Raw genomic sequence first — 56030 nt, forward strand, 5'->3', positions numbered from 1 at the left:
ACAACGGCATCGCCCGATGAACCGGACGTCTCCGCAAGCGTAGCACGCCCGCGTTCCAACCGGTCTGCGCGGCTCGCGACCACGGCGGGTGGGGGGACGTTTGCCGCAATCGTTGGCGACCCGGCAGCGAAGATATCCTTGGCGACGGCGAACGCGTTGAGCGCCGCCGGAAAAACCCGATAGACGCTGAGCTGGATCAGCACCTCGATGATTTCCTCTCGCGTCACGCCATGGGCAAGCGCGCCGGCGAGATGAAGACGGAGGGCCGCCGCACGATTGCCGCTGGCAGCAAGCATCGAGATGATTGCTAACAGTTTGGCTTTTTGTTCGAGGCCGTCGCGCGCCAGCATTTCACCAAAGGCGAACTCGATGGAGAGTTGCGCGAGGTCAGGCGAACCGGCAGCAAAGCCATCGAAATATTCCTGCACATCGCCTCCAGAGAGCCGGTCGAGCGCCTCCAACCCGGCCTGTCGGCGTGTCGATCCATCGCCTGCGGAGGGCTCGATGGGTTCAAAAGCGAGCTTGCGCTCAGCGAACACCGCACGAATAAGGCCGATCGCATTTACCGTTGGCGGGAAGCCGAGGAGCGCTACAGATATAAACATGAGTTCGATGAGCGCCTTTGGCTCGCCGCCGGCGTTGAGGAAGCCCGCCATATGAAACTTCAACTGCGGCTGGGCGCTTCCGTCGGCAAGCAGCATTGAAATAGTGCACAGCTGACGCAATGGGAGGTCGAGACCTGGCCGCGATAGAATGTCTCCGTATGGGTATTCTACGGTGAAACGAGAAAGGTCGACGGATGTCTCGGCAAGACTATTAATCGGCGCGTCGAAATTCTCTCCGCCAATCTGCCGTAAGATTTCAAGACCGCGCGAATAACGACTATCTTGAGATGTTGTTGTCATTGCATATGCCTTCTGATTGATCGTGGCGAGAGTCCCGCCCACGGCGACAAGGGCAGCTCCAAAAAACTCTGGCCGGAGGCGGGTGCGTTGTGCTCGGTTATTGCTGCGTTAGGGCGACACGACATCGGCGATCTCTTTCACGAAGCGTCCCGGACGTGGCCGCGAAACCAAAGAAGGCATCGCGGAACTAGCCATAGTCGAAGGCGCTCGACAAGGAATGCTGGTCGCGACCGCCCCACACCAGGCACAGCCGGATTTGATACAAACCCTCGGAACGTGACCTCTGCAGTCGAGGGTTTGTATCATCGGAGCCGACGCTAATGCCGGCTGATCCCAGTCATCGCGAAATTGAGAACTCTCGGCTACTTTTGCTGTGCTGGTATCGCCTACAGCGCGATATCCTATCCTACTTTACTCCACAGCACGCCCCTCACTCCCACTCGATTGTTCTTGAGTATGGCAACGCCCTGATCTAACGGCGCAATTTTTTCTACACTCAATGGAGAACCAACGCAGCGCGCGCTCGGCCTGCCCTTGAATGCCGCTAATCCGTGTGTTACATACTGAACCACATGGTTCAGTATGGTCGGATCCGCTTCGATGCCTCGTTCGCCGCGCTCTCGGACGCCACCCGACGCGGCGTTCTGGAGCATCTCGGACGTGCAGACGCTTCGATCACGGACCTTGCCGAAAAGTTCCACATGACCCTCACGGGCATGAAAAAGCATGTCGACGTCTTGGAGCAGGCGGGGCTCGTGACCACGGAGAAGGTCGGACGCGTGCGGACCTGCAAGCTCGGCCTGCGCCGACTAGAGGAAGAGGCGGCATGGATCGAGAGGTACAACCAGCTCTGGGACGCACGCTTCGACGAGTTGGATAAGGTTATCGAGGAACTGAAACAGAAGGAGAAGGTCGATGGACGCAGGAAGTGAGAGTGAGCCTACCCCCATGAAGAACCGCACGACGGTGGAACGGAAGTCCGAGCGTGAGCTAGTCGTTACGCGAACCTTTGACGGCCCGGCGCGCATCGTGTTCGAGGCGTGGACCAAGCCCGAGCTGTTCAAGCTGTGGTGGGTGCCGAAGTCGATGGGCATGCTCCTGCGTTCCTGCGAAATGGATGTTCGTGTCGGGGGCAAGTACCGTCTCGAGTTCGAACCCGATGCTATGGTGTTCTTCGGCACGTACCTCGAAGTGACAGCGCACTCGCGCCTCGTCTGGACCAATGAGGAAGATGGTGAGGGTGGGCCCGTGACCACGGTGACCTTCGAGGAAAAAGGTGGCAAGACGCTGCTGGTCCTGCACGAGCTCTATCCCTCGAAGGAAGTTCTCGACGCTGCCGGCACCGGGGCGGCGGATGCAATGGTCGAGACGTTCGAGCAACTGGACGAGCTTCTTATCACCCTGGGCGCGAGCGTGGGACGGTCATGAAGTCGTCGATCTCGCGGGTCGGCCGCTTGGCTCTTCACTACGCGGAAGAGAACCCCGACGAGGTCGTCGCCGCCCTCTGCGGACCTACGAGACCATCATCAACCTCATTGGCAACACGACCAACCGAGGTGGTCTCGTCGTGCGCGTCCGCCTCAACCACCTTTTTGCGCGCCATTCTACGCTGGAGCACTACCGCATTCGGAAACGCATTCTGAGGCCGACGTGCGCGGTGGGCCGCAATCAAATGTCCTCGTCGAGGATAGTTCGGCCGCTCAGTCGGAACGGTGGTAGCGCCAGAAGCCTGACCGCCATGCTGATTGCAAAGCTGGCATCGCTTAGTAGATGGTGCTCTACCGGCGCTGCGAGTCCAAGACGCGTCGCGATAGATTTACCGGATCATTGATGTTCCGATAGTGCGAAAGTGGATTTCGAAGAGCCATGAGGCGTCGAAGGTTAGCGGCATCCTCTTTCGTGATGATCTGACGCAGCTGACCGGCCAAAGACGCCCCTCAGGGGAGAGGGGCCCCGCGTTTCCGTGGCACCGGCCCGCAACCTTCATAATATGATGGCCCGCGGCAACCGGAGAAGGGTATCTGTGCTCTCAAACCAGCATCGACTGCTGGGCGAAGATGCCCGCCATCGCGCCGTGCGATGATGCCGTGGTGACCGAGGCCATGAGGGGGTTGGCGAGGTCGCCGGCGGCGTAGATGCCGGGCATGCTGGTTTCGCGGCGCTCGTCGACCTTGAGGGCGATGCCGAGGGGCGTATCCACCGTGGCGAGGCCCAGTGATTCATGCAGGCTTGCGGACGGCTTGTTGCGCGGATGGGCGAACAGGATGTCGACTGCGACATTGCGGCCGGTATCGAGATTGACGGTGGCAATATGGCCCCCGTGATGGGCGATCTCGGTTATCCGGCCATCGACGACAGGTATGTTGCGGCGCGCCAGATCGGCCCGGATATCGGGTGGAATGTCGTGACCATCGGCGAAGAGCGTCAACGTGTCGGTCCAATCGTGGTACAGCCTGACATAATTTTGCGACTGCGGGCCGGACCAGATAAGGCCCCAATGCTGGCCGGCGACTTCAAAGCCGTCGCAATAGGGACAGGGCACGATGGACGTGCCCCAGCCTTCGGCAAAGCCCCGAACATCAGGCATCTGGTCGGCGACGCCATAGCTCAGGATCAGGCGGCGCGCCCCAAGGCTTTCGCCATCGCCAGTGAGGACGGAGAAATCGTCGATGGCGCCGGAGACGCTGTCGGCCCGGGCGCTGACCAGCCTGATCGTGGGATAACGCGCCAGCTGCTGCCGCGCCTCGGCCAGGATGTCCAGCGGTGGCTTGTGATCGTGACCGAGCAGGCCATGCGAGTGGCCGGCGAAGCGATTGCGCGGCAGGCCGGTATCGAGAACGGTGACCTTGCGGCGGGCACGGCCGAGCTGCAGGGCGCCGGCGAGACCGGCAAAGCTGCCGCCGATGATGATGACGTCATCCATGGTGATAAACTCCGTGTTGTGGATGGAGGGGGGTTGGGCTGGGCCTGGCGCGAATATCGTCCAGCGATACGCGCTCGAGACCGGCAGCGAGCAGGGCTTCGGCATCGACGAGAAAGTCGCCCATCACTGTGTTGACCGGCCGGACAATGCCGCATTCGATATCGCCGGGCGCCCGGGAAACTTGATTTGGAGGACAGGTTGAAACCTACCCATTGGCTTGCACATTTCAGATACTACATGGTATCGTAATGCAAGAATTAGGATACTGTCAAGTACGGGAATTGTCGTGACTGTAAACAGCCAGGGCCGGCGCGGCCGGCCCGCCAACGAGGCGCTTGGCCAAACGATAGTCGACGCCGCGTGCGAACTCTTTGTGGAATTGGGTTTTCAAGCGACGACATTGGACAAGGTCGCCCAGCGGGCGAAGATATCCAAGCTTAGCATCTATCGGCACTTCGAGAACAAGGAGGCGCTGTTCAGCGCGGCCATCGCGACCCGCTGCCATCAGTTTGCACCACAGGCTCTTTTTGAAGGCGTCGACGGTTCGGCCGAAGATCAGCTCATGGCGGTGGGATTACCCCTGCTTCGCACGCTGTTGAGCCCGGACGTCCGCAGTGTCGAAGCCATGATCATGGCCGACAAGACGAATCAAAAGTCGTTAAGCAAGCTCCATTACGAAGCCGGTCCCGCCCATGTCATCGCCCAAATCGAGGCCCTGTTGCGTCAGTTGCACGCGAAGGCGGTTCTGAACGTGCCCGATCCTCTCCGGTCCGCCCGCTTGTTTGCTGCGCTTTTCAAAGGATCCGATCTCCTGATTATCGCACGCTTCGATGAGGCGAGAGCAGAGGACGACAACGAAATCGAATCCTATTGCCGGTCGGCCGTCGCCATGTTCATCGCCGCGCACGGTGGCAACGACCACGCGGGCGGATAAGCATTTGATTGCTCCGGGCAGCTTGGCCGGGACGTCGTCCAGGCGCTTCGTCATATTGGGCCGGCGCGCGCGGCCGAGCTTGCACAGATCGCGGCACCTCATCTTTCTCCCAACGATAAAAAGACGCTCGCATCTACCGCGGTCCAAGCTCCCGCCTGGATGCGGTCGACGCTTCTCTCCATCGCAGATCCGGCAGCAGTCGGGACAACGTTTGATAGGTGATGCGACGGTGCCATCCGACGATATGCGATCAGGTCCGGAACACCGATCGGCACCGCAGCCAAAGCTGAAACTATGTATGTCGATAACTAAAGTACCGTCGGCGCGGAAAATGTCATGCTACGGGCAATTTCCGTTATATATTTCAAAGCGTTGACGCACAGAAAAGTACCGTCAAACCCTAAGAACGAATGACGGTACTTTTTAGAATGCTCTATCGGATACGAAAAGCACCGCCAAAAGCTCCGAGCGGCCCTCCCACTCGATCCTCGCGACGTATTGTAATGTGCTGTTTCAGAAGCACAAAGCTTTTCGGCCTTCGCCAAAAGATCGACTCCGCGATCCGTCAGAAATTTGCAGGGGAACTTCGATGGTGGAAATCTAGTCGGTTCCAGCGACTACCGGCATGAATCGGTCGATTTCTCGTCTCATCGAGCCCATAGCGTAGTTTGGCGTGAGCGAGAGAAGTACCGTCACTACGCGAGATCAGTTGGGCCGAACCTGAGAAAAATGCCGACAGCCTGCGCGATAAGACAATTCAGACAGCTGCACAATCGGACACGGCCGCACAGGTTCAGGCGTCAATGAACTTCTGCATGCGATCCGCCACGATCCGCCCTGCGCGGCTGTTCAAGTGCACGCCGTCGGTGTGAAACTGCCAGCCATTTCGGCGTGCGACATCGTCCGGGCTCTGCCGCAGCACCAGTACGCGAAAAGCATCGCGATAGAATGGAAGAAAGTTGAACGCCGTGTAGGCCCGGCCAGGCGAGGCGCGAACCGCCTCGGTGAGCGCCTCATGGAGGGGGACATAGCCGCAGCGTTCCTCGTGCGCGATGGCCGCCACGATCGCAGAATATTCCTTGATCCGCCGGTTGAGCTCGCTCTGGAACGGGTCGTCCGAATCCGGCGCTTCTCCTATCGGAGGGAGCGAGCAAAGGCCGATGTCCGCCGCCGTCTCGCGCTTCAGCCTGCGTGCTATCTCGGCCAGATTCTCGTGGAACCAATCGGGCGAAGGCGTGCGGGGCAGACGCTTCCAAAACGTAAAGAACCGCCGCACTTTGCGTGACACGAGCGTGAGAACATCATTCCCGCCGACCCAGACGATGACCTTGTCGGGACGACAGGCGAGCACATCCGGCAACCGCTGCAGCGCGTTGTAGGCCAAGTCGCCGCCGACGCCAAAATTCCGGAACTCAAATTGCCCGTTGCCCGGCCGCCGGCGGAGCTCCGCCATCCAATCGAATGCCTGGCCCTTGCCCGCCGTGCTGCTCGATCCGAGGCACGCCACGATTTTTCGTTGAGGACGCACCATCGTAACTCCGCCAGGCCAGAAGTGAGAAATCGTCGCCTTATGCTCTTCCCAAAATGGCTGGCCCAGTCATGAGTTTCAGGTCGGATTCCGCGGCGTTTCCCAACATCCATGGACAGCCATAATAATCTTCGATGCGATCGATGACGCGACCGGCGACATGGACACGAACCGGCCACGCGACCAGCCACCGGTCGCCTCGCTGGAAGAGCACGATCAGGACAGGCTCTCCGTCGATCGCCCCCAACTCCATGGTCCACGTCTCCGGGTTTCGCTCGTATTCGACGAAATAGGGAGAACTTCTGAGCAGGCCGTCGAAGCAGTCGGCGACCCGCAACCGAGCATCGGCGCTGGTGAGGCTCCGCACGCCATCCCAGTCATGGCGGTTGAAGAGGTCAACATAGCGCTGCAAGAGCCGCGCGGTGTCGGGATCAAGCGGACGGTTCGGTTCACCGGCAGGTTCAGGGGGCAAGTCGGCGAGCTTCGCCCGTCCGCGGGAGAGCGCGGATTTGACGCCCCCAACCGTCGAGTCCACGAGTTCTGCGGTCTCTTCCAGCGAATAGTCGAACACGTCCTTCAGGAGGATGCAGGCGCGCTCCTTGGGCGGCAAGTGGCCAACCAGCCGTTCGATGGCGCGGCGTGCATCGGTCGCTGCCGGCTCTGCAGAGACAACGCCGATGTCGTCCGAATAGGCGTGCTCCGCGCGCTCGCGCACATCGCGTCGCCTCAGAAAGTCGATGCAGCGATTGTGAGCGATGCGAAACAGCCAGGGCTTCAGCCGGCGGGCATCGTCGAGGGTCTCAATGTTCGTATAGGCCTCGAACAGCGTCTCCTGCACGAGATCCTCACCGTCGAGGCGTGAGGCCGTCATGCGGGCGCAGTAGCGATGCAGTTGGGCGCGGACGCCTGACACCGTCTCGAGGAAGGCGCGATATCGCGCATCGAACAGGCCGGTCGGTCGTTCGGGCATGTCCTTCAGCTGCCACATCTTGGTTTCAATTTGCCAGTCATGCGACCTCCTGACCTTCAGCGCGTGTTTCCGCGGTTGCGGCCAGACCAAGCTTGGGGCGAACCCATTGTGCCAACCGCGCGATCGCGTCGTCGGCTTCGGGAGCGCGGCCGGCCATCATCTGGAACGAGTGCAGCATCCCCGGAAATACGTCTATGCGCACCTCGACGCCGGCGGCTTTCGCGCGGTCGGCGAGCGCTCGGCTGTCGTCGAGCAGGGTTTCGTCTCCGCCCACTTGCAGATAGATCCGCGGCAGGCCCTTCAGATCGGCAAAGATCGGGCTGGCGAGTGGATGCCGGGGATCGGTCCCTGCAAGGACTTGCGATACCAGCATATCCACGACCGCCTTCTGGAAGAAGGCGTCCTTCTCGCGGTTGCTTTCGTAAGAGTGCCCGCTCGCCGACAGATCATACCAGCCAGAGATGCTGAGGATCGCGGCCGGCAGCGGCCGTCCCGCATCACGGAGTTTCATCGCCGCCGCAACGATCAGGCCAGCACCAGCGGAATCGCCTGCAGCTATGGTGTGCTTCGGCGCGACACCCTGCTCGGCGAGCCATTCGAACGCGGTCACGGCCTGCTCGATTTGGCGCGGAAACTTGCTCTGGAAAACGTAGTCGTACGTAGCGAGCAGAGCGTAACAGCCGATCGCCTTAGCAAGGTGTCCGACCATCTTGCGATGGGTCCAGATCGATCCGCCGACATAGCCACCGCCGTGCAGGTAAAGCATGACCCGGTCTTTGGCTGCCGTTTTTGGCTGAACCCACAGCGCGGTCTTGTCGCCGACGTTCGTCTCGACGTAATCGACGCCGCCCGGTTCTGCCGTCAAAACGGACCACTCGGATGCTTCCTGTGGCGATTCTCGACCGCTGCGGAAAGCCTCCGCGAGCGTGTCGTAGTGTATCTTGTTCGCTAGGCTCTGCTTGCTGTTCATTTGTCACGCTCCAATTCGTCCAGGAGGGCGATGTCAAGGATGACCGTGCCCATGAACAGCTAAGACGGATGAACCCAGCGAAAGGATACGTGGCCGGCAGATGCAACGCCTCGCCGGTGGCAGTTGCCGCGGACCCCGGGTGTCAAACCCAGCAAGGCTAGGCTGCTCCACCCTTCTCTGTGGGACGGTCGTTCCAGACATTCGCCGATCGGCCAGATGCTTCGTCTATGCCGTCGCCGGGTGGCCGGGGGCTGGGACTATTGACTATTATCGCCGAGCCAACATCGCTTTAAACATGCTGCTCTATCCTCTTCTACTCCGCAGTACTCCTCGTCACTCCCACTCGATTGTACCTGGGGGCTTGCTCGTCACGTCGTAGACGACGCGGTTGATGCCGCGCACTTCGTTGATGATGCGCGTAGCGGCGGCACCGAGGAAGGCCATGTCGTAGTGGTAGAAATCCGCCGTCATGCCGTCGACCGAGGTGACGGCGCGCAGCGCGCAGACGAACTCGTAGGTGCGGCCGTCGCCCATCACGCCGACGGTCTGCACCGGCAGCAGCACGGCGAAAGCCTGCCAGATGGCGTCGTAGAGGCCGGCCTTGCGGATCTCGTCGAGATAGATGGCGTCGGCCTCGCGCAGGATCTCCAGCTTTTCGCGGGTGATGCCGCCCGGGCAGCGGATGGCGAGACCGGGACCGGGGAACGGATGCCGGCCGATGAAGCTGTCGGGCAGGCCGAGTTCCTTGCCGAGCGCCCTCACCTCGTCCTTGAACAATTCGCGCAGCGGCTCGACCAGCTGCATGTCCATGCGTTCGGGCAAGCCGCCGACATTATGGTGCGACTTGATCGTCACCGACGGTCCGCCGCTGAAAGAGACGCTTTCGATGACATCGGGATAGAGGGTGCCTTGCGCCAGAAAATCGGCGCCGCCGAGCTTCTCGGCCTCCTCCTCGAACACCTCGATGAACAGCCGCCCGATGGTCTTGCGCTTCTTCTCGGGGTCCGACTCGCCCTCGAGCGCGCCGATGAAACGGTCCGCAGCGTCGACCAGGATCAGCGGCAGATTGTAATGCTGGCGAAACATCTCCACCACGCCCGATGCCTCGTCCTTGCGCATCAGCCCGTGGTCGACGAGGATGCAGGTAAGCTGGTCGCCGACCGCCTCGTGGATCAGGAGTGCTGCGACAGAGGAATCGACGCCGCCTGAAAGCGCGCAGATCACCTTGCCCTGGCCGACCTGCTTGCGGATCGTCTCGACCGCGTGCTCGCGGTAAGCGCGCATCGTCCAGTCGCCCTCAATACCGGCGATGTTGTGGACGAAGTTTTGGAGCAGCCTGGCGCCGTCCGGCGTATGCACCACTTCGGGGTGGAACATGAGGCCGTACATCTTGCGTTCGACATTGCCGAAGATGGCGAAGGGCGAGCCCTCCGATTTTCCGAGCACCTCGAACCCCTTGGGCAGGGAGATGACGCGGTCGCCGTGGCTCATCCACACCTGGTGGCGCTGGCCGGGCGCCCACAGGCCCTCGAACAACGGGCTGTCCTTGGCGATCTCGACGAAGGCGCGGCCGAATTCGCGATGGTCGGAGCTTTCGGCGACGCCGCCCATCTGCACGCACATCGCCATCTGGCCATAGCAGATGCCGAGCACCGGCACGCCGGCGTCGAAGACGATCTGCGGCGCGCGCGGACTGCCGATGTCGGCGGTCGAGGCCGGGCCGCCGGACAGGATCACCGCCTTCGGATTGATGCGCTTGAACGCCGCCTCGGCCGACTGGAAGGGCACGATCTCGGAAAAGACGCCGGCCTCGCGGATGCGGCGGGCGATCAGCTGGGTAAACTGGCTGCCGAAATCGACAATCAGGACGGTGTCGGGATGATTGGCTGTTTTCATGGCGAGCGTTTAGAGAAAGAAACGAGTCGGCGCAATGGGTTGCGAGGCCTCTCTCTCATTCCGATTCCGCATCTTCACGCGACAGATCAAACTCGATTGCGCCGGAGGCGATCGCCTGTTCCAGCAGTTGCACCGCCGCGGCCAGCTTCTCGTCGATGACGTGCAGATATTCGGTCCAGTCGCCGACATGCCTCAGATCGGCTGCCCCGTCGGAAATACCGCGCAGGCCAATAAGCGGCACGTCGAACAGCTGGCAGGCGCGCAGGCAGGCGAAGGTCTCCATATCGACCATGTCGGCCGCGATCGCGTCGTAGGCGGCGCCGGTGACGATTGCCGCACCGGTCGACAGCGTCGCTTGCCTCATGCCAGGAACTCTGAACGGCAGCGGCACGCTGATAGGCAGGTCGAGGAACGGCGTGGCGCCCTTCTCGAACCCCAGGGGCGAGGCGTCCATGTCGCGGTAGGCGACTGAAACGGCCTGGTAGATTTCAGTCTGCTCCAGCGTCCGGCTGCCCGCCGACCCGAGCGACACGACGAGATCGGGCAGCGCCTTTTCGGTCTTCAGCCGGGACAGTTCGGCGCTAAGTCCGACGCCGGCCTCGACCGGTCCGACGCCGGTCATCAGCGGCGTGAACAGCCGCTGCAGGTGTGGACCGTATTCGGCTTCGGCTGCCATGACGAAGAGAACGGACTTGCCGGAGATCGGGGTGAGCTCACCAGGTGCCTTGCCGGCCATGATCGTCGATCCTCCCCTGCCCGTTCCTCAGCCTTCGATACCGTCGCGGCCGAGCACTGTCATCATCGTTCCGGTCATTGTGGCAATCAGCTTGGCCTCGCCGTCGGTGGCGAACGCATAGGCCTGGCCGTCGGCGACGATAATGGTGCGGCCGGGCTTGGTCACCGAGCCGCGGAACAGGAAACGCTCGCCCCTGCCGGGCGCCAGCAGGTTGACCTTGAACTCGATGGTCAGCACGCCGGAATTTTCCGGCATCAGCGAGAATGCCGCATAGCCGCAGGCCGAGTCGAGAGCCGTCGAAATGACGCCGGCATGGAGAAAGCCATGCTGCTGCGTCAGAGCCGCCGAATAGGGCATTTCGATCTCGATGATGCCGGGCGTCACCAGCGTCAGCTCGGCGCCAATCGTCATCATCGCGTTCTGGCGCGCAAAGGACGTCCTGACGCGGTCCTCATAATCGGGAGCAGGAACGATCTTTGCTGCCATGGCCGTCGCCCTTCGTTTCTCGGCAAATCTTATTGCAAAGTCATTTATCGCAGAGGGCTGGGCGACAGGCAATCGCAAATGCTGCACTGCAGCATTCGGCCCCGGCTCTGTGTCCATGGCAATGGCTCAGCCGGCGCGGCGCAGCGCACAGAAATAGAAACCGTCGGTGCCGCTCAGCAACGGTGACAGCGAAATGCCGCCCGCAGCGCCTATCCGCATGGCCGCTTCGTGGCCCGCAAAACGGCTGTCCCAAAGCTGGCGGTGATCGACAGGGACAAAACCGGGATGGCGGTCCCGGAACGCCGAAACCTGGTCGCCATTTTCCTCGTCGAACACCGAACAGGTGATGTAGACCAGCAGGCCGCCGGGTTTGACGAAGTCGCTGGCGGCATCGAGTATCGTCTCCTGCTCGCCCTTGCGCGCGTCGAGCTGCCTCTGTGTCAGCCGCCATTTGGCATCCGGCCGGCGCCGCCACGTGCCGCTGCCGGTGCAGGGCGCATCGATCAGGACGATGTCCATATGCCTGCCGAGGGGCGCGAGTTCGGCCGGCCTGGTGACGATCTGCACATTGCGGTTTTCCGAGCGGCGGATGCGGTCGAAGATCGGCGCCAGCCTGGCCTTCTCGGCGTCGTGGGCGAAGATCTGGCCGCGATTGTCCATCGCCGCGGACAGCGCCAGCGTCTTGCCGCCGGCGCCGGCGCAAAAATCGAGCACCTGCATTCCAGGTTCGGCGCCGGCCAGTTCGGCCGCAATCTGCGAACCCTCGTCCTGAACCTCGAACCAGCCTTTCTGGAAGGCCGGTTCGGCCTGCACGTTCGGATGCCTGCCGTCGCCTTCGATCGGCGGGATGCGGATGCCGTGCGGCGCGATCCGCGCAGGCTTGGCGCCGGTCTCCGCCAACTCGGCCAGCACCTTGCCGCGATCGGCCTTAAGCGTATTAACCCTGAGGTCGAGCGGCGGGCGTGTCGCCAGCGCGGCACCCTCTTCCACCCAGGCCGTGCCGAACGCGCGCTCGAACAGCGGCATGCACCAGTCGGGGATGTCTGCCCTGACAGCCGGCGGCGCATCGGCGAGCCGGCGACCGCCGAGCGTTGCCAGTTCGTCGGCGGTAAGCAGCGGCGGCGCGAACTTGTCGCCCTCGAGCGCCTCGTTCAGCGACTGCGCCGTCTGGCCCCATTCGAGCAGCAGCGCGCCGAAGCCGATGGCGCGCGGCGTGTCCTCGCCGAGCAGCCAGCCGGCCGAGCGCTTGCGACGCAGCGCGTCGTAGACGATGTTGCCGATCGCGGCGCGGTCGCCGCCACCTGCGAAGCGGTGCGACAGGCCCCAGTCCTTCAGCGCATCGGCAACCGGACGGTGGCGCCGGCCAATGTCGTCAAGCACTTCAATGGCTGCCGCCAGCCGCCCGCCCAGTCTCATTGTCGTCTTCCATTACTCAGCAAAACAAAATCCGGCCCTGCTCTTAGAGCTTTTCGTGTCCTGATTGAAACAGTTCTGTTTCCCCGACGGCGAGACAATCCATGCAAGGGGTGACGAGTGTGGGTTGGTGCATCGCGAGCCGCCGCCACCAAGCGGGCGCCGGCATGCGTAACTAAACAATTCGATCAATATATTACAAGTCTCTAATGTGCATGTCTGGCGCTCACAAGCATAGCAGCTTGCGAAACTGCTCTGCTTTCCAAGTTTTCCGGTTGCGAATACTCTTTGCGCGGTGATTCGCGTCGCAGAAAAGGCGGAGCCGCGGGTCGATACGAGGAGAGGGCAATGAAGACTTATCTGGCGGAAGTTCTAGGCACGTTTCTATTGGTGTTCATCGGCACGGCTTCGGTGGTGACGGGCGGCTTCGGCGGCGCGCTGCCGCTTGGCCAGGAAGGTATCGGTCTGGCGTTCGGCATCGGCCTGATCGCGGCGGCCTATGCGATCGGCCCGATTTCGGGCGCGCACCTCAATCCGGCGGTGACGCTCGGTGTATTCCTCGCCGGGCGGATGCCGGCCAGGGATGTCATTCCCTATTGGATCGCGCAGGTCATCGGCGCCATCATCGCGTCGCTGGCACTGTGGATCATCGTCTCCGGACAGGTCGGCGGCCACACCGGCGGCTTCGGCGCCAATGGCTGGGATGTGACGAAATGGGGCGTCAGCTCGGCCTTGCTGTGGGAGCTGATCGGCACTTTCACCTTCGTCACGGTGATCCTCGGCGTCACCAACGCCAAGCACACCACGGCCTTCGCCGGCCTCGTAATCGGCCTGACGCTGGCCGGCCTGCACTTCGCCATCATCCCGGTGACCGGCACATCGCTCAACCCGGCCCGTTCGATCGGACCGGCGCTGTTTTCGGGAACTGCGGCGATCGGCCAGCTGTGGCTGTTCATCGTCGCGCCGCTGATCGGCGGCGCCATTGCCGGCGTGGTTGCCAAGGCCGGTATCTTCGAGAAGGACTGACTTTTCGGAAGCCCAACGAAAAAAGGCGCGGGTCGAGGCCCGCGCCTTTTTTTGTTGCGTCGAGAAATTCGTATGCCCGGATCAGGCCGCGAGGTCAAAACGGTCGGCGTTCATCACCTTGGTCCACGCCGCGACGAAATCCCTGACGAACTTCTGCCCGGCGTCCGCCGACCCGTAGACCTCGGCCAGCGCCCGCAGCTGCGCATGCGAGCCGAAGATCAGGTCCGCGCGGGTGCCGGTCCACTTGACCGCCCTGGTCTTGCGGTCGCGCGCTTCGTAGACTTCATCGGAGCCGGCCGCCGGATCCCAGACAGTGTTCATGGAGAGCAGGTTGACGAAGAAATCGTTGGTCAACGTGCCCGGCCTGTCGGTGAACACCCCGTGCTTCGACTGACCGGTGTTGGCGCCGAGCACCCGCAACCCGCCAACGAGCACCGTCATCTCCGGCGCCGTCAAGGTCAGCAGCTGCGCCCGATCGACCAGCATCGCTTCGACCGACATCGGCGGCTTGCCCCTGACATAATTGCGGAAGCCATCGATTTTCGGCTCGAGCGCGGCGAAGGACTGGACATCCGTCTGTTCCTGCGAGGCGTCCATGCGGCCTGGCGTGAACGGCACCCCCACCTCATGGCCGCCGTCTTTCGCCGCCTTCTCGATCGCCGCTACGCCGCCGAGGACGATAAGGTCGGCAAGCGAGATCTTCTTGCCGCCGAACTGCGCTGCGTTGAACTCGCTCTGGATGCCTTCGAGCTTTTCGAGCACCTTGGCCAGTTGCGCCGGCTGGTTGACCTCCCAATCCTTCTGCGGCGCCAGGCGGATGCGGGCGCCGTTGGCGCCGCCACGCTTGTCGGAGCCTCGGAAAGTCGAGGCCGAGGCCCAGGCGGTCGAGACCAGTTCTGAGACGGACAGGCCGGAGGCCAGGATCTTCGCCTTCAGCGAGGCGATATCCTGCTCGCTGACCAGTTCGTGGTCGACTGGCGGTATCGGATCCTGCCAGATCAGCTCTTCCTTCGGCACGAGCGGGCCGAGATAGCGGACGGCCGGACCCATGTCGCGATGGGTCAGCTTGAACCAGGCGCGGGCGAAGGCATCGGCGAACTGATCAGGATTCTGATGGAAGCGCCGCGAGATCTTCTCATAGGCCGGGTCGACGCGCAAAGCGAGGTCGGTGGTCAGCATCGCCGGGGCGCGACGCTTCGACGGATCGTGCGCGTCCGGCACGGTGCCTGCACCGGCGCCGCCCTTGGGCGTCCACTGATGGGCGCCGGCCGGGCTCTTGGTCAGCTCCCATTCGTAGTTGAACAGATTGTCGAAGAAGTTGTTGCTCCATTTGGTCGGCGTCGTGGTCCAGGTCACCTCGAGGCCCGAGGTGATGGCGTCACCGGCAATGCCGGTGGCGTGCTTGCTCGACCAGCCGAGGCCCTGCGCCTCGATGCCGGCGCCTTCCGGCTCCGGGCCGACCAGCGATGCATCACCGGCGCCGTGGGTCTTGCCGAAGGTGTGACCGCCGGCGATGAGCGCCACGGTTTCCTCATCGTTCATGGCCATGCGAGCGAAGGTTTCGCGGATGTCGCGCGCCGCAGCCAATGGATCGGGCGTGCCGTTCGGCCCTTCCGGGTTGACGTAGATCAGCCCCATCTGCACGGCGCCGAGATGGCCGTGAAGTTCGCGGTCGCCGGAATAGCGCTCGTCGGCGAGCCACTTGGTTTCCGATCCCCAGTCCACGTCCTGCTCGGGCTCCCAGACGTCGGCGCGGCCGCCGGCGAAGCCGAAGGTCTTGAAGCCCATCGATTCCAGCGCGACGTTGCCGGTGAGGATCAACAGGTCGGCCCAGGAGATCTTCCTGCCGTATTTCTGCTTGACCGGCCACAGCAGCCGGCGCGCCTTGTCGAGATTGGCGTTGTCCGGCCAGCTGTTGAGCGGCGCGAAACGCTGCTGACCTGCGCCGGCGCCGCCACGGCCGTCGCCGATGCGATAGGTGCCAGCGCTGTGCCAGGCCATGCGGATGAAGAGCGGGCCGTAGTGGCCGAAATCGGCCGGCCACCAATCCTGCGAATCGGTCATCACCTGGTGCAGATCCCTGATCACCGCATCGAGATCGAGGCTCTTGAATTCCTTGGCGTAATCGAAGTCCTCGTCCATCGGATCCGAGAGGCTGGACTGCTGGTGGAGGACGCCAAGGTCGAGCTGGTTTGGCCACCAGTCGCGGTTGCTCCTCCTGGCCGATCCATGTGGGACCGGGCATTTGCCGGCGCTGTTGTCGTCGGTTTTCGCGTCCATCTTTGCCTCCGATTTGTTGATTTTTCCGGGATTTTGTTGATTTTCCGGGCAGGGCCAGCGAGCCGCGCCATCCTGGAATGGTTCCAGACTAGCCTGCTCGGCCGATAAAGACAAATTGCCTTTGCTGTTTATTCTGATAGGTTTTTCTTATGATCGGTTTGACCGTCCGGCAGATGCATTATTTCGAGGCGCTGGCGCAGACGCTGCATTTCGGCCGCGCCGCCAAGCTCGCTGGCGTCAGCCAGCCGGCGCTGTCCGCACAGATCGCCGAGATGGAGCTGAGGCTCAATTGCCGTCTGTTCGAGCGCGGCGGCAAGGCGGTGCGCATGACCGACGAGGCGCAGGGCTTGCTGCCGCGCATCGAGCGCATCCTTGCCGACGTCCGCGACGTCGAGGCGACGGCCCGGCGCGGCCGCCCGGCGCTGGAAGGCCGCTTCCGCCTCGGCATCATCCCGACGGTGGCGCCCTATCTGCTGCCGCATGTGCTGCCGGAGCTGAAACGGCATTTCCCGGCATTGCAGCTCGAATTGCGCGAGGCGGTGACCGCGTCGCTGGTCGACGACACCAACTCGGGAAAGCTCGACGCCTTCGTCGCGGCACTGCCCCTCGATTACCCGGGCCTGGTCACCGAAGAACTTTTCTCGGACCGGTTCTTCCTGGCCGTGCCGGCCGGCGACCCCGCCTTCGCCTCACCGCCGGTGCCGCCGGAAAGCCCCGCGCTGGAAAGGCTGATGCTGCTGGAGGAAGGCCATTGCCTGCGCGAACAGGCGCTCGCCGTCTGCGGCAGCGTGCGGCCGGTGGCGATGGCAAGCTACGGCGCGACCAGCCTGACGACGCTCTTACAGATGGTGGCGCACGGGCTCGGCGTCACGCTCATCCCGGAAATGGCGGCAGGGCCGGCGAGCGCCATGCGCGACCTGAAGATCGTGCCGTTCCAGGAGCCGATGCCGCAGCGCACGATCTGCCTCGCTTGGCGGCGCAACAAGGTGCGCCACGACGAATGTGTCGAACTGGCCAAGATCATCCGCGGGCTGGATGCGGCGGTGCTGGCGGCGTAGAGCGGCGGATGTTGGATCCGGTTAGCCCCGAAGCGGACCCGCAGGCCCCCCTTCGAAAGGGACGACTTCAACCTTTTTCCCAGGCTGCGAGCAACGGGCCTTTGCTTCCGTAGACAGGGTCCTTGCGCGGCCGGCCGACCCTGGGGATCGTGACGACCGCCCTGTCATGATCGGCAGCGGTCGTACACAGGTCATAGGTGCCGGATGGAGGATAGGCGCCGACGACCAGAAAATCGTCGGATGCGGAAAGACGCTGGTGCCCGGTGCCGGCCGGAAGCACCGCGACGTCGCCGGCCTTCAGCGACAGCGTTCGCCCCTTGCTGCCGCCAAAGCGGACCTTGGCCGTGCCGCGCGCAACGCCCAGCACCTCGTGGATGCGCGAATGGTAATGAACGTAACCGTAGATGCCATTGCGCCAGCTATCGCCCCAGCCATTTGCTTCGAAAAGCGCCTCCATGACGGCCGCCGGATCGAAGTCTTCGGGCAGCTTCACAGCGCCGCGATAGACGACAAGCGGCCAGAACGGATGGTTGGGCACCAGGCCATCATCGCTGAACCGAAACGCGTTTGGTTTGCGCGGCCTCAGGAGGTCGGCAACCTCTCGCCTGTCCGGCCTGGCGATGCCGGTGACCTGCTCGAGGGCTTTCTTGGTGGTTTGCAGGATGCTCATGGTGCGCCCTTGGGGTTGGTGGAAGCTTCATGCCGATTAACCGGTTGGATGCCGGTCGGTTCCGCTGGCGGCAGAGATCTGCGAACGGTGCGGCGGTCATGGCGGGCGTCGTGCCGCGACAAGGTCCCGCACGACGAATGTATCAAGCCGGCGAAGATCATCCGCGGGTTGGAGGCGGCGGTGCTGGCGGGTGCGCCGCACCATCCAGCGAAAGGTTTGGTGTTGACCCGAAGTCGACCTTCGCAGCCTGAATGGCTGCTTTGCGCCGCATCACAGCCGTTAGGTAGAGAAGATGGTCATGCCGAAAGCCGAAAGTTCCGTTTGTTCGAATGATGACAACTAAGGAAATACGAACCAGCCTTTGCGCGCAATTCCGTGCTTTGGCGTTGCCGAGGGTGCTTCACTAGCATTGATCTTTTTGGTGCGGCATCCACGGCGCCGCGGCGTGCAGTAAGTGGAGAATACAATAGCGGTGAGGGCTGCGATCGGTGAGGTTCAGTGATGAATCATGTGCAGAGTACCAGGTCAAAATGTCTCCGCTGTGACTTCACCTTCATTAAACGACGGCCCTTGATTTTACCTCACGAGATAAGCGGCAGGGGGTGTAACGGCGTGTCGTCCCTCATTCCGTTATGCCTCGTTCTGCTGTTGGCATCTCCGGCAAATGGTCAGTTGGCGTCCGAAGCGCCAGCGGCCATAGCTAACGACAGCTCGTCGGTCGTGGTTTCCGAACATACCAAGGTCGACAAAGAACCGGGCAAGCCACAACCGAGCGCGCTCGGATCCCATATATCCAGAGAGCTGGTGCTCAGCGAAACACAGGCACTCAAGGAGGGCGCGCAACCGCCGCTCGGCGAGCATGAGGAGGCTTTACGCCGCGAATTGGCCGCAGCACGAGCGGAGCTAAACGTCATGCAGCGCAGCATACGTGAGCTAAGCGCCCAGGCACACGTGCTGGCAGACACGGCGGCTCAGCAAGCACAAGCCCTAAAAGAGCAGCAGCGAACAGACGAAGCGCTCGCGCTCGATCTGGATACGGCGCAGCGCGTTATCGAAAGCTACAGGGCTGAAGCCAGTCTCTGGAACAGCGAGCAGGCCACCGCGCTTGGCGCGCACCCCTCTATGGAAGCCTCCCAGCTTGCTGCGAAGCGAGCGCTTGATGACGAGCGGCACAAGGTTGAGCTCCTGGAACAAGAACTTGCCACGGCTCGCCAAACTATCGATGCTCTGAAGACAGGCGCAAATCTGGCAGCCGTCGAGCAGGCCAACGCCATAAGGGACCGACAGGTGGCCGAGGCCGCTCTAAAGCAGGTTCGAGAAAGACTCGAACGGGGACGCGAACGAGCAGATTCAGCTGTACGTGACCTCGATATTGTTCGCCAGGAGCGCGATGCTTTAAAGCAGAATTCGGTAGCATTGAGTGCGGCGCTCGACCAAGAGCGTGAAAGGGCTATCGGCCTAGCCCGCAGCCTCAGTGCGGCGCGTGAGGCAATTGATACCGTCAAGGGTAAGCGTCGGACTGCGGCTGTGGAGCGCGCGCCGAAAACACGTACCCCCGCGAGTGCACTTGCAAGTAGGTTATCGCGTTCGGGCGCCAAACCAGCCCGTAAACCGGGCTTGCCGGAAAAACAGAGAGTGAAGGTCCAAAAGTCGCCGCAAACTGCTCTGCTGGCAACCATACCTCTTCCCGCAGCATTGCTTCCAACCCGGCCATCAAAAAGCTCGAGCCGCGCGAGTGAAGACTAGTGAGCGAAAGCCGCAGGGGAGACGACTATGAACAAGTATGTCGCAGCCGCCTTGGTGATCGGGACTACAATTGGGCCTGCCTCGGCACTTGAAGCAGGCGTGGGCGGTAGGGCCGGCGGTGTCGGGGTCGGTGCTGGAGTGAGCGCCGGTTCGCAAGGCGTATCTGTCGGGGCGGGCACGAGCGTCGACGGCGTAGGCGGAGCAAATCTTGGAGCTTCGGTCGGTGCAGATGACGGATCAGTCGACGCAGGCGTTGGTGCCAGCGGCAACGTTGGTGACACAAGCACAAATGCCAGTGTGGGCGACGATCCGTCCGCCGAAAACGAGGCGGCTACCGCACCCGACAGTTCGACTGCAGCGTCGGCCCCTGCCTCTGCGAAGACCGCCAGGCAATCCATCGTGCTGCCACCCGTCCTCAGGCCTTCCAAAGCCGGTGAGGGTGACTTCACCGAGGGATATCCCTTTGGATCTCTGGGGCCACTGACACCGAGACCCGGTACGCCGATTGCGGTCGTGCGAGCCTGCCGCGCGGCGATCATGGCCGCTGCGACGCCGCTGGGCGCCGTCCGTGTCCACGCGGCAAGCGCAGGCGCCTTGCGTCAACTTCGGGGTGCACTCACGGCGCCGATCGAGGTGCGAATAGACTACGCAAGAGAAGGCGGCATCGAAGTCCGGCAGGCGCAAGTCAGTTGTCGCCTCGATGCGTCGGGCAGGGTCACTGCAATAATATAGCACCAAGCCTGATTGACAGCGCTGCACGCCGACAGCGGTACGATCCGCTTCGCCATCTACAAGGCGGCGTTCTAGCCCATCTGCGCCTCCCACCCCCTCACGGCACAAATATCAAAAACACCCAGGTAAAAAACACCACAAGGTGCACCAGCCCGGTCAGGAACGTCGTTCTCTCCGTGCTAAAGCTCACATTGCAGATGAAAAGCGCCAGGACCAAAAGCACCGTGTCGGTCGCCGGCAGCCCCAGGGTCAGCCCTCTTCCGGTGAGCAGGCTGGCGGCGGCTATGCCCGGTATTGTCAGGCCGATCGTCGCGCAGGCCGAACCCATGGCGACGTTCAGGCCGCGCTGCAGTTCGTTGCTGAGTGCGGCACGGACCGCCGAAATCGCCTCCGGCATCAACACCAGCCCGGCGATCATCGCGCCGACAATGGCATCGGCCTGCGGCACCTCATAGGCAATGAGCGCATCTTCGACGCTTGCCGCGACTTGCTCGGCCAGCATGACAATGCCGATCAGCCCGATCAGCAGGAGAATAGCGCCGGCGGCGAGGCTTTCGTTAGCGTCGGTTCGCACTGTGGCGCCGTGCGCTTGTGCGTCGATGAAATCGTCGCGGTGGCGGACAGTCTGCGCGAACAGAAAACCGGCATACAGCAGCACCGAAAGCACGCTGACGAAGCCAAGCTGAGCTGCCGAGAACGTGCCGGGATCGGTGGTTCGCGTGTAGGTCGGCAGAATGAGCGTCATGACGCTCAGCGCGACCAGAACCGCCAGATAGGCGCTTGTGCCTTGGCGCACGATCGCCTGCTTGCGATGGCGCCAGCCGCCAAACGTCAGGCACATGCCGACGACGCCGGTGGAGGTGATCATCACCGTCGAGAACACGGATTCGCGTGCAAGCGTCGGGTTGTTCGCGCCATGCAGCATGATGGAAACGATGATCGACACTTCGATTGCGGTCACGGCGATGGTCAGCACCAACGTGCCGTACGGCTCGCCTACCCGCCGGGCCACCGCCTCGGCGTGGTCGAGCACCACAAAAATGGTGATGAACATGATCGCGCTCGACAGCGCGCCGATAAATATCCTGGTACCCAGCGACCCTTCGTCCACCGACACCCCGCTGGCCCTGACCGCGACAGCCATCGCCAGCGCGGCCAACGGCATGCCGTAGGAAACCGCCGATCTTGCGAAACCACTCATTGTCACCGTTTTGCCTTCCCGCGAATCCCCTGGAAGGGCGATTTGCAACCACTGTTGCGCACCGCGACCATCCAGAGGAATCGCATATGACAGGTCATGACGAGCCCCATCGCAGCGTACCTACCCCTTCAAGGGGAAGGCAATCGCATTTGGAGTCTTGCGAAAATGGACCCCCACCCTAACCCTCCCCACAAGGGGGAGGGAACGCTGCCGCGCGCCCTTGCTTTCCTTTTGGCGACGAAATGCAGGCAATTTTGCAAAGGTCGGCACCACCGAAAGTCCCCCTCCCCCTTGTGGGGAGAGTCAGGGGTGGGGGTCCTCTTCGCAAGAATCCTCCTGCCCCCGCACACCTCGCCTGTCCCCTGGTCCGAAACATCATGTCATCCGCAGGGAAGCTCGCACGCTAGCCGGGCGTGTTGGCCTTGACGACCTTCCTGCATTCGGGCGTCAGCTCGCTCATGTGACCGGCCAGGCATTTGACGACGCGGCCACCGCCCGGCAGCACGCCCTTGCACAATCTCTGGTAATCTGCCTGGCAGGCCTCACGCTCGGCCGCCGTCTGCGCCAGCGCCGCGGTCGCTGCCAGCTGCGTTGCCAGGAAAAGCACGCCTAACCCAATCCGCATGGAACACCCCCTCAATATGTTGCCCAAACAACGCCTCCGTCACGCGTAGACGCAAGCCTTCTCAAGCCGTCTTCTGCGTCACCAATCCCAGTTCATCGATCATCGCCTGGCGCATCAGGAATTTCTGCGGCTTGCCGGTCACCGTCATCGGCAATTCGGTGCGGAAGCGGATGTAGCGCGGGATCTTGAAATGGGCGATCTGGCCGGCGCAGAAGGCCTTGATCTCCTGCTCGGTGGTGATCTGGCCGGGCTTCAGCACGATCCAGGCGCACAGCTCCTCGCCGTATTTCGGGTCGGGAATGCCGAACACCTGCACCTCCTTGATCTTGGGGTGGCGATAGAGGAATTCCTCGACCTCGCGCGGATAGACGTTCTCGCCGCCGCGGATGACCATGTCCTTGACCCGGCCGACGATGTTGCAATAGCCGTCTGCGTCGATGGTGGCGAGGTCGCCGGTGTGCATCCAGCCCTCCGCGTCGATGGCCTCGCGGGTCTTTGCCTCGTCGTCCCAATAGCCCTTCATCACCGAATAGCCGCGCGTGCAGAGCTCGCCAGGCGTGCCGACCGCGACGGTGGCGCCTTCGGCGTCGATGGCCTTGACCTCGACATGCGGATGGACGCGGCCGACGGTCGAGACGCGCTTTTCCAGGGGGTCGTCGACGCTGCTCTGGAACGACACCGGGCTGGTCTCGGTCATGCCGTAGGCAATGGTCACCTCGGCCATATGCATCAGCGACACCACCTTCTTCATCACCTCGATCGGGCATGGCGAGCCGGCCATGATGCCGGTGCGCAGGCTGGTGAGATCGAAGGAGGCGAACTCCGGGTGGTCGAGCAGGCCGACGAACATCGTCGGCACGCCGTAAAGCGCGGTGCAGCGTTCGGTTGCCACCGCCTTCAGCGTGGCGCCGGCATCGAACCCCTCGCTCGGGAAAACCATGGTCGCGCCCTGGGTGACGCAGCCCATCGTGCCCATCGACATGCCGAAGCAGTGGTAGAGCGGCACCGGGATGCACAGCAGGTCGTCGACGGTGAGCCTGATTGCCGAAGTTACGAAATTGCCGTTGTTGACGATGTTGTTGTGGGTCAGCGTTGCGCCTTTCGGCGCGCCGGTCGTGCCTGAGGTGAACTGGATATTGATGGCGTCGTCCGGTTTCAGCCCGTCGGAAATGCGGTCGAGCCGGTCATGCTCGTCGCGCCCGGCCATCGCCAGCACATCGGCGAAATTGAACATGCCCGGCGAACTCTCCTCGTCCATGCGGATGACGATCTTCAACGCCGGCAGTCTGCTGGCGTCGAGCTTGCCGGGGGTGGCCGTGGCGATCTCCGGCGCCAGCGTCTCGATCATGCCGAGATAGTCGGAACTCCTGAACTTGGCGGCGGTGACGAGCGCTCGGCAAGCCACCTTGTTCAAGGCATATTCCAGCTCGACCAGCCGGTAGGCCGGGTTGATGTTGACCAGGATCAGGCCGATGCGGGCGGTGGCGAATTGCGTCACCAGCCATTCCCAGCGGTTCGGCGACCAGATGCCGACGCGATCGCCTTTCTCGAGGCCGAGCGCCAGGAAGCCGGCGGCGAGCGCATCGACGGTCTCCGATAGCTCTTCCCAGGTAAAACGCTTGTCCTGCTCGACGAAGACGGCGGCATCGAGCGTGCCGTATTTGCTGACCGTATCGGCAAACAGCGCCGGGATCGTCAGGTTGAGCAGCGGCACGCTGCGCTCGCCCGAGACATGCGCCGTGCCGTCGACCGGCGCAATGAACGAGCCGCCATCGCGCTTGCCGCGCAGGCTGGTGGCATTCTTCAACTCGTCGAGATTGATCGGCATCGCCGTGTCCTCCGCAGACCAGCCGAGCCTATCAGCCCGGCGGGGTGGTGGAAATCCCGTCGATGGTGGGGCTTGCGCTGGAACTCGCCTGTCAGGGCCAAAAACAAAAAACCCGCCTCGGCGGGCGGGTCTTCAGGGCCAATTGGCACCATAGCGAGATTAGTAGCATAGCTGCCGGCACAAAGCAAGAACAAAATTGCTGTATGTCAGGAAATTGCTTCGGGTCGGCGCAGCTGCTTATCTCCCCCCTCGAGGGGGAGATGGCCGGCAGGCCAGGGGGGCGCCGCGCGTGGAGCTCCAGCCTGTTCTGTCGGTCAGGAGAGTCGCGTGAAGACGTACCGACCCCCTCTGTCGCCTTCGGCGACATCTCCCCCTCAAGGGGGGAGATCGGCGGCGTCAGCCTGCGTTCACCGACACCATCCTGCCCGCAATATCGCGCAGCACGGCCTCGTCCGCCGCCGCGCGCGCCTTCCGCGACGCGACGAGACAGGCCTGCGAGCGCAGGATGAGCCCATCGGCCAGCACCTTGAGATGGTTGGCGCGCAGCGTCGAGCCTGACGTGGTGATGTCGACGACGATATCGGCCAATCCGGCCGCCGGCGCGCCTTCGGTGGCGCCCAGGCTTTCGACGATGCGATAGACCTGGATGCCGTGCTTTTGCGAAAAGAACTGCTGGGTCAGGCGCCAGTATTTGGTGGCGATCCTGAGCCGCCGGCCATGGCGCTGGCGGAAGTCGGCGGCCACGTCGTCGAGATCGGCCATCGTGTCGACATCGAGCCAGATGTCGGGCACGGCGACGACGACATCGGCATTGCCGAAACCGAGGCGGGCGATGATTTCGGCGCGCGCCTCGCAATCGGCAAGGTTTTCGCGCAGCAGATCCTCGCCGGTGATGCCGAGATCGACCGAGCCCTGGCCGATTTCGCCCGCGATCTCGGAGGCCGACAGGAACGCTATCTCGACGCCGTCCATGCCATCGATACGGGCGCGGTATTTGCGCTCATCGCCGGGCAGGCTGACGGCAAGCCCGGCCTTGGCCAGCACCTCCAGCGCCTGCTCCTTGAGCCGGCCCTTCGACGGCAGCGCCAGCGTGATCATGGCGCCTTCTCCCGCAGCGCCTCGATGCGGTCGAGCCAGACGGAAAAGCCGACGCCGGGGATCGGCGTTTTTGCGCCGAGCAGCGTCAGCAGCCGGTCGTAGCGGCCACCACCGGCCAGCGGCCGGTCGCCATCCTGCGCCGCGATCTCGAAGACCAGGCCGGTGTAGTAATCGAGCGGGCGGCCGAAGGCGGCGTCGTAGCGGATTTCAGACATCGGCAGGCCGAGGCTTGCGATGGCCGCCGCGCGGGCGGCAAAATTGTCCAGCGCGGCGCCCAGCGAAAGGCCGGCATCGGCGGCAAAGCTTTCGAGCGCCCCGGCGGCGCTGTCGAGCGGCACGTCGATCGCCAGAAACCCCTTCAGCGCCGCAAATGCCTCGTTCGACAGCCGCACGCTGCGCAATTCGGCCTTCTCGACCAGGCGCCGCGCGATTTCGGAGGGCGAACGCCCGGCCGTTGCCGACAGGCCGGCCTCTTCCATGCCGCCGGCGATATGCGCCGAAAGAGCGTCCAGATCGCCATCAAGGACAAGGGCGGCGACCGCGCCGGCGAGCTGGCTGTTGCGCGGCGGATTGGCGAGGTCGGCAAGGGCTGCCTCCAGCATCGCCGCCGAGCCGAAGGCGCGCGCCAGCCGCATGCGCCAGCCGCGCGGCAGGCCAAGCGCTGCCAGCACCGCCTCGAAAATGGTCTGGTCGCCGAGCGTGACCACCAACTCGCGGCCGGGCAGCGCCAACGAGAGCAGCGCATGCGCATCGGCCAGCGAGCGGGCGTCGGCGGCGGCGGTGTCGCGGTCGCCGAGGTCCTCGATACCGGCCTGGAAGAATTCGTTGCCGCCCTCGCGGCGCTGGCGAAACACCTCGCCGAGATAGGAATAGCGGCGCGGCGTGCCCGCCTGGCTAGCAATGTGGTCGAGGCAAACCGGAATGGTGAATTCCGGCCGCAGGCAAAGCGTCTGCCCGGTCTCGCTCTCGGTGAGAAAGATGCGACGGCGCAAATCCTCGCCGGCCATGTCGAGGAACGGGTCGGCCGGCTGAAGCACGGCGACTTCGACCGCATGGGTGTTGCGCGCGGCGAAGAGCTTGGTGATGTCGGATGCGACGGCGGGGTAGCGGGAGGTCATTGATCGGTTGGGCGCGAGGCACCCCCCTCTGTCCTGCCGGACATCTCCCCCGCAAGGGGGGAGATCGGCAGCTTGGGCCCCGGCACCTTTTCTCCAACGCCGGAGATTGGCGAAAGCAGGCGCGACATCCAATCTCCCCCCTTGCGGGGGAGATGGCCGGCAGGCCAGAGGGGGGTGTTCACGCGCCACCCTTCGCGCGGTCAGCCGCCTGCGCCGCAAGTATCTTCTTCACTTCGGCAACCAGTTCACTCTCCGCCACCGTCACCTGCGCCGGCCGTGCGGCGCGCCATTCGGCGTTATCGGCGATCTCGGCCGACATGCGGGCGCCCTCGATCAGGTCCTTGATCTGCACCTCGCCCTTGGCGCGCTCGTCGCCGCCCTGGATGACAGCGACGGGGCTGCCGCGGCGGTCGGCGTATTTCAGCTGCGCCTTCATGCCGGCGCCGCCGAGATACATTTCCGAGCGGATGCGGGCGGCGCGCAGCTCGGCCACCATCTTCTGGTAGCGGCCGAGGCTTTCCGTATCCTTGTCCATGGTCAGCACGACGACCGGCGCGATGACATCGGAAGTATCGAGCTTGCCCAGGTTCTTCAGCGCCGTCATCAGCCGTGAGACGCCGATGGAAAAACCTGTCGCCGGCACCGGCTCGCCACGGAAGCGCGAGACGAGACCGTCATAACGTCCGCCGCCGCCAACCGAACCGAAGCGCACGATCTGGCCGTCCTCATTGGGGATCTCGGCCAGCAGCTCGGCCTCGTAGACCGGGCCGGTGTAATATTCGAGGCCACGCACGACGGAGGGGTCGATGCGAATGCGATCCTCACCGTAGCCGCTTTGTGCGACCATGGTTCTTATCTGCTCCAACTCTGCAAGACCCTCAACAAACGAGGCGTTCGTGATGCCCAGATGTTCGAGTTTCCTTTCCTCGATAAGATTGCTGAGACCGGGGTTGATGGATGCCAGTGTCTGGACAATTTTTTCGGGATCATGCTGCGCCATGACTGTGAAATAGCTGATGACAACGTCGATTTGCGTATTGTCCAGCCCGGCGCCCTTGGTGAAATCACCGCTCTCGTCCTTGCGCCCGGCGCCCAAAAGCAGGCGCACGCCCTCGACGCCGAGCTTGTCCAGCTTGTCGATCGCCCGCAGCACCGTCAACCGGCGCCCGGCATTTTCGTCACCGCCGAGGCCGATCGCCTCCAGCACGCCGTCGAGCACTTTTCGGTTGTTGACACGGATGACGTAGTCGCCGCGCTTGATGCCCAGCGCCTCCATCACGTCCGCCATCATCATCGCCATCTCGGCATCGGCCGCAACGCCCGGGGTGCCCACGGTATCGGCGTCGAACTGCATGAACTGGCGGAAGCGGCCGGGACCGGGCTTCTCGTTGCGGAACACCCAGCCGGAGCGATAGCTGCGATAGGGTTTCGGCAGGCGCTCGTAATTCTCGGCGACGAAGCGCGCCATCGGCGCGGTCAAATCGTAGCGCAGCGACAGCCACTGGTCGTCGTCGTCCTGGAACGAGAACACGCCCGAGTTCGGCCGGTCCTGGTCTGGCAAAAATTTGCCGAGCGCGTCGGTATATTCGATGAGCGGCTGGTCGACCGGCTCGAAACCGTAGAGCTCGAAGACCGAGCGGATCGTCGCCATCATCTTCTCGACGGCGCGCAGGTCGGCGGCGCCGCGGTCGACAAAGCCGCGCGGCAGCCGCGCTTTCATCTTTTCGGATTTGTCGGCCATGGGATGGGTACTCGGTGTTTCGTGGCGTTCCGGGGATCGGCTAAATAACCGATTTCTACGGCGCCGGTGTCCTAACCGATGCAGCCGGGAGCGGCAAGGGTTTGCGCTTCTCCTTCCCCCTTGTGGGAGAAGGCAAGAAAAAGAAGCTGAAACAATTGCGCCATGCGCGCGGCATCGTGCAGACACAATCCGGGCCGATAAGCGCGCCGAAACAAGGGGTTCGGGCCCATGGCCACGCTACAGAAGTTCGACATCATCGATAGCGGCGCACGCGACGCCTCGGTCCGGCTGCGGCCGGCCGACAATCATGCGCCGAAGGCGACGAAGCAATTCGCGGGACCGTTCGAGATCGCGGCGCAACAGCGCAACGGGCCGACCATGCGCGACGTGCTGATAACCGGCCTGCTGGTGATCTATCCGGTGTTCGCCGCGCTGGCGGCCATCCTCGCCGGGTTTTTCCTCGCCGGCGCCGGCGGCGCCTGAGCCGCTATTTCGGCCGCTTGAAGGCTTTCCGCTCCGCCTCGACCGGCTCGCGGCAGACGCAGCCCTCGAGATGGTCGTTGACTAGCCCCATCGCCTGCATGAAGGCGTAGACGGTGGTCGGGCCGACAAAGCTCCAGCCGCGCTTCTTCAGTTCTTTCGAAATGCGGACCGAGACGGCCGTCGTCGGGTTGGCGCGCAGATGGGCGAGATCGACGATCTCGGGCCGCTCGTCCGGTCCTGGCTCGAACTTCCAGAACCATGCCGCCAGCGAGCCGGCCTCGTCGATGAGCTCGCGGGCGCGTTTGGCGTTGTTGATGGTCGACACGATCTTGCCGCGATGGCGGATGATGCCGGCATTGCCGAGCAGGCGCTCGACATCGGCGTCGGTGAAGGCGGCGATCTTGTCGACATCGAAGCCGGCGAAGGCCTCGCGAAAATTGTCGCGCTTGCGCAATATGGTCAGCCAGGACAGGCCCGACTGGAAACCCTCGAGGCAGATCTTCTCGAACAGGCGGCGATCGTCGGCGACCGGCCGGCCCCATTCGTGGTCGTGGTAGTGCAGATAATCCGGCAGGTTGCCGTGCCAGAAGCAGCGGGCGACGCCGTCGGGACCGGCAAGCAGACCTGTCTTTTCGTCCATGGAGGAATTCCGTTCTTGTCCTGGCGTTAACGCGTTTTGACGCGGCCTTTACCGCGGCTTTACCAGATTCCTGAACCGGGCGGTAACCACACCAAAAGCTTTACTGACAGATCGGCATTTTACGCATTCCGATTCATGTTTCGGTTGCCGCTTCGCGCCCAATGTCGGCGAAATCGGGGAGGCTTTGCACCCCGGCATGTTCGACGATCAAGGTGCGTTGCGATGAAGATATTCTTGTTCCCACTGTTCGGCGCCGCGGCCGTGCTTGCCGCCGGTGCCGCGAATGCCAACGACCGCTATGCCGAGAGGCCGCCGGTGGTGGTCAGCCCCGACCTTTCGGCGCCCTGGGTGCTGCAGCTCGGCCATGCGCCGGGCATCGTGCGGCAGAGCCGGCAAGAGGCGCAGCCGCAACGGCGCTACCGGCGCCAGGCCGAACCGGATCAGCTGCGCACCGCTGCGGTGCAGGCACCGGCCAAGCGCATGATCATGCGGCCGCAGATCGACCCGATCTATCTGCCGCAGGAAGTCGCCTATGACGGCCCGCAGAAGCCGGGCACGATCGTCATCGATACGCGAGAGAATTTCCTCTATCTGGTCGAGAAGAACGGCAAGGCGCGGCGTTATGGCGTCGGCACCGGCAAGCCGGGCTTCGAATGGTCCGGCACCCACAAGATCACCAACAAGCGCGTCTGGCCGGACTGGCGGCCGCCGGCGGTGATGATCGCCCGCGAGGCCGCCAAGGGCCGTTATCTGCCGACCTATCTCGCCGGCGGCATGGAAAACCCGCTCGGCGCACGCGCGCTCTATCTCGGCTCGACCGAGTACCGTATCCACGGCACCAATCAGCCCTGGACGATCGGCGGCGCGGTGTCGTCGGGCTGCATCCGCATGCGCAACGAGGACGTGGTCGACCTTTACGAGCGGGTCAATGTTGGCACGACGGTTGTAGTGATGTAATCTGCGGTTGACCTCACCGATGATTCTGCTCAGAAGCCTCGGGAGTATTGAATAACGGGGGACGGGCCGTGTGGGGATGCGGCCAGTCACGAAAGGGCAGCGCGGCAAGCCGTGCTGCCCTTTTTGTTTCCGCCAACGCCAGCAAGAATTGACGGGAAGATTTCGCCGGCACGTCGCGCGACGGGCATGGCGGTTCGTTTTTCGCACTGCCTTTTCGCGGTTGCTTTGCTATGTGGCGGCTAAAGTTCCAGACAAAGGCCCTATCTCGATGACCCTCTCCGACGACAGCCGCTATCTCCGAGGCGGCCCGGTTGCCCAACGCATCATCGCCGGCGTGCGCGAGGACGCGGCGATCGCCACCGCCGAAGGCTTTCCGCCCAAGCTGGTGTCGATCACCGTCGGCGACACAGCGGCGGTCGACGTCTATGTCCGAAACCAGCGCGCCAAGGCGGGGCTTGCCGGCATCGGCTTCGAGGAAAGGCGCTTTCGCGCCGACATCACTGCCGGCGAACTCGAAGCGGCGATCCACGGCCTCAACGCCGACCCGCGCGTCACCGGCATCATCATCCAGCGACCGGTGCCGGTGCACATCCCGATAAAGACGCTGCAGGCGGCGGTGCATCCGCTCAAGGACGTCGAAGGCATGCATCCGGCCTCGATCGGCAACATCGTCTACAACCAGCTCGATCTGGCGCCCTGCACGGCGGCTGCCTCGGTCGAACTGCTCAAGGAAACCGGCCTCGACCTGAAGGGGCTCGAAGTGGTGGTCGTCGGCCATTCCGAGATCGTCGGCAAGCCGATCGCTTTCCTTTTGATGAGCGAAGGCGCGACGGTGACGGTCTGCCATCACATGACGCGCTCGGTGGCGGCACACGCACGCCGCGCCGACGCGCTGTTCGTCGCCGTCGGCAAGCCGCGGCTGATCAAGGCCGACATGGTCAAGCCGGGTGCGGCCGTCATCGATATCGGCATCAATTCGGAGATCGGGCCGGACGGCGAGAGCCGCATCGTCGGCGACGTCGATGCCGAGAGCGTCAGGCATGTCGCGTCGTGGATCACGCCGGTGCCGGGCGGCGTCGGCCCGATCACCGTGGCGATCCTGCTGCGCAACACCATGGTGGCGCTCAGTCGCCAGCGCGCACGCTACCAGGCAACCTACGGCACGGCGGACAGGCTGGCGGCCGAGTAGACGACTGGCGGATCACTCGGCCGCGATAGCCGCCCTCTCTTCGCGAACGCCTTCGGGCTTCGGCCCACCATAGGCCCAGTCGAGCAGCTTTATCGTATGGACCACCGGCAGCTTCGCGGCAGAGGCGATCTGGGTGATGCAGCCGATATTGCCGGTGGCGACGATGTCAGCGCCGGTCGCCTCGATATTCCTGACCTTGCGGTCGCGCAGCGTCGCCGAAATGCCGGGCTGCAGGATGTTGTAGGTGCCGGCAGAACCGCAGCACAAATGCCCTTCGCGCGGCTCGCGCACGACAAAGCCGGCACGGACCAGAAGCTCCTTCGGCTGGCGGGTGATCTTCTGGCCGTGCTGCATCGAGCAGGCCGAGTGATAGGCGACGACGGTGCCCGGCTTAACCACCGGCTCGGGCAGGTCGAGGCTCACGAGGTATTCGGTTATGTCCTTGGCCAGCGCCGAGACGCGCGCCGCCTTGCCGGCATAGGCCGGATCGAGGCGCATCATGAAGCCGTAATCCTTGATCGTGGTGCCACAGCCTGACGCGGTGATGACGATGGCATCGAGCCCGCCTTGCTCGATGGCGCGCGTCCAGGCATCGACATTCTGCCTGGCTGACGCCAGGGCAGCCGCTTCGCGGCCCATGTGATGCACCAGCGCGCCGCAGCAACCTTCGCCTTCCGGTACTACGACCTCGACGCCAAGCCGGGTCAGCAGCGAAATCGCCGTGTCGTTGATACCGGGATCGAGTACGGATTGCGCGCAGCCGGTGAGGATGGCGACGCGGCCATTTTTCTTCGGGCCCTGCCCCGCATGGACGCCCGGCGAGGCCATCGGCGAGACTGCCGGGACCGACGTCGGTGCGAGCTTGAGCATGGCGCCCAGAGGCCTCAAGGCATGGATTTTCTCAAACAGGCCGGCGAATGGCTGGCCGACCTTCGCCAGCTTGAGCGCCGCGCGGAAACGCGAGGGATAAGGCAGCACGAAGGCCAGCATGGCGCGGGTCAGACGATCGGCCAGCGGACGCTTGTAGGTCTCCTCGATGTGGGCGCGGGCGTGATCGACCAGATGCATGTAGTTGACGCCCGACGGGCAGGTGGTCATGCAGGCAAGGCAGGACAGGCAGCGGTCGATATGGGTGACGATCTCCTTGTCGGCCGGCCGGCCATTTTCCAGCATGTCCTTGATCAGGTAAATCCGGCCGCGCGGCGAATCCAGCTCGTTGCCGAGCGTCACATAGGTCGGGCAGGTGGCCGTGCAGAAGCCGCAATGCACGCATTTGCGCAGGATCTTCTCCGATTCCGCGACATGCGGATCGGCGAGCTGGGCAGCTGAGAAATTGGTCTGCACGTAAACAAATCCTTACCGTTTGAGCATGATCTTTTCCCAAAACCGGTACCCACTTTTGGGGATCACGCTCATAATCCCAGAAACCAGCTTTCCGGGTTCTTGACCGCTTCGCCGCGCTGCAGCGCCTGCAGGCCGAGAATGCAGCGGGCGATGAACCAGACGGCGACGGCGAAAATCAGCACGACACCGATGACAACGATCATCAGCAGCGCCGAGATCAGCGCATAGAGCAGGCCGATCCAGAAGGTGCGGATCAGGAATGTGTAATGGCTCTCGACGAAGCCGCCGGCCTTGCCGCGGTTGATATAGGCCAGGACGATGCCGACAATGCCGCTGACGCCGATGACAAGGCCGGCGAGATAGAGGATGTAGATGACCAGCGCATTGGTCGGACCGGGCTCCAGCCAGCGGTCGGTCTGGCGTGACGTACCGTTTTGGCCTGGATCGCTCATTGTGCTCCTCCCTCGGTTGCCGCGGCGAGAGTAGCAGAGCCTGCGCCCGGCGCCATACGGCCGGGATTGAGGATATTCTTCGGGTCGAATTCGGCCTTCAGCCGCGCCGACAGTGCTGCCAGTTGCGGCGCTTGCGGTTCGAACATGGGAACGGCAGCGCGGTGCGAGGGGGTTGCGCGCACCAGCGTCGCATGGCCGCCACCATGTCTTCTGACGAGGCCGCGCAACAGGCCGGCCTCGGGATCGTCCTGCTGCATGCGCAGCCAGATCAGCCCGCCCTGCCAATCGTAGAAGGCATCGACCGCGGCCTGCATGCGCAGCGCCAGCACCATCTGGTGGCCCTGTGACGGCGCCATCGAGACGCGCCACACAGGCCTTCCGCCGCCATCGGCGAACGGCGCGCAGTCGCGGATGTCACGCCAGACCGAATACGAGACCGAACCGGAAATCTCCTGCAGCGGCCCAGCGTCTTTCAGCAGGTCTTTCAGCGCGGCAATGCGGTAAGCGACCGACGGGCCGAAGCCCTCGATGCGCAGCAGCGTCGCCGCATCGCTGCCGAGACTGCCGTCAGCGACCCTAGCTGCGACCCGTTCGGGAAGATGGGCAGCGCTCGACACTTCCGCGCTGGAACCAAGCGCCAGCGCCATGGCGGCGACGGCATGATCGTCGAGCAGGCCGCGGATGGCGAGCGTGACTTCGGTCTCGGCGGCAGGCAGCACCTTGAAAGTGACGTCGGTGAACACCGCCAGCGTGCCCCAGCTGTTGGCCATCAGCTTGGACAGATCATAGCCGGTGACGTTCTTGACCACGCGGCCGCCGGACTTGAAGGCCTCGCCGCGCCCGGAAACGGCAGATATGCCGAGAATGTGGTCGCGCGCAGCACCGGCCTTCAGCCGGCGCGGGCCGGAAAGGTTCGCGGCAAGCACGCCGCCGATGGTGCCTCGTCCCGGCTCGCCGCCGAGCAGCGGGCCGTAATCCATCGGTTCGAAGGCCAGTTGCTGGCCGTTTTCGGCAAGCAGGCTTTCGATCTCGGCCAGCGGCGTCCCGGCCTTCGCCGACAGCACCAGCTCGGCCGGCTCGTAGAGCGTGACGCCGGAGAGTTTGGAAAGGTCGAGCGTATGCTCGCTCTGCTGCGGCCGGCCGATGCCGCGCTTGGAGCCGTGACCGAGGATTTCGAGCGGCGAGTCTTCCGCTGCGGCCCAGGCGACGGTGGAGAGGGTTTCCGCTGATGTGGTCGGGGTGAAGGTGGTCATGCGGCAGAACCACCAGTCGTAAATGACGAGAGGCCGCGATCCTTCCCACCCCCCTCTGTCCTGCCGGACATCTCCCCCGCAAGGGGGGAGATCGGATGTCGCTTAGGCTTTCGCCAACCATCAACGCTTGACGGCGAGCAGGACGTTGAAGCAGCCAATCTCCCCCCTTGCGGGGGAGATGTCCGGCAGGACAGAGGGGGGTGTCCGAGCGCCAACATACCCTCAAAACCTCGGAATGTCCGGAAACGCCACTTGCCCGCGATGCACGTGCATCCGCCCGAGTTCGGCGCATCGCCTCAGCTGCGGAAACACCTTGCCCGGGTTGAGCAGATGGTTGGGGTCGAAGGCGCATTTGACGCGCATCTGCTGGTCGAGGTCGATCTGGTTGAACATTTCCGGCATCAGGTCGCGCTTCTCGACGCCGACCCCGTGCTCGCCGGTCAGCACGCCGCCGACCTTGACGCAGAGCCGCAATATGTCGGCGCCGAAACTCTCCGCCTTCTCGAGTTCGCCCGGCACGTTGGCGTCGTAGAGGATGAGCGGGTGCAGATTGCCGTCGCCTGCGTGGAAGACATTGGCGACGCCGAGCCCGTATTTCTCCGACAGTTCGCGCATGCCGGCGAGCACGCGTGGCAGTTCCTTGCGCGGTATCGTGCCGTCCATGCAGTAATAGTCGGGCGAGATGCGGCCGACCGCCGGGAAAGCCGCCTTGCGGCCGGCCCAGAAACTCAGCCGCTCCTGCTCCGATTGCGAAATGCGGCATGTGGTCGAGCCGTTCCTATAGGCGATGGCTTCGACCAGGCCGATCAGGTGATCGACCTCGACACCCGGCCCGTCCAGCTCGACGATCAGCAGCGCCTCGACATCCAGGGGATAGCCGGCCTGAACGAAATCCTCTGCGGCGTGGATGGCCGGACGGTCCATCATCTCCATGCCGCCCGGGATGATGCCGGCGCCGATGATGTCGGCGACGCATCGGCCGGCCTGCTCGCTGGTCGGGAAACCGATCAGCAGGGCACGCGCCGTCTCCGGCTTCTTCAGGATGCGCACGGTGACCTCGGTGACGACGCCGAGCAGTCCTTCGGAGCCGGTCATCACGCCGAGCAGGTCGTAGCCTTCCGCGTCGAGATGGCTGCCGCCGAGGCGCACCACCTCGCCATTCATCAGCACCATCTCGATGCCGAGCACATTGTTGGCGGTTAGGCCGTATTTCAGGCAGTGCACGCCGCCGGAATTCTCCGCGACATTGCCGCCGATCGAGCAGGCGATCTGTGAGGATGGATCGGGGGCGTAATAGAAGCCCTCCCGCTCGACGGCGGTGGTGATGCCGAGATTGGTGACGCCGGGCTGGGCGACGACGACGCGGTTCTGAAAATCGATCTCGAGGATGCGGTTGAAGCGGCTCATCACCAGCAGCACCGCGTCTTCCAGCGGCAGCGCCCCGCCGGAGAGCGAGGTGCCGGAGCCGCGTGGGACGACGCGGATATTGCGGTCACTGCAATATTTCAGCACGCGCGAGACCTGCGCCACGGTTTGCGGCAGCACCACGACCAGCGGCAATTGCCGGTAGGCGGTGAGCCCGTCGCTCTCGAAGGCGCGCATCGCATTGGCTGCGTCGACGACGCCCTCGCCCGGCACGACGATGCGCATATCGGCGACGATCTCATCGCGCCGGCGCAGCGTGGCGTCGTCTGGTTTCGGCATCGCAAGACCGGACATCGACAGCCTCCTTCGATCGACTGGTAAAAATCTTTTACCAGCGACGGCAGTCGGTTGCAAATGCCGCTTTGGCCGGGATGGGAGGCCTATGGCCGGGACAGCCTTCCGCAGCGGCAATCTGCCGCTCTGCCCTTCACTACTCGCCGGGCTGCTTGCCTGGTTCGGAGTGCATGCGGCGGACGCGGCGCACGCCCCACCAGACGAGCACGACGGCGGGCGGCACCGAGGCGGCGGTGACCATTTCCGGCGCAAAGGCATGGCCGAAGATCGAGGCGCCCTTGGCGACGTAGCCGATGAGGCCGACGACATAGTAGGAGACGGCGGCGACCGAGAGGCCCTCCACCGTCTGCTGCAGCCGCAATTGCAGGCGGGCACGATTGTTCATCGATGCCAAGAGATCGCGGTTCTGCTTCTCGACCTCGACGTCGACCCAGGTGCGCAGCAGCGTGGTGGCACGGGTGAGCTTCGTCGACAGGTTGGCCTGACGCTCCTCGACCGAACGGCAGGTACGCATCGCCGGCGCCACGCGGCGCTGCAGAAAACCACCCCAGGTGTCGTAGCCGGGCACCGCCTCTTCGTCGAGCGCCTCCAGCCGTTCGCGCACGATGCCATCATAGGCGCGGCTGGCGCCGAAGCGGTAGAGGCTGGAGGCGGCATCGGCCTCCAGCTCGGCAGCCAGTTCGGTCAAGTCGGCAAGTAGCGTCTGGCTGTCGCGGGTCTCGGCGACCTTCATTTCCAGCGTGGTCTGAGCCAGCCTGTCTTCGATGCGGCGGGCGCGACCGGACAGCGTCAGCGCCAGCGGCAGCCCAAGCATGGCCAACGTGCGATAAGTCTCGATGTCGATCAGCCGCTGTGACAGTGCCCCGGTGCGCGCCGGGGTCAGGCCGCGGTCGAGCATCAGCATGCGGGTCAAGCCGTCGCCATCCTGGCGGAAATCGGTGACGATGGCCGCGTTGCCGCGCTCGACCAGCGAGTAGCACAGGCTGGTCGGGTCGAAGCCGGCGATCAGCCTCTCGTTCGCCGGCGTCCATTTGCGGATTTCCAGCCTGATGCCGGAAATCACCGTTCCCGGCGGCGAAAACCCGTTGCCGAAGGGTGTGTCTTCTTGCCCTCTGCCGTTTTCGGCGAGCGGTCCTTCCCAGAGGTAGGTCGAGAACTCCGTATGCCGTTCCCAGCGCAGCGAGCCCTTGCCCCATTTCATCGCGTGGTGGCGGGCGTGGGGGTCGGGCGCGGCGATGCCGAGGCGTCGCGACAATTCGGAAAGCACGGCCTGATCGACGCCGGATCCAGCTTCGGTCATGAAGGAAAGCTGCACCAGCACGCGCGGCTTTTCGACCAGCGGATGCGGCCGGGCGTGGACCTCGCCGAGCGCGCCCGGCCGCCCTTCATGCGCCGGAAAGCCCATGACGCTGCCGCCCACGGCTTTGGCGCGCAGCTGGAATTCGAGGTTGGACGGGTCGGCGTCTGGCACGGCTGGTCCCCCGGGCTTCTCTGAGCCCTTTTTGGCAATCATGTCTCTCTTGTTCACGGAAACGCCGAACCACTCCATCTCTTTGATTCTGCGCAATTCCGGACGGAAAACCGTTTCACACTTTTCCTGGAATTGCTCTAGAGGCAATCTCCAGAGGACGCAAACGGCCAGTTTAGCTTACGCTGATATGAAGCCGCGGCAGTGAACGGGCCCGGCCCCGGCGAATTGGATAAATAATTTGACCAGTTGGCGACGCTGGCTTTATCTTGCGCGACTTCGGTTCAACCCCCAGGCACCCCGTTTGAGCGACATTTTCTCCCGGATCGAGCATTCGCGCACCGCCGACGAGGTGGTGCAGCAGATCGAGAGCCTGATCCTCGAAGGCGTGTTGCGCACCGGCGACCGGCTGCCGGGCGAGCGCGAGCTGGCGCGGCAGTTCGAGGTGTCGCGGCCGATCCTGCGCGATGCCTTGAAAGCCTTGGAAGGGCGCGGGCTGTTGACGACACGGCCAGGCGGCGGCACCCATGTCGCCGATGTCATCGGCCAGCTGTTCACCAAGCCGGTGACCGACCTGATCTCGATGCATCGCAAGGCGGTGACCGACTATCTGGAGTACCGCCGCGAGATCGAGGCGGTGGCTGCCGAATATGCGGCGCGGCGTGCCACATCGGACGATCTGGCGCTGCTCGACCGCATCATGGCGCGCATGGACGAGGCGCACCGGACCGCCAATTTCGACGACGAGGCGGAAATCGACATCGAGTTCCATCACGCGATCTGCGAATGCGCGCACAACATCATCCTGCTGCACACGCTGCGCTCCTGTTATCGGCTGCTGTCGGAAGGCGTGTTCCAGAACCGGCGGCTGGTGTTCAACGTGCCGGGCGCGCGCGAGGCGCTGCTTTCGCAGCACCGGGCAATCTATGCGGCGGTCAAGGCCGGCGATCCGGCTGCGGCGCGGCAGGCGGCGATGGACCACATCTCCTACGTCGAACGATCGATGGCCGAGGCCGAGCGCAGCGGCGACTGGCAGCGCGTGTCGCGGCTGAGGCTCAGGCAACGCTCCGAGCCCGGTGACGGTGAGGCGGCAAGAAAACAGCCGTAGGCCCGCCCAGAAAATCCAACGACGAACCAGCGAAGAACCAGCGGAAAAAGATCCATGAGCAGCATTCTCACCATCGCCGACCTCAAGGACCTGGCGCGCCGCCGCGTGCCGAAGATGTTCTTCGACTACGCCGATTCCGGCGCCTGGACCGAAAGCACCTACCGCGCCAACGAAGAGGATTTCCAGAAGATCAAGTTCCGCCAGCGCGTGCTTGTCGACATGGACAACCGCTCGCTGGAATCGACCATGATCGGCGAGAAAGTGACGATGCCGGTGGCGCTGGCGCCGACCGGCATGACCGGCATGCAGCACCCGGACGGCGAGATGCTGGCCGCGCAGGCGGCGGAGGAGTTCGGTGTGCCGTTCACGCTGTCGACAATGAGCATCTGCTCGATCGAGGATGTCGCGTCGGTGACCAGGAAGCCGTTCTGGTTCCAGCTCTATGTGCTGCGCGACAAGGACTTCGTCTTCGATTTGATCGACCGCGCAAAAGCGGCGAAATGTTCGGCACTGGTGTTGACGCTCGACCTGCAGATCCTCGGTCAGCGCCACAAGGATATCCGCAACGGGCTTTCGGCGCCGCCGCGAATGACGCCGAAGCACATCTGGCAGATGGCGACAAGGCCGCGCTGGTGCGTCGGCATGGCCGGGACCAAGCGCCGAAGCTTCCGCAACATCGTCGGCCATGCCAAAGGCGTCGGCGACCTCGCCTCGCTGTCGTCCTGGACGAAGGAGCAGTTCGATCCGCATCTGTCGTGGAAGGACGTCGCCTGGATCAAGGAGCGCTGGGGCGGCAAGCTGATCCTGAAAGGCATACTCGACAAGGAAGACGCGCTGATGGCGGCCAGGACGGGCGCCGACGCGATCATCGTTTCCAACCATGGCGGCCGCCAGCTCGACGGCGCCTCGTCGTCGATCATGGCGCTGGAAGAGATCGCCGACGCCGTCGGCGACACGATCGAGGTGCACATGGACGGCGGCATCCGTTCCGGCCAGGACGTGCTCAAAGCATTGTGCCTCGGCGCCAAGGGCACCTATATCGGACGGCCTTTCCTGTACGGCCTCGGCGCACTCGGCAAGGAAGGGGTTACCAAGGCGCTGGAAATCATCCGCAAGGAGATGGACATAACGCTGGCACTGTGCGGAAAGCGTCTGGTCACCGACATGGGCAAGGATCAGCTCCGGCGCTAAAGTCCGTGACGGCATGACCACGGAGGCGACGCAGGCATTGACGGAGCCCGGCATTAATTTTTTCGAAGCGCGCGGACCGGAAGGTATGCGCCTCTATGCGATCGGCGATGTGCACGGTCGGCTTGACCTGCTGACCGCCATGCACCGCCGGATCGAGGGCGAGCTGGAGAGGAAGCCCATTGCCGATTGGCGCGTGATCCATCTCGGCGACTATGTCGACCGGGGTCCGGACTCCAAAGGCGTCATCGATTTCCTGATCGACGCGCAAAAACGCGATCCACGTCACCTGATGCTGGCCGGAAATCATGATCTCGGCTTCCTCGATTTTCTCGATGTCCCCGATCCGGACGGCCTGTTCATGCGCTATGGCGGCATCCAGACGGCGCTATCCTATGGTGTGTCGCTCGGTGGCAGCAGCGCCTGGTTTGGCCGCGCCGATGCGGCATTGCGGCAAGGGCACGCCGCACTGGTCGAGGCGGTGCCGCAGAACCATGTCGAGTTCCTGCGCTCGCTGGCCTTTTCAGTGACATTCGGCGACTTCTTCTTCTGTCATGCCGGCATCCGGCCCGGCATTGCGCTGGAAAGCCAGAGCCCGCAGGACCTGATCTGGATCCGCGAGGTCTTCCACGACCACACCGGCCTTCATCCCAAGATCGTGGTGCACGGCCATACGCCGGTGGCCAAGCCCGAGATCACCGGCAACCGCGTCAATGTCGACACCCTCGCCTGGCACTCAGGAAACCTCACCGCGCTCGTCGTGGACGGCGCGGAGAAACGGATCCTGACGGTGAAGGGTGAGCGGGCGTAGGTAAGGCGTGAGGTTATGTGCAGAGGGTCTAGCGAAGCGCGGCGGTGACGCCGTAGCCGTCGACGGCATTGTGGTTGTTGGCCGCGTCGGCGGAATAAATGCCGAGACCGCACAAGACGATAGCCGACAACATGGCAAAGGACAAAAAGGCTGCTTTCACGGACGTCATCTCTTGTTGAGCTTTCTGCATCTATGCACGAGCGGGTTACCAATGCGTTGAAACGCGAAATACGTCGCAAATGTCTGACGGTTTCGCGCTTCTAGGCATGTTCTGTATCGGCGGTGTGTCGCGCGGGTCACAGGAAAGGTTCATCGCGGTTGCACGCAAGATGCAGAGCGGGCGCCTTTTAGGCTGGCGGACTGACACAGGCCAAGGATGAAACGCGTTATCCCCGGCGGATTTGCCGCCGCGTGCCAAATATGCAACGTCGCCAAATACGTTGGCTGTATGAGCCGTCAGATGGTCGCCACCCAGGCGCGGGCGATGGCCAGGCCGGCGGCATCGGCTTGCGGTCCGTTGCGGGCCATTTCATCGTCGAGCAGGACGGCCCAATCGGGATGCCGCTCGGCGATCAGCGGTGCGAAGGAGGTGCTCCAGTCGCGCACCATCGGACTGTCGGCCTCGAAATGGAACTGGAAGCCGTAGATGGCGCGGCCGATGCGGAACGCCTGGTTCTCGGCGACGGCATTGCGGGCCAGCCGCACGGCAGTCTCGGGCAAGACAAAGGTGTCGTCGTGCCATTGGAAGATCGGGAATTTTTCAGGCAAGGCGGCGAGCACCGGATCGGCCTGCGCCGCCGCGGTGAGCGCGACCTGGTGCCAGCCGAACTCCGAGGCACCGCCTATCTGGTTCTCGCCGCCAAAGGCGCGCGCAACCAATTGGCTGCCGAGGCAGATGCCGAGCACCGCGCGGTCCCTGTCGGCAAAGTCGCGTGTCAGATCGAGCAGACCCGGGAAATAAGGGCAGAGCTCGTCGTCGAGCGCATTCTGGGCGCCGCCGAGCACCACCATGGCGTCATGCCAGCCGCTATCTTGCGGCAGCGCGTCGCCGCGATACGGCCGGCGCAGGTCGATATCGGCCCCCGCCTCGACAAGCGCCGCGCCGATCTGGCCAAGGCCCTCATTGTCGAAGTTCTGGACGACCAAGACCCGCATCGAAACCTGCTGACATGAAATTGATGCAGCGAGCGATATCATGGCGTCAGCATTGCAGCCAACAGGGAACGCCTATGCCACTGCAAAACCGGGTCGACCCGTTCGGCGCCATCCATGCCGTGCCGGAGCGCGGCCTGTTCATGGGCAATCGCGGCATCATTCACGACCCCGAGACGAGAACGCTGTTGAAGAAGCGCTGGGCGCTGCAAGCCTGGATCATCTGTGTCTGCGAATACGGCGACGTGCGGCGCGAGCCGATGGGGCGCAACCGGCAAAGCGACGACCAATTGGGCGGCAAGGCCGGCTGGACCGAGCTGTTTTTCCTCGACGAGGTGACGGCACTTGCCGCCGGGCACCGGCCCTGCTTCTTCTGCCGGCGCGAGCGGGCCAGGGATTTTGTCCAGCGCTTCGGCGACGCCTTCGGCCTTGCCGAGCCACGCGCGCCGCAGCTCGACAAGCGCCTGCACAAGGAGCGCCTGGCATCGGGCGGGCGGGCGCCGCGACTGAAACCGGAGGCGCTTGCGGACTTGCCGGACGGCTCGATGATCTCGTCAGGAAACAGGGCGTACGCCCTGTTTGACGGCGCCGCGCTGCCCTGGAGTTTCGGCGGCTATGGCGATCCGGTGGGATTCGGCGATTTTACCCACGGTCCAATCGGCATGCTCACGCCGGCGACAACTGTTTCCGTGCTGAAGCGTGGCTACAGACCTGTCTGGCACGCCAGCGCGGAGGCTTGACGCCGGCGACGGCCTCGCCCATTCCTCGGCGATGCGCGCCAATTACAAGATGCAGCGGCTATTCGTGCCGGACGAACTTGGACCGGATATCGAGTTCGACGTCGGCCAGCAGCAGAGCCATTATCTCTCGCATGTGCTGCGGCTCGGCGAAGGCGCCGAGGTTCTGGTCTTCAACGGGCGCGACGGCGAATGGTCGGCGGCAATCGCCGCGAAATCGAAGAAGGCGTTGCGCCTGAAGGCGATGGAGTTGCAGCGGCCGCAGCCGCCGCTGCCCGATCTCGTCTATTGCTTCGCGCCGCTGAAGCAAGGGCGGCTCGACTACCTCGTGCAAAAGGCGGTGGAGATGGGCGCCGGCATCCTGCAGCCGGTCATCACCCAGCACACGCAAGTGGCAAAACCCGGTATCGAGCGCCTGCGCGCCAATGTCGTCGAGGCGGCCGAGCAATGCGGCATATTGGCGGTGCCGGAACTGCGGGAAGCGGAAAAATTCGAGCGCCTGCTGGCGGGCTGGGACCGCGAGCGGCGGCTGATCTTCTGCGACGAGGATGCATCGACCAACAATCCCCTGCCGGCATTGCAGGCGGTGCGGGAGAGAAAGCTCGGTCTGCTGGTCGGGCCTGAGGGGGGCTTTTCCGACGAGGAGCGCAGGATGCTGAGAGCGCTGCCCTTCGTTACCGCCATTCCGCTCGGGCCGCGCATCCTGCGAGCGGATACGGCGGCAGTGGCGGCACTGGCGCTGATCCAGGCGACAATCGGCGATTGGTGATCAATTCCCGTTACCCTCTGGCTCAGGATTTTTCGCTTGATCGGCTACTGACATTTCGTCCATCTAGCGCCGGCAGTGGCCGCGTGTCCTTTCGGACGCGCAAAGGACGCTGTAGCATTTGATTGGGCACCTGATCCCTTCAGAAAATCGAAGCCGGTTTTCGGGGTCATGTGCGGAGGGCTATTATGGCGCGCGATACCACCGATTTCCGGCCGATCGAAGGCGTCGACGAACTCGTCGAGCACCTGGCCGAAGGCAACAAGCCGCGCGACAAATGGCGCATCGGCACCGAGCACGAGAAATTCCCGTTCTATGTCGACGGCAATGCCCCGGTGCCCTATGGCGGCGAGCGCGGCATCCGCGCAATCCTCGAAGGCATGCAGGACAAACTCGGCTGGGACCCGATCATGGATGCCGGCCGCATCATCGGACTGGTCGAGCCGACCGGTCAGGGCGCGATCTCGCTGGAGCCAGGCGGCCAGTTCGAGCTGTCCGGCGCGCCGCTGGAGACGATCCACCAGACCTGCCGCGAAGGCAATGCGCATCTGGCGCAGGTGCGCGAGATCGCCGAACCGATGGGCATTCGTTTTCTCGGCCTTGGCGGCAGCCCGAAATGGTCGCTGGCCGAGACGCCGAAAATGCCGAAATCGCGCTACGAGATCATGACCCGCTACATGCCCAAGGTCGGCACCAAGGGCCTCGACATGATGTACCGGACCTGCACGATCCAAGTGAACCTCGACTTCGAAAGCGAAGCCGACATGCGCCGCAAGATGCAGGTGTCGCTGAAATTGCAGCCACTGTCGACGGCGCTGTTTGCCAACTCGCCCTTCACCGAAAGCCGGCCGAACGGCTTGCAGAGCTGGCGCGGCGAGATCTGGCGCGACACCGACAATCAGCGCTCCGGCCTGCTCGAATTCTGCTTCTCGCCCGATTTCGGCTTTGCCGATTATGTCGAATGGGCGCTCGACGTGCCGATGTATTTCGTCATCCGCGACGGCCAGTACCATGACATGACGCACATCACCTTCCGCCAGTTCATGGCGGGGGCTGCCCGTGACGAACTGCCGGACGGGCTGCCGACGATGGGCGACTGGGCGAACCATCTGTCGACGCTGTTCCCGGACGTGCGGCTGAAGCGCTTTCTCGAAATGCGCGGCGCCGATGGCGGGCCGTGGCGGCGCATCTGCGCGCTGCCGGCCTTCTGGGTCGGGCTGCTCTACGACGCGGCGGCGCTCGACGCGGCCGAGGCGCTGACCTCGAGCTGGAGCTATGACGAGGTGCTGGCGATGCGCAACGCGGTGCCGCAACATGGCATTTCGGCGCCCTTCCGCAACACGACGTTGCGCGAGATCGCCCGCGACGTGCTCGTCATCTCGCGCATGGGACTGAAGAACCGTGGCCGCAAGAACCGCGACGGCTACGACGAGACCTCGTTCCTCAACACGCTGGACGAGGTCGTCGCGCGCGGCACGACCAGCGCCGAGGAGATGCTCTCCGCCTACCACACACGCTGGGGCGGCTCGATCGAGCCGGTATTCATGGAATACGCGTATTAACGCTTCGCAATCCGCATGAGCCACGGTCCGGCAAATTCGCTTCAATCAGTGATGGAAACGAACTAGGCTTCTCCAACGAGGATTTTCCCGGAGGAGAAAACAATGCCTTCCTTGTTCGATATTCTGGCACAGGCCCAGAACGGCAACGGCATGCAGGCGCTGGCCCAGCAGTTCGGGCTGTCGCAGCAGCAGACGCAGGCGGCGGTCGCGGCGCTGCTGCCGGCCTTTTCGCAGGGGCTCAAGCGCAACACGGCGGACCCTTACGGGCTCGGCTCCTTCATGACGGCGATGGCCAGCGGTCAGCACGCCAAATATTTCGACGATGCAAGCCGGGCCTTCTCGCCGCAGGGCCTCGATGAAGGCAACGGCATTCTCGGCCATTTGTTCGGCTCGAAGGACCTGTCGCGCGCAGTCGCCAGCCAGGCCGCGCAGGCGAGCGGCGTCAGCCAGCAGGTGCTGCAGCAGATGCTGCCGGCAATCGCCTCGATGATGATGGGCGGGCTGTTCAAGCAGACCACCAACCAGCTAGGCGGACAAATGCATGCGGCAGGCAGTGGCGGCAATCCGCTCGGCGAACTCATCGAGCAGATGATGCGGCAGGCGGGCGGCGGCAGCCAGGCGCCGGCCCCTCAGCCTGCGGCCCCCACGGATAACCCGCTCGGCAAGGTGCTGCAGGACATGTTCGGCGGCGGGCAGCAGCCCCAAAGCCAGCCGCAGCAGACACAGAACCCTTATGGTGACAATCCGCTCGGCAAGGTGCTGCAGGACATGTTCGGCGGCGGTGCACAACAGCCGCAGCAGCCGCAGAACCAGCCCCAGCAAACACAGAACCCCTATGGTGACAATCCGCTCGGCAAGGTGCTGCAGGACATGTTCGGCGGTGGCGCACAACAGTCTCAGCCGCGTCAGGCGCCGCAGCAGCCCCAGGCGCCGCAGCCGCAGGCCAATCCGAGCGGCAGGCCGAGAAATCCGTTCGACGACCTGTTCGGCAAAATGTTCGAGACAGGCGCCCAGCAGCGCGACGACTACCAGAAAGGCATGGAGTCGATCTTCGACCAGTTCAAGCAGGGCATGGGCCGGCGCTAGACCAGACACCGGCAACCAATCATCAGTGCCGCCCAAAAAAGAAAGCCCGGTCCTGGGAGGACCGGGCAGCGCGCAGGCTGGCCGGGGGGATCCGGCAGGGAGTGGGGAGCCTGCGTAACTTGGTGGCGTCGTGCCTCAAAAGGTTCAATGCGACCAAAATCGCAAATTTGTGCGATCACACCACCTTGCGGGCAAGATCCTCGATCGTTTCGGCGCGCTCGACCGCGATGACGCGAAGCCTTTCTGTCGGATCGCGGCCAAAGGGTACACTGACAGCGACGTGCAGGTCGGCGCGGGTCAGGCCGATGTCGGCGAGCTCGGCATCCGACATCTCGCCGAGGCGATAAAAGGCGCGGCGGTTTTTCCAGGCGCGGTAAACATTGGCAGCGGCATTGGCCACGCGCGTCGCAACGGCCGGACGCGAGGTGATGCGCGAGGTCTCGGTAGCGAAATCAAACGTAGCCATGTCGGTCTCCTTCACATTCGAACGGGCGAAACCGATCGATCGGGCGCTGGCAACAGCGGCCGTTCCGGCTTCGATTCACATGCGTTCATGTGGACAATCGGAATTTGCCATGGCCCGATTGATTAATCCAACGAATGTTTCTAATCTTTAGCATCAGCATCAATGATGGATTAGGCCAATGAAAGCGCCGCTCGATCTCGATCAGTTGCAGACCTTCATCTCGATTGTCGACACCGGCAGCTTTACCCGCGCGGCGGAAGCGGTGCATCGGACCCAGTCTGCGGTGTCGATGCAGATGCGGCGGCTGGAGGAACGGATCGGCAAGCCGCTGTTCGAAAAAGACGGCCGCACCAACAGGCTGACCGAGGAAGGCGACAGACTGCTCTCCTACGCAAGGCGGCTGCTCTATCTCAACAAGGAAACACTGGCCGCCTTCGACGACCGCCGGCTCGAAGGCACCATCCGCATCGGCACGCCGGATGACTATGCCGATCGCTTCCTGCCAGAGATCATGGCGCGGTTTGCCCGCTCCAACCCGCATGTCGAACTGACCGTTATCTGCGAACCGACGCCGGGACTGGTCGAACACATCAAGCGCGGCAATCTCGACCTGGCGCTGGTGACGCACAATGACGCGCGCGGCCAGTCGGAAGTGGTGCGGCGCGAACCGCTGCTGTGGGTTACCTCGGCCAACCACGCGACGCATGAGCAGCCGATCCTGCCGATGGCCTTCGGCCGGCCGAACTGCATCTGGCGGCGGGCCGCCGCCGACGTGCTCGACCAGCAGAGCCGCGACTATCGCATCCTGTTCACCAGCTTCTCTGCCACCGTCATCGCTGCGGCGGTGCTTTCCGGCCTGGCGATCTCGGTGCTGCCGGAATGCGCGCTGCGGCCCGGCATGCGGGTGCTGGGCGAGGCCGACGGTTTCGGCGCCCTGCCCGATTGCCGCATCGGCATCATGCGCGGCCAGACCTCGCGGCCGGAGATCGTCGACGCGCTTGCGCGCCACATTTCGGAAAGCCTCGACAATATTTCCGTGCCGCTCGGCGAGGAGACCGGCACGTTCGATTTCGCCGCCCTCGCCTTCGCCAAGATGAAACGGACGAAGCCGAACCAGATCCTGCCGGGCTGGTGATCGCGCGATTGGGGCCGACATCGAACACGGCCGCCTTGACGGCGGCCAACAACCGTTCCCCAATCGGCCGATGAGCGACGCAGCACCCGAATCACGCACCAACGCCACTGAGTATACGGTGAGCGAGATTTCCGGCGCGCTGAAGCGCACGGTCGAGGACGTCTTTGGCAATGTACGGGTGCGCGGCGAGATTTCCGGCTATCGCGGACCGCATTCCTCCGGCCATGCCTATTTCTGCCTGAAAGACGATCGCGCGCGGCTCGATGCCGTGGTGTGGAAGACCCCGATGAGCCGGCTGAAATTCCGTCCCGAGGAAGGCATGGAGGTGATCGCCACCGGCAGGCTCACCACCTATCCCGGAAAATCCAACTACCAGATCGTCATCGACAATCTCGAGCCGGCCGGTGCCGGTGCGCTGATGGCGCTGCTGGACGAGCGCAAGCGCCGGCTGCAGGCCGAAGGCCTGTTCGACGCGGCCCGCAAGCGGCGGCTGCCGTTCATGCCGCGCGTCATCGGCGTCGTCACCTCTCCGACAGGCGCCGTCATCCGCGATATCATCCACCGCATCAAGGACCGGTTTCCGCTGCACGTGCTCGTCTGGCCGGTGCGGGTGCAGGGCGAGACGGCTGGTGTGGAAGTGACCGCTGCCGTCAACGGCTTCAACGCACTGCCGTGGGACGGCGCCATCGCGCGGCCCGATCTGTTGATCGTGGCGCGCGGCGGCGGCAGCCTGGAGGATCTGTGGGGCTTCAACGACGAAGCGCTCGCCCGCGCCGTCGCCGCTTCGGGCATTCCCGTGATTTCCGCGGTCGGCCACGAGACCGACTGGACGCTGATCGATCTGGCAGCGGATGTGCGGGCGCCGACGCCGACAGGCGCCGCCGAGATCGCCGTACCGGTCAAAGTTGATCTCGAAGCGACGCTTGCCGGCCTTGGCGCGCGGTTGAAGACCGCACTGTCGCGCAATTTCGAACGCAAGCGGCAGGCGGCGCGCGCAGCCGCCCGGGCGCTGCCGTCGCCCGACCAGTTGCTGGCGCTGCCGCGGCGGCGCTTCGACGAGGCGACGAGCCGGCTCGGCAGGGCGCTGTCGGTCAGCGTCGAGCGCAAGCGGGCCAGGCTTCTGGGCCAGCGTCTGACACCGGCGACCTTGTCGCGGCGCATGAACGAAGCCCGCACACTGACCCGCCGCGACCTCGCCCGAGCGCAAGCGGCGTTCTTCGCCATCGTGCGCGAGCGTCGGGCACGGTTTTCGCGCACGGCCGCCAGACTGTCACCGGCGCCGATCGCCAGACGGCAGAAACTGCAAGGCGATGCCCTGCTGGCACTGACACGGCGGCAGGACCAGGCGATTTCGCGGCGGCTGGACCGTCTGCGTGGAAAACTGACGCAGGCCGATCGATTGCTGGCGACGCTGTCGCACAAGGCCGTGCTGGCGCGAGGCTTCGCACTGGTCAAGGATGCGGACGGCGCGGTGGTCAAGCGTTCGGCGGAGATCGTGTCGGGAATGGCGCTTTCGCTGGAGTTCGCCGACGGCACCGCCGATGCAGTCGCCATCAGTGGCACGGCGCGGCCGAAGGCGATTGCCAAGTCGGCAGCCAAGCTCAAGGCGCCGGGCGGCCAAGGCTCGCTTTTCTGAGGAAGACCAAGGCGCTTTTCTGAGGAAGAAATGACCGATCCGCATCTTACGACGCCCTCGGGCAAACTGCGTGCACGCGCCCTCGATATCCCATTCGAAGGCACGCCAGGCCGCTTCAATGCGATCACCGATGTGCCCGGCGTGACGGTCGGCTATACGACGCTGATCTCAGGGGACGGGCCGCTCGTTGTCGGCAAGGGTCCGGTACGCACCGGCGTGACCGCGATCCTGCCAAGGCCCAGAGACGAGTTGGCCGTCCCGGTGTTCGCCGGCGTGTTCAGCGCCAATGGCAATGGCGAGCTGACCGGCTCGCATCTGATAGAGGAGCTCGGAGCGTTCAATCTTCCCATCACCATCACCAACACGCATTCCTGCGGCGTCAGCCGCGACGCAACGTTGCGCTGGATGCAGACGGTGCTGCCGCACGCGCTCGACAGCGCCTGGGCGCTGCCGGTGGCGGGCGAGACTTATGATGGCTTTCTCAACGATATCAACGGCCATCATCTGAGCTTCGAGCACGTGTTTTCCGCGCTCGACACGGCTGAAAGCGGGCCGATCGACGAGGGCAGCGTCGGCGGCGGCACAGGCATGATCACCTTCGGCTTCAAAGCAGGGTCCGGCACATCCTCGCGCAGCGTCGACTGGAACGGAGAGCGTTTCACGATCGGCTGCTTCGTCCAGTCGAATTTCGGTGCAAGGCGAAACCTCGTCATCCGTGGCATCAGGGCCGGAGCGGAACTCGCCGAACCGGCGATCCGGGACAACACGCCGCGAGCGGAAAAGAGCTCGATCATCGCGATCGTCGCCACCGATGCGCCATTCATGCCGCACCAGTTGAAACGGCTGGCGAAACGCGTGCCCCTCGGGGTCGCGCTGACCGGCGGCTATGGATACAATTCGTCCGGCGATATTTTTCTTGCGTTCAGCACGGCCAATGCCGATGCGGCGCGCGGCGCGGCCGGCAAATTGGCCAGCGCCGGTTACATACCGGATGCCGACATCAACCCGTTCTTCGACGCCGTCATTCAGAGCGTGGAGGAAGCAATCCTCAATGCTTTGATCGCCAACGAAGACATGAGCGGGCGCGACGGCAATTTCGTGCCGGCGTTGCCGAAAACATGGCTCGAGGAGAGATTTGGCAAAGCTGCGCGGCGATGAGACCGCGCAACTGCATCAGACAGGCAATGTTCGCCCGGCAGGTTTTGCCGGAGGCGTCCGTCAGCCGGCAGGCTTATTGGAATTCTGCTCGTCCTGCTCGGCCTCGGCCGCCTCTTCGAGCCTCGAAGCAATGAGCTCCTGAATGTCACCGACCTCTTCCTGAATATCCTCCAGGGGTATGCCGGCTTCGGCAGCCTTGGCCGCGCATTCCCTGGCGAGGGTCTCGGCCTGCTTCTCGATTCTGGCTGGCGAGGGCTGGCAGTGGACTTTTTCGCCAATCCACCCGCGCAAGAACTCGATTGCGTGTTCACTCATACTGCTGTTTCCCTAGCGGCTATGCCGATTGGTAATCATAAACGTCGGCATCTTCGAAAAGATGCGTGCTGCCATTCGAGCCGAGTCGGCTTCGCCCGGCAAGCCGAACTTGTCCGAGGTCCACAGAGCCGAAGGGAATGGAGGGTTCAAGGAGCACGTTCTAGTTCTTGAGGACTGATTCTCTCGAGGAAACTCGTTCGACCCGCGCTATTGTTTCTATTTGCTTTTTTTCGGTTTTCAAGCCGTTTTAGATCACAATAGATGTCACAATAGCTAGCACATTTACCGCGCTCTCGCTGGCACGACGTAAAAGGCGAGCCGTCAAAGCCGCCGCTATATAGTGACAACCATTTGCAATGTCGACTCCGCTCCCGGTCCTGCTTCTTTCCGCCGCGCTTGCTGGGAGAGATGTGGTGTGACCGGCCTTGCAGTGCAAGCTGCCGAGCGCCTCATGCAAGGCATGCAGTGGCGTCTTGTGGAACCCTGAAGTGCTTGTCTCAGGGTGGCTCTCTATCGCTGGCGGTAAAGGATCATGCCGGCATGATGGAGGACGCCTTCGACGAACTCACCATCCGCGGTGAAGCCCGTATCGTCCCAGTATTCTATGTGGTTGCCCCGCACTTCGTAGCGTCCCTGATAGGCGCTCTCGCGGTCACCGCGCGCTTCGTCATAACGGCCGTTCGGCAGGAGTTCGTGCCTGATATGGCGATCCCCGGTGACCCACAGTCCGACGTAAGGATGATCTTGCTGCGTCATTGGTTCCCCCGCAAGGATTGGAGTTGAAGGAAGGGTCAGGCCGGCTGGAGTTACAGCAAGGGCAATGCCCGTAAGCACTGCGGTCAAAGTGGATCGCATCAATGCGCCGCCTTCGTCGGACGCACGACGATCTCGTTGACGTCGACATCGTCGGGCTGTTCGATTGCGTAGCGCACTGCCCTGGCGATGGCATCGGGTTGCAGGGCAATAGCGCGCCAGGTTTTCATGGCGGCGGCAGCGGCTTCGTCGGAGATCGTGTTCGCCAGCTCGCTTTCCACCACACCGGGATGAATGCAGGTTACCCGGATATCGTCACTCTCCTGGCGGAGCCCATCGGAAATCGCGCGGACAGCGTATTTCGTTGCGCAATAGACGGCAGCCATCGGCGAGACGGCCAGTGCGCCAATGGAACCGATATTGATGATATGCCCGGAGCCACGTGCCGTCATCTCAGGGAGCACCGCCGCGATGCCGTACAGAACACCCTTGACGTTGACGTCCACCATCAGCTCCCACTCGTCGACCTTCATGGCTGCCATGGCCGACAGCGGCATGACGCCCGCATTGTTGACGATGACATCGACCTGGCCCCATTCGGCCCGCGCGGCATCGGCGAATGCCGCGACGTCCGCCCTCTTGGTGACGTCGAGCGCTCGCACCCGAACCGTTCCACCAGCCGCCTCGATTTCTGCCGCAAGCGCTTCAAGGCGGTCGGTGCGCCGCGCGCCGAGCATCAGCTTTGCACCTGCCGCGCCAAGTTCGCGGGCGATGCCAGCACCGATGCCGCTGGAGGCACCGGTGATCAGAACAACTTTGTTCATGGTCATCGTAGATGATCCTTTTGGTTTTGTGATTATTTCACGATGTGAAGGGATGGCGTGCGGATGAGCTCCCGCGGCGCGCCGGCTTTATAGGGGATCACTGGGCGGTGTAGCCGCCATCGACCAGAAGCAACGCCCCGGTGATGAAGCTGGATGCCGGCGAGGCAAGAAAGGCGATGGCCTCGGCAACTTCTTGCGGCTGGCCGATCCGGCCGATTGGATGCGCGTTGCCGAAGCTGCGCAGCATCTCCCGGCCATTCTCCACCACACCTTCCATGATGTCGGTTTCGATCACGCCAGGGGCAACGGCGTTACAGCGAATGCCCATACGCCCATATTCGATCGCGATTACCTTGGTCAGCTGTGCGACAGCCGCCTTGGAGGAGGCATAGGCCGCCTGCGTCTCGAAGGCCGCGACGGCCGAGATCGATGAGACATTGACGATCGCGCCGCCACCACCGGCGGCCATCAGTTCCACAGCGGCACGTCCGGTGACGAAGCTGCCGCGCGCGTTGATCTGCAGAATGCGGTCGTAGTCGTCGACCGAGGTCTCCGTCAGACGTTTGTTGAGCGTGCGACCGGCATTGTTCACGACGATGTCAAGGCGTCCGAAGCGCTTCGCCGCGAGCTCGACCGAGCGTCGGGCCAGATCCTCGTCGGCGCCGTCGCCGCCCAGGGTTGGCACGGCCGCGGCTTCCAATTCGCGTACGGTGTCGCTGAGATCGCTTGCCACGATCCGGGCACCCCGCGCACGCAGCAGCTCCGCCGTGCAGCGACCGATGCCGCGTGCCGCGCCGGTCACGAGGGCGACTTTTCCATCGAGGTCCCAGGAGGAAGGGAGTGATGTCATGGGATATCTCCTTGTCGGTCGGCTTCGGCTTGGATCGGGAGGATCAAGCCTTCTTGCCGTTGCGACAGAGATAGAGCCAGGGCATTGTCGCGATAAGCCGCCCATTGTTAACCTCTAAGATAAGTGTCGCTAACCAATGGACATCGATCTCAATGCAATTGCCGTCTTCGTCACGGTGGCCGAGGAACGCAATTTTCGCGCTGCGGCGGACCGGTTGGGCGTGACGCGCTCGGCGGTCAGCCAAAGCATCCTCAGGCTTGAACAGCGTCTGGGGATCGCATTGCTGCAGCGCACGACACGCAGCGTCAACCTGACCGAAGCGGGCGAGCGCCTGTTGGCGAGCGTCGCACCGGCGATCGCCGACGTGAACGCGGCAGTCGAAGCCACTACGGAGTTTCTGGACCGCCCGCGCGGCCGCCTGCGGATCGCGGTTTCGTCTATCGCAGAGGCCTTTCTGTCAGGACCGTTGCTGGCGTCCTTTGCAGAAAGGTTTCCCGAGGTGCATCTGGATATTGTGGTCACCGACGAGGAATTCGACATCGTTGCCGAAGGCTATGATGCCGGGGTCAGGCTCGGCGAGGTGATTGAGCAGGACATGATTGCCGTGCCGGTATCGGGCGATCAGCGGCAGATGGCCGTCTGCGCCCCGCGCTATCTCGAAAAGTTCGGAGCACCCGCCCATCCGCGCGAGCTTGTGGCTCATCGCTGTATTGGCTGGCGGCCGGCGCCGGGAGTTTCGCCCTATCGGTGGGAGTTTGGCGAGGACGGGCGCGAATTCGACGTGGCGGTTGCGCCCGAGATCACGACCAACGACATGTGGCTGATGATCCGGCTGGCCGTTGCAGGCGCCGGGATCACGTTCGGCATGGCGGATACATTCCGCCCCTGGATCGACCGCGGCGAGCTTGTACCAATCCTCGACGGCTATTTCCCGCCGTTTGCTGGTTTCTATCTCTATTTCCCCAGCCGACGGAATGTCGCGCCGAAGCTGAGAGCCCTCGTGGACCACCTGCGCGGCACGCGTCAGGCGCGGGACCGTGGGTGAGGCAACCGGTCATAAGACCGCTTTAGCATTATTTTGCCGGTCAGAAGTGTGGCTGAAAGGTGATGGTACCGTTGGCTGGGATCGAACCAGCGACCTCCGGATCCACAATCCGGCGCTCTAACCATCTGAGCTACAACGGCACGTTTGCCAGAGCGGGATCGAGATGAAACGTTCGGGACCCGCTCTGTCGTTCGGCGATGCGTCCATACGGGCTATCGGAGTTTAATTCAAGGCTTTTGGCAAGGCAAAAGCTCGCTCCGGCATCGCGTCATTTTCCGCCGGACAAAGAAAAGGCCGGCGGGAGGAGGTGCCGGCCTTTTCCTGTTACGAGCCAGCGGGAGGAGGTGCTGGCTGGTTACCCCGGTGAGCAGAGGGAGGAGGTTCCACCCGCCGGGTATTCGTTTGAACGACCATATCGCACATCTATTTGTCTGACGAAATGCGACCTTTTGATGCATCGTCAAACTGTGTGCAAATATTAGGCGATCTTGATTTCTTTCACGGCCTTCTCGAAGGCGGTCTTGATCGGCTTGGATACGTCCTCGGCCGCCTTGGCAGCAACCGCCTGGAAGTCCTTGGCCTGCTCGACGGTCATTTCGACGCGCTTGCGCAGGAAAGCGGTCTGCAACTCGACGACTTCCGACAGCGACTTGGCGCCGATGAGCGCTTCGAAATGCGAGAAGCCGGCTTCGGCATTGGCGCGCAGGGCGGCGATGGTCTTGAGCGACAGGTCGCTGGAAACGGACTTAGCGGTTTCGTAGGTCGACTCCAGAGCCTTCTGGGTCTCCTCGGCGCCGGTCTTCAGCTTGGCATAGGCCTCTTTCGACTGCTCGACGCCCTTTTCGGCGAAAGCGCGGATCTGGTCGGTGGCCTTGGAAGCGTCGAAGCTCGGGAATTCAACGTTTTCGATCGTTTCAGCGGTCTTGGTCCTGGACATTTTCCATCCTTTTCAGCGGCAGCGGCTTTGACGAAAAGCCGTCTCGTTCATGTATCATGGCAATATAAAGGCAATTTTTGTGCATTGCAACATGTTTGTTGCATCGCACCATATATTATTTATTCGTGGCGTTAACCACGCGCCTAGAGATTCCATTGGTTGCACGCTATGACTTGTGGACCTTCGCGCCGTCGGCTTTTATTAACAAAGCGTTAACCGCAAATTGCCCGCTCTGTGAGGGTCGCCAAACGCATGCCGGCTGAAAACTACTCCTTCCTCGATGTCGCCGTGCTCGACCCGGTCCGCCTGCGCTTCGCCGCAGGCGACGCGATCGCTATTCTGTCGGCCGATCTCGAGCAGGTGATCTGGGCCAACGGCCCCGGCGCAGCGGTATTCGGCTATCCCGACATCGGCGCGATCATCGGCGCCTCGGCAGGTTTGCCGCTGATCGCCAGGCGCCAGATCATGGCAACCAGCGGTTTTCCGCAGATCGGCCGCGACCGTGCCATCACGGTCCGGCTGGCGACCGGCCTGACCAGCCGCGCGGTCGGCTTCCTGGCCAGCGCAGTGACCATGCCCGATGGCGAGGAAGCAATCATGCTGGCGCTGCCGGCGGCGCAGACCGGCTCGCGCAGCGCGGCCGAGATCGCCGATCGCGCCATCGGTGGTTTTACGGAAGACGGCCACTACATCGCCTTTGTCGACGCCAAGGGCAATATCGACGCCGCATCGGACGGCTTTTCGGCACTCGGCATCCGGCCTGAGACGCTGGCCGCGCTTGTCGCCGACGTGGCGAACGAGAGCGACCGCATCGTCAAGCGCCTGGTCCCGGGCGGATCCAGCTCCTATCCGGCGGGCCTTGCCCGGCTGACGGACGAGCGGCACCTGCTGGTGGTGATCGACGAGGACCGGCTCGACGGCGAGGCCCCTGATGGCGAGCGCGCCGGGGGGGAAACCGGCAGCGAAGCAGCAACGGCACCGAGCGGTGGCGATCTTCCCCAGCCGACGGGCCAAGACAACGAGCCGCCAATCGCCAGGATGGGCGCGGCGGAGATCGACCTTGCAGCGATGGAAGGCACCTCAGCATCGGCGGAGCACGAAGCTGTCGACGC

Annotated in this window: 53 protein-coding genes and 1 tRNA gene (2 of these 54 cut by a window edge); 22 read left to right on the top strand and 32 right to left on the bottom strand. The window is 63.5% G+C overall.

Annotated elements, in window-relative coordinates:
• Positions 1 to 905, bottom strand: partial view of a carboxymuconolactone decarboxylase family protein gene (locus tag NKH17_RS01115; RefSeq protein ID WP_352897974.1) — the 5' portion only. Its footprint begins 307 nt before the window's first position; only the first 905 of its 1212 coding nucleotides appear in the window; the start codon lies at positions 903 to 905; the stop codon falls past the left edge of the window.
• Positions 906 to 1477: 572 nt separating this feature from the next.
• Here NKH17_RS01115 and NKH17_RS01120 point away from each other — a divergent pair.
• Both NKH17_RS01120 and NKH17_RS01125 read left to right on the top strand, forming a co-directional pair.
• Positions 1478 to 1837 carry an ArsR/SmtB family transcription factor gene (locus NKH17_RS01120; RefSeq protein ID WP_352898091.1) on the top strand — a complete coding sequence of 120 codons (360 nt, stop codon included), beginning with the start codon at positions 1478 to 1480 and terminating at the stop codon, positions 1835 to 1837.
• A gap of 16 nt (positions 1838 to 1853) precedes the next feature.
• A complete protein-coding gene (locus tag NKH17_RS01125; RefSeq protein WP_352897977.1) occupies positions 1854 to 2333 on the top strand; it encodes an SRPBCC domain-containing protein in 480 nt (159 codons plus the stop codon).
• Between the two features lie 601 nt (positions 2334 to 2934).
• Here NKH17_RS01125 and NKH17_RS01130 read toward each other — a convergent pair.
• On the bottom strand, positions 2935 to 3828 hold the full coding sequence (locus tag NKH17_RS01130; RefSeq protein ID WP_352475802.1) for an NAD(P)/FAD-dependent oxidoreductase: 894 nt from the start codon (positions 3826 to 3828) through the stop codon (positions 2935 to 2937).
• A 286-nt stretch (positions 3829 to 4114) separates the two neighbouring features.
• Between NKH17_RS01130 and NKH17_RS01135 the strand changes: the two genes are divergently transcribed.
• Positions 4115 to 4762: a TetR/AcrR family transcriptional regulator gene (locus tag NKH17_RS01135; protein ID WP_352897979.1), complete on the top strand. Its 648-nt coding sequence runs from the start codon at positions 4115 to 4117 to the stop codon at positions 4760 to 4762.
• Between the two features lie 793 nt (positions 4763 to 5555).
• Here the strand turns inward: NKH17_RS01135 and NKH17_RS01145 are convergent.
• The 7 genes from NKH17_RS01145 to NKH17_RS01175 form a co-directional block, all read right to left on the bottom strand.
• A complete protein-coding gene (locus tag NKH17_RS01145) occupies positions 5556 to 6293 on the bottom strand; it encodes an SGNH/GDSL hydrolase family protein (RefSeq protein WP_352801130.1) in 738 nt (245 codons plus the stop codon).
• Between the two features lie 37 nt (positions 6294 to 6330).
• Positions 6331 to 7278: a sigma-70 family RNA polymerase sigma factor gene (locus NKH17_RS01150; RefSeq protein WP_352475805.1), complete on the bottom strand. Its 948-nt coding sequence runs from the start codon at positions 7276 to 7278 to the stop codon at positions 6331 to 6333.
• A 19-nt stretch (positions 7279 to 7297) separates the two neighbouring features.
• Positions 7298 to 8230 (bottom strand): alpha/beta hydrolase, encoded by a 933-nt coding sequence (locus NKH17_RS01155; protein ID WP_352475806.1) that lies wholly within the window; start codon positions 8228 to 8230, stop codon positions 7298 to 7300.
• Positions 8231 to 8563: 333 nt separating this feature from the next.
• Positions 8564 to 10126, bottom strand: coding sequence for a glutamine-hydrolyzing GMP synthase (gene guaA, locus NKH17_RS01160; protein ID WP_352475807.1), 1563 nt, complete (start codon positions 10124 to 10126; stop codon positions 8564 to 8566).
• Between the two features lie 55 nt (positions 10127 to 10181).
• On the bottom strand, positions 10182 to 10862 hold the full coding sequence (locus tag NKH17_RS01165; protein ID WP_352897981.1) for a 5'-methylthioadenosine/S-adenosylhomocysteine nucleosidase: 681 nt from the start codon (positions 10860 to 10862) through the stop codon (positions 10182 to 10184).
• A 27-nt stretch (positions 10863 to 10889) separates the two neighbouring features.
• Entirely contained in the window at positions 10890 to 11348 is a 459-nt protein-coding gene (locus tag NKH17_RS01170; protein WP_292654248.1) for a PaaI family thioesterase, read from the bottom strand.
• Between the two features lie 126 nt (positions 11349 to 11474).
• Positions 11475 to 12764 (bottom strand): RsmB/NOP family class I SAM-dependent RNA methyltransferase, encoded by a 1290-nt coding sequence (locus tag NKH17_RS01175; RefSeq protein ID WP_352897984.1) that lies wholly within the window; start codon positions 12762 to 12764, stop codon positions 11475 to 11477.
• Between the two features lie 345 nt (positions 12765 to 13109).
• Here NKH17_RS01175 and NKH17_RS01180 point away from each other — a divergent pair, with 345 nt between their 5' ends.
• On the top strand, positions 13110 to 13787 hold the full coding sequence (locus tag NKH17_RS01180) for an MIP/aquaporin family protein (protein WP_254819333.1): 678 nt from the start codon (positions 13110 to 13112) through the stop codon (positions 13785 to 13787).
• 81 nt (positions 13788 to 13868) lie between these two features.
• Here NKH17_RS01180 and katG read toward each other — a convergent pair whose 3' ends face one another.
• Positions 13869 to 16067 carry a catalase/peroxidase HPI gene (gene katG, locus NKH17_RS01185; protein WP_352897986.1) on the bottom strand — a complete coding sequence of 733 codons (2199 nt, stop codon included), beginning with the start codon at positions 16065 to 16067 and terminating at the stop codon, positions 13869 to 13871.
• A 149-nt stretch (positions 16068 to 16216) separates the two neighbouring features.
• On the opposite strand from katG, the gene NKH17_RS01190 reads away from it, so the two are divergent.
• A complete protein-coding gene (locus NKH17_RS01190; RefSeq protein ID WP_352897988.1) occupies positions 16217 to 17125 on the top strand; it encodes a hydrogen peroxide-inducible genes activator in 909 nt (302 codons plus the stop codon).
• 67 nt (positions 17126 to 17192) lie between these two features.
• Here the strand turns inward: NKH17_RS01190 and NKH17_RS01195 are convergent, their stop codons facing one another.
• Positions 17193 to 17795: a cupin domain-containing protein gene (locus NKH17_RS01195; protein ID WP_352897991.1), complete on the bottom strand. Its 603-nt coding sequence runs from the start codon at positions 17793 to 17795 to the stop codon at positions 17193 to 17195.
• A 612-nt stretch (positions 17796 to 18407) separates the two neighbouring features.
• On the opposite strand from NKH17_RS01195, the gene NKH17_RS01200 reads away from it, so the two are divergent.
• Positions 18408 to 19541 (top strand): coiled-coil domain-containing protein, encoded by a 1134-nt coding sequence (locus tag NKH17_RS01200; protein ID WP_352897994.1) that lies wholly within the window; start codon positions 18408 to 18410, stop codon positions 19539 to 19541.
• A gap of 27 nt (positions 19542 to 19568) precedes the next feature.
• Positions 19569 to 20273 carry a hypothetical protein gene (locus tag NKH17_RS01205; RefSeq protein WP_352897995.1) on the top strand — a complete coding sequence of 235 codons (705 nt, stop codon included), beginning with the start codon at positions 19569 to 19571 and terminating at the stop codon, positions 20271 to 20273.
• A gap of 97 nt (positions 20274 to 20370) precedes the next feature.
• Here the strand turns inward: NKH17_RS01205 and NKH17_RS01210 are convergent, their stop codons facing one another.
• The 6 genes from NKH17_RS01210 to hisS all read right to left on the bottom strand — a co-directional run bounded on the left by NKH17_RS01210 (position 20371) and on the right by hisS (position 27884).
• Complete coding sequence (locus NKH17_RS01210) at positions 20371 to 21474, bottom strand: calcium:cation antiporter (protein ID WP_352897997.1); 1104 nt, start codon at positions 21472 to 21474, stop codon at positions 20371 to 20373.
• A 403-nt stretch (positions 21475 to 21877) separates the two neighbouring features.
• Positions 21878 to 22099 (bottom strand): cysteine rich repeat-containing protein, encoded by a 222-nt coding sequence (locus tag NKH17_RS01215; RefSeq protein WP_254819326.1) that lies wholly within the window; start codon positions 22097 to 22099, stop codon positions 21878 to 21880.
• A 61-nt stretch (positions 22100 to 22160) separates the two neighbouring features.
• A complete protein-coding gene (locus tag NKH17_RS01220) occupies positions 22161 to 23927 on the bottom strand; it encodes an AMP-binding protein (RefSeq protein WP_352897999.1) in 1767 nt (588 codons plus the stop codon).
• Positions 23928 to 24323: 396 nt separating this feature from the next.
• The gene (gene hisG, locus NKH17_RS01225) at positions 24324 to 25025 is read right to left on the bottom strand and encodes an ATP phosphoribosyltransferase (protein ID WP_352823566.1); all 702 of its coding nucleotides are present in this window, start codon (positions 25023 to 25025) and stop codon (positions 24324 to 24326) included.
• The gene (locus tag NKH17_RS01230) at positions 25022 to 26143 is read right to left on the bottom strand and encodes an ATP phosphoribosyltransferase regulatory subunit (RefSeq protein WP_352898001.1); all 1122 of its coding nucleotides are present in this window, start codon (positions 26141 to 26143) and stop codon (positions 25022 to 25024) included. Before NKH17_RS01230 ends, hisG begins: the two co-directional genes overlap by 4 nt.
• Before the next feature lie 178 nt (positions 26144 to 26321).
• Complete coding sequence (gene hisS, locus NKH17_RS01235) at positions 26322 to 27884, bottom strand: histidine--tRNA ligase (RefSeq protein ID WP_352898004.1); 1563 nt, start codon at positions 27882 to 27884, stop codon at positions 26322 to 26324.
• A gap of 228 nt (positions 27885 to 28112) precedes the next feature.
• On the opposite strand from hisS, the gene NKH17_RS01240 reads away from it, so the two are divergent.
• Positions 28113 to 28367: a hypothetical protein gene (locus NKH17_RS01240; protein WP_352475820.1), complete on the top strand. Its 255-nt coding sequence runs from the start codon at positions 28113 to 28115 to the stop codon at positions 28365 to 28367.
• Between the two features lie 4 nt (positions 28368 to 28371).
• Here the strand turns inward: NKH17_RS01240 and NKH17_RS01245 are convergent, their stop codons facing one another.
• The gene (locus tag NKH17_RS01245) at positions 28372 to 29007 is read right to left on the bottom strand and encodes a DNA-3-methyladenine glycosylase I (RefSeq protein ID WP_352506891.1); all 636 of its coding nucleotides are present in this window, start codon (positions 29005 to 29007) and stop codon (positions 28372 to 28374) included.
• A 222-nt stretch (positions 29008 to 29229) separates the two neighbouring features.
• Here NKH17_RS01245 and NKH17_RS01250 point away from each other — a divergent pair, with 222 nt between their 5' ends.
• Complete coding sequence (locus NKH17_RS01250) at positions 29230 to 29964, top strand: L,D-transpeptidase (protein WP_352898007.1); 735 nt, start codon at positions 29230 to 29232, stop codon at positions 29962 to 29964.
• Positions 29965 to 30232: 268 nt separating this feature from the next.
• The gene (locus NKH17_RS01255) at positions 30233 to 31153 is read left to right on the top strand and encodes a bifunctional 5,10-methylenetetrahydrofolate dehydrogenase/5,10-methenyltetrahydrofolate cyclohydrolase (protein ID WP_352506893.1); all 921 of its coding nucleotides are present in this window, start codon (positions 30233 to 30235) and stop codon (positions 31151 to 31153) included.
• A gap of 12 nt (positions 31154 to 31165) precedes the next feature.
• On the opposite strand, the gene glcF is transcribed toward NKH17_RS01255, so the two are convergent.
• From glcF to NKH17_RS01280, 5 genes are all read right to left on the bottom strand, one after another.
• Complete coding sequence (gene glcF / locus NKH17_RS01260; RefSeq protein WP_352898009.1) at positions 31166 to 32497, bottom strand: glycolate oxidase subunit GlcF; 1332 nt, start codon at positions 32495 to 32497, stop codon at positions 31166 to 31168.
• Positions 32498 to 32565: 68 nt separating this feature from the next.
• Positions 32566 to 32949 (bottom strand): DUF4870 family protein, encoded by a 384-nt coding sequence (locus NKH17_RS01265; RefSeq protein ID WP_352806154.1) that lies wholly within the window; start codon positions 32947 to 32949, stop codon positions 32566 to 32568.
• Entirely contained in the window at positions 32946 to 34202 is a 1257-nt protein-coding gene (locus tag NKH17_RS01270) for an FAD-binding protein (RefSeq protein WP_352898012.1), read from the bottom strand. Before NKH17_RS01270 ends, NKH17_RS01265 begins: the two co-directional genes overlap by 4 nt.
• A gap of 222 nt (positions 34203 to 34424) precedes the next feature.
• The gene (locus NKH17_RS01275) at positions 34425 to 35921 is read right to left on the bottom strand and encodes an FAD-linked oxidase C-terminal domain-containing protein (protein ID WP_352898015.1); all 1497 of its coding nucleotides are present in this window, start codon (positions 35919 to 35921) and stop codon (positions 34425 to 34427) included.
• Between the two features lie 136 nt (positions 35922 to 36057).
• On the bottom strand, positions 36058 to 37392 hold the full coding sequence (locus NKH17_RS01280; RefSeq protein ID WP_352898018.1) for a DUF3422 family protein: 1335 nt from the start codon (positions 37390 to 37392) through the stop codon (positions 36058 to 36060).
• 301 nt (positions 37393 to 37693) lie between these two features.
• Here NKH17_RS01280 and NKH17_RS01285 point away from each other — a divergent pair, with 301 nt between their 5' ends.
• Genes NKH17_RS01285 through NKH17_RS01295 form a run of 3 tightly spaced genes read left to right on the top strand, consistent with a single transcriptional unit; the run spans position 37694 to position 40496 of the window.
• Positions 37694 to 38497, top strand: a complete 804-nt coding sequence (locus NKH17_RS01285) for a FadR/GntR family transcriptional regulator (RefSeq protein ID WP_254819312.1) — start codon at positions 37694 to 37696, stop codon at positions 38495 to 38497.
• A gap of 54 nt (positions 38498 to 38551) precedes the next feature.
• Positions 38552 to 39688, top strand: a complete 1137-nt coding sequence (locus NKH17_RS01290) for an alpha-hydroxy acid oxidase (RefSeq protein ID WP_254819311.1) — start codon at positions 38552 to 38554, stop codon at positions 39686 to 39688.
• Between the two features lie 37 nt (positions 39689 to 39725).
• Positions 39726 to 40496 (top strand): metallophosphoesterase, encoded by a 771-nt coding sequence (locus NKH17_RS01295; protein WP_352898094.1) that lies wholly within the window; start codon positions 39726 to 39728, stop codon positions 40494 to 40496.
• A 28-nt stretch (positions 40497 to 40524) separates the two neighbouring features.
• Here NKH17_RS01295 and NKH17_RS01300 read toward each other — a convergent pair whose 3' ends face one another.
• On the bottom strand, positions 40525 to 40656 hold the full coding sequence (locus NKH17_RS01300) for a hypothetical protein (RefSeq protein WP_280952144.1): 132 nt from the start codon (positions 40654 to 40656) through the stop codon (positions 40525 to 40527).
• A gap of 296 nt (positions 40657 to 40952) precedes the next feature.
• Complete coding sequence (locus NKH17_RS01305) at positions 40953 to 41651, bottom strand: type 1 glutamine amidotransferase (RefSeq protein WP_352898021.1); 699 nt, start codon at positions 41649 to 41651, stop codon at positions 40953 to 40955.
• 74 nt (positions 41652 to 41725) lie between these two features.
• On the opposite strand from NKH17_RS01305, the gene NKH17_RS01310 reads away from it, so the two are divergent.
• From NKH17_RS01310 to NKH17_RS01325, 4 genes are all read left to right on the top strand, one after another.
• Complete coding sequence (locus NKH17_RS01310; protein WP_254819309.1) at positions 41726 to 42388, top strand: hypothetical protein; 663 nt, start codon at positions 41726 to 41728, stop codon at positions 42386 to 42388.
• A 31-nt stretch (positions 42389 to 42419) separates the two neighbouring features.
• Entirely contained in the window at positions 42420 to 43154 is a 735-nt protein-coding gene (locus NKH17_RS01315; protein WP_254819393.1) for a 16S rRNA (uracil(1498)-N(3))-methyltransferase, read from the top strand.
• 185 nt (positions 43155 to 43339) lie between these two features.
• Positions 43340 to 44713: a glutamate--cysteine ligase gene (locus NKH17_RS01320; RefSeq protein ID WP_352475833.1), complete on the top strand. Its 1374-nt coding sequence runs from the start codon at positions 43340 to 43342 to the stop codon at positions 44711 to 44713.
• A 102-nt stretch (positions 44714 to 44815) separates the two neighbouring features.
• Entirely contained in the window at positions 44816 to 45799 is a 984-nt protein-coding gene (locus NKH17_RS01325; RefSeq protein WP_352898026.1) for a DUF937 domain-containing protein, read from the top strand.
• 175 nt (positions 45800 to 45974) lie between these two features.
• Here the strand turns inward: NKH17_RS01325 and NKH17_RS01330 are convergent, their stop codons facing one another.
• Positions 45975 to 46265, bottom strand: coding sequence for a DUF1127 domain-containing protein (locus NKH17_RS01330; protein WP_352898029.1), 291 nt, complete (start codon positions 46263 to 46265; stop codon positions 45975 to 45977).
• A 178-nt stretch (positions 46266 to 46443) separates the two neighbouring features.
• Here NKH17_RS01330 and NKH17_RS01335 point away from each other — a divergent pair, with 178 nt between their 5' ends.
• From NKH17_RS01335 to NKH17_RS01345, 3 genes are all read left to right on the top strand, one after another.
• The gene (locus tag NKH17_RS01335) at positions 46444 to 47400 is read left to right on the top strand and encodes a LysR substrate-binding domain-containing protein (protein WP_023680469.1); all 957 of its coding nucleotides are present in this window, start codon (positions 46444 to 46446) and stop codon (positions 47398 to 47400) included.
• Between the two features lie 70 nt (positions 47401 to 47470).
• Positions 47471 to 49036: an exodeoxyribonuclease VII large subunit gene (gene xseA / locus NKH17_RS01340; RefSeq protein WP_352969928.1), complete on the top strand. Its 1566-nt coding sequence runs from the start codon at positions 47471 to 47473 to the stop codon at positions 49034 to 49036.
• Between the two features lie 30 nt (positions 49037 to 49066).
• Complete coding sequence (locus NKH17_RS01345) at positions 49067 to 50194, top strand: DmpA family aminopeptidase (protein ID WP_352898034.1); 1128 nt, start codon at positions 49067 to 49069, stop codon at positions 50192 to 50194.
• Positions 50195 to 50254: 60 nt separating this feature from the next.
• On the opposite strand, the gene NKH17_RS01350 is transcribed toward NKH17_RS01345, so the two are convergent.
• The 4 genes from NKH17_RS01350 to NKH17_RS01365 form a co-directional block, all read right to left on the bottom strand.
• Positions 50255 to 50509, bottom strand: coding sequence for a hypothetical protein (locus NKH17_RS01350; RefSeq protein ID WP_352898036.1), 255 nt, complete (start codon positions 50507 to 50509; stop codon positions 50255 to 50257).
• A 510-nt stretch (positions 50510 to 51019) separates the two neighbouring features.
• A complete protein-coding gene (locus NKH17_RS01355) occupies positions 51020 to 51364 on the bottom strand; it encodes an Atu4866 domain-containing protein (RefSeq protein WP_352804103.1) in 345 nt (114 codons plus the stop codon).
• Positions 51364 to 52092, bottom strand: a complete 729-nt coding sequence (locus NKH17_RS01360; RefSeq protein WP_352804100.1) for an SDR family oxidoreductase — start codon at positions 52090 to 52092, stop codon at positions 51364 to 51366. The genes NKH17_RS01355 and NKH17_RS01360 overlap by 1 nt, the downstream gene beginning before the upstream one ends.
• A gap of 91 nt (positions 52093 to 52183) precedes the next feature.
• On the bottom strand, positions 52184 to 53041 hold the full coding sequence (locus tag NKH17_RS01365; RefSeq protein ID WP_502910571.1) for an SDR family NAD(P)-dependent oxidoreductase: 858 nt from the start codon (positions 53039 to 53041) through the stop codon (positions 52184 to 52186).
• A gap of 31 nt (positions 53042 to 53072) precedes the next feature.
• On the opposite strand from NKH17_RS01365, the gene NKH17_RS01370 reads away from it, so the two are divergent.
• A complete protein-coding gene (locus tag NKH17_RS01370; RefSeq protein WP_352804094.1) occupies positions 53073 to 53981 on the top strand; it encodes a LysR family transcriptional regulator in 909 nt (302 codons plus the stop codon).
• A 63-nt stretch (positions 53982 to 54044) separates the two neighbouring features.
• On the opposite strand, the gene NKH17_RS01375 is transcribed toward NKH17_RS01370, so the two are convergent.
• Positions 54045 to 54121 (bottom strand) — tRNA-His (locus tag NKH17_RS01375).
• 338 nt (positions 54122 to 54459) lie between these two features.
• Complete coding sequence (locus NKH17_RS01380) at positions 54460 to 54918, bottom strand: phasin (RefSeq protein WP_254819298.1); 459 nt, start codon at positions 54916 to 54918, stop codon at positions 54460 to 54462.
• A 252-nt stretch (positions 54919 to 55170) separates the two neighbouring features.
• On the opposite strand from NKH17_RS01380, the gene NKH17_RS01385 reads away from it, so the two are divergent.
• A protein-coding gene (locus NKH17_RS01385) for a PAS domain S-box protein (protein WP_352898042.1) crosses the window boundary here: on the top strand, positions 55171 to 56030 show its 5' portion. It continues 2887 nt past the right edge of the window; the window shows 860 of its 3747 coding nt (coding positions 1-860); its start codon is at positions 55171 to 55173; its stop codon lies beyond the right edge, outside the window.

Origin of the sequence: Mesorhizobium sp. M1334, assembly GCF_040317995.1 — a bacterium.
In the GTDB taxonomy this organism is placed as follows: Bacteria; Pseudomonadota; Alphaproteobacteria; order Rhizobiales; family Rhizobiaceae; genus Mesorhizobium.

What these genes read in the sequence shown, in the direction of transcription:
- NKH17_RS01120 (WP_352898091.1), top strand. Translation starts at nt 1,478, where the DNA reads ATGGTTCAGTATGGTCGGATCCGCTTCGATGCCTCGTTCGCCGCGCTC.
- NKH17_RS01125 (WP_352897977.1), top strand. Translation starts at nt 1,854, where the DNA reads ATGAAGAACCGCACGACGGTGGAACGGAAGTCCGAGCGTGAGCTAGTC.
- NKH17_RS01130 (WP_352475802.1), bottom strand. Translation starts at nt 3,828, where the DNA reads ATGGATGACGTCATCATCATCGGCGGCAGCTTTGCCGGTCTCGCCGGC.
- NKH17_RS01145 (WP_352801130.1), bottom strand. Translation starts at nt 6,293, where the DNA reads ATGGTGCGTCCTCAACGAAAAATCGTGGCGTGCCTCGGATCGAGCAGC.
- NKH17_RS01150 (WP_352475805.1), bottom strand. Translation starts at nt 7,278, where the DNA reads ATGTGGCAGCTGAAGGACATGCCCGAACGACCGACCGGCCTGTTCGAT.
- NKH17_RS01155 (WP_352475806.1), bottom strand. Translation starts at nt 8,230, where the DNA reads ATGAACAGCAAGCAGAGCCTAGCGAACAAGATACACTACGACACGCTC.
- guaA (WP_352475807.1), bottom strand. Translation starts at nt 10,126, where the DNA reads ATGAAAACAGCCAATCATCCCGACACCGTCCTGATTGTCGATTTCGGC.
- NKH17_RS01165 (WP_352897981.1), bottom strand. Translation starts at nt 10,862, where the DNA reads ATGGCCGGCAAGGCACCTGGTGAGCTCACCCCGATCTCCGGCAAGTCC.
- NKH17_RS01170 (WP_292654248.1), bottom strand. Translation starts at nt 11,348, where the DNA reads ATGGCAGCAAAGATCGTTCCTGCTCCCGATTATGAGGACCGCGTCAGG.
- NKH17_RS01175 (WP_352897984.1), bottom strand. Translation starts at nt 12,764, where the DNA reads ATGAGACTGGGCGGGCGGCTGGCGGCAGCCATTGAAGTGCTTGACGAC.
- NKH17_RS01180 (WP_254819333.1), top strand. Translation starts at nt 13,110, where the DNA reads ATGAAGACTTATCTGGCGGAAGTTCTAGGCACGTTTCTATTGGTGTTC.
- katG (WP_352897986.1), bottom strand. Translation starts at nt 16,067, where the DNA reads ATGGACGCGAAAACCGACGACAACAGCGCCGGCAAATGCCCGGTCCCA.
- NKH17_RS01190 (WP_352897988.1), top strand. Translation starts at nt 16,217, where the DNA reads ATGATCGGTTTGACCGTCCGGCAGATGCATTATTTCGAGGCGCTGGCG.
- NKH17_RS01195 (WP_352897991.1), bottom strand. Translation starts at nt 17,795, where the DNA reads ATGAGCATCCTGCAAACCACCAAGAAAGCCCTCGAGCAGGTCACCGGC.
- NKH17_RS01205 (WP_352897995.1), top strand. Translation starts at nt 19,569, where the DNA reads ATGAACAAGTATGTCGCAGCCGCCTTGGTGATCGGGACTACAATTGGG.
- NKH17_RS01210 (WP_352897997.1), bottom strand. Translation starts at nt 21,474, where the DNA reads ATGAGTGGTTTCGCAAGATCGGCGGTTTCCTACGGCATGCCGTTGGCC.
- NKH17_RS01215 (WP_254819326.1), bottom strand. Translation starts at nt 22,099, where the DNA reads ATGCGGATTGGGTTAGGCGTGCTTTTCCTGGCAACGCAGCTGGCAGCG.
- NKH17_RS01220 (WP_352897999.1), bottom strand. Translation starts at nt 23,927, where the DNA reads ATGCCGATCAATCTCGACGAGTTGAAGAATGCCACCAGCCTGCGCGGC.
- hisG (WP_352823566.1), bottom strand. Translation starts at nt 25,025, where the DNA reads ATGATCACGCTGGCGCTGCCGTCGAAGGGCCGGCTCAAGGAGCAGGCG.
- NKH17_RS01230 (WP_352898001.1), bottom strand. Translation starts at nt 26,143, where the DNA reads ATGACCTCCCGCTACCCCGCCGTCGCATCCGACATCACCAAGCTCTTC.
- hisS (WP_352898004.1), bottom strand. Translation starts at nt 27,884, where the DNA reads ATGGCCGACAAATCCGAAAAGATGAAAGCGCGGCTGCCGCGCGGCTTT.
- NKH17_RS01240 (WP_352475820.1), top strand. Translation starts at nt 28,113, where the DNA reads ATGGCCACGCTACAGAAGTTCGACATCATCGATAGCGGCGCACGCGAC.
- NKH17_RS01245 (WP_352506891.1), bottom strand. Translation starts at nt 29,007, where the DNA reads ATGGACGAAAAGACAGGTCTGCTTGCCGGTCCCGACGGCGTCGCCCGC.
- NKH17_RS01250 (WP_352898007.1), top strand. Translation starts at nt 29,230, where the DNA reads ATGAAGATATTCTTGTTCCCACTGTTCGGCGCCGCGGCCGTGCTTGCC.
- NKH17_RS01255 (WP_352506893.1), top strand. Translation starts at nt 30,233, where the DNA reads ATGACCCTCTCCGACGACAGCCGCTATCTCCGAGGCGGCCCGGTTGCC.
- NKH17_RS01265 (WP_352806154.1), bottom strand. Translation starts at nt 32,949, where the DNA reads ATGAGCGATCCAGGCCAAAACGGTACGTCACGCCAGACCGACCGCTGG.
- NKH17_RS01270 (WP_352898012.1), bottom strand. Translation starts at nt 34,202, where the DNA reads ATGACCACCTTCACCCCGACCACATCAGCGGAAACCCTCTCCACCGTC.
- NKH17_RS01275 (WP_352898015.1), bottom strand. Translation starts at nt 35,921, where the DNA reads ATGTCCGGTCTTGCGATGCCGAAACCAGACGACGCCACGCTGCGCCGG.
- NKH17_RS01290 (WP_254819311.1), top strand. Translation starts at nt 38,552, where the DNA reads ATGAGCAGCATTCTCACCATCGCCGACCTCAAGGACCTGGCGCGCCGC.
- NKH17_RS01305 (WP_352898021.1), bottom strand. Translation starts at nt 41,651, where the DNA reads ATGCGGGTCTTGGTCGTCCAGAACTTCGACAATGAGGGCCTTGGCCAG.
- NKH17_RS01310 (WP_254819309.1), top strand. Translation starts at nt 41,726, where the DNA reads ATGCCACTGCAAAACCGGGTCGACCCGTTCGGCGCCATCCATGCCGTG.
- NKH17_RS01315 (WP_254819393.1), top strand. Translation starts at nt 42,420, where the DNA reads ATGCGCGCCAATTACAAGATGCAGCGGCTATTCGTGCCGGACGAACTT.
- NKH17_RS01320 (WP_352475833.1), top strand. Translation starts at nt 43,340, where the DNA reads ATGGCGCGCGATACCACCGATTTCCGGCCGATCGAAGGCGTCGACGAA.
- NKH17_RS01325 (WP_352898026.1), top strand. Translation starts at nt 44,816, where the DNA reads ATGCCTTCCTTGTTCGATATTCTGGCACAGGCCCAGAACGGCAACGGC.
- NKH17_RS01330 (WP_352898029.1), bottom strand. Translation starts at nt 46,265, where the DNA reads ATGGCTACGTTTGATTTCGCTACCGAGACCTCGCGCATCACCTCGCGT.
- NKH17_RS01335 (WP_023680469.1), top strand. Translation starts at nt 46,444, where the DNA reads ATGAAAGCGCCGCTCGATCTCGATCAGTTGCAGACCTTCATCTCGATT.
- xseA (WP_352969928.1), top strand. Translation starts at nt 47,471, where the DNA reads ATGAGCGACGCAGCACCCGAATCACGCACCAACGCCACTGAGTATACG.
- NKH17_RS01345 (WP_352898034.1), top strand. Translation starts at nt 49,067, where the DNA reads ATGACCGATCCGCATCTTACGACGCCCTCGGGCAAACTGCGTGCACGC.
- NKH17_RS01350 (WP_352898036.1), bottom strand. Translation starts at nt 50,509, where the DNA reads ATGAGTGAACACGCAATCGAGTTCTTGCGCGGGTGGATTGGCGAAAAA.
- NKH17_RS01355 (WP_352804103.1), bottom strand. Translation starts at nt 51,364, where the DNA reads ATGCGATCCACTTTGACCGCAGTGCTTACGGGCATTGCCCTTGCTGTA.
- NKH17_RS01360 (WP_352804100.1), bottom strand. Translation starts at nt 52,092, where the DNA reads ATGACCATGAACAAAGTTGTTCTGATCACCGGTGCCTCCAGCGGCATC.
- NKH17_RS01365 (WP_502910571.1), bottom strand. Translation starts at nt 53,041, where the DNA reads ATGGGCGGCTTATCGCGACAATGCCCTGGCTCTATCTCTGTCGCAACG.
- NKH17_RS01370 (WP_352804094.1), top strand. Translation starts at nt 53,073, where the DNA reads ATGGACATCGATCTCAATGCAATTGCCGTCTTCGTCACGGTGGCCGAG.
- NKH17_RS01380 (WP_254819298.1), bottom strand. Translation starts at nt 54,918, where the DNA reads ATGTCCAGGACCAAGACCGCTGAAACGATCGAAAACGTTGAATTCCCG.